The organism is Allorhodopirellula heiligendammensis (genome assembly GCF_007860105.1).
Classification (GTDB): Bacteria; Planctomycetota; Planctomycetia; order Pirellulales; family Pirellulaceae; genus Rhodopirellula; species Rhodopirellula heiligendammensis.
The window spans coordinates 2,550,239-2,607,909 of the sequence record NZ_SJPU01000002.1 but is presented as its reverse complement, the minus strand read 5'-3'; the positions used below and the strand labels follow the sequence as shown (position 1 = coordinate 2,607,909).

Here is a 57,671-nt window from a genome sequence, read left to right as displayed (position 1 = left end):
GAGGGCAATTCGTTTGTATTGGCGTTAGTCGACGTCGATCATTTCAAAGCGATCAACGATTCGTACGGGCACCCTGTCGGCGACATCGTCTTGCAGCGAATTGCCTCGACGTTGGAGGGTGGATGTGGCAACGCGAGTATGGTCGCACGGCATGGTGGCGACGAATTCGCGATTCTGATCGTTGCGCCCGTCGAGGTTGCTGCTGCCCGATTCAACCAATTGTGCAAGCGGATTTCCGAGCGGCCCATCGAGGTTGGGCATGCTGCGATTGAGGTCACGATCAGCGTGGGGCTGAGCCGATGTAACACCGAGTTGTCGGTGGAGGCGGTGGTGCGACAGGCCGATAAAGCTCTCTACCTGGCAAAAAAGCGAGGCCGTAACCAAGTCTGTTTCGACGCCGCCCTAACGGAATCCGCACCGATCGGGCATACTGGCAACATTCTCCGTCCCAAGTTCGAGAACGATACCCGTCTGGAAATGAAACCGCCCTGCCCTGCTCCCATTCTGACCTGCCATTTGGACGAGCTGGAGAGCGTTCCGGAGGTGCAGGATCGAGTCAAACGGGGAGCTGTCAGTATCGGCAATTTTGACGGCGTGCACGCGGGCCATCGAGAGTTGCTCGCGCGCGTTCGCGCGGCAGCCGATCGAGTGGGGGGGCCCGCCGTGGTGGTGGTTCTCGACCCGCACCCCGCAACCGTCTTGCGACCGCATAGTGCTCCCGCCCGTTTGACGACGATTCCCAGACGCGCCGAGTTGATGGGTGAACTCGGGATCGACGCCCTGGTTGTTTGCCCAGCCTCGCTGGAATTCCTCAATCACACGGCTGACGAATTCTTTGAGTTGTTGATCGCCAATCGCCTGCAGGCGGAGAGCGTCGTCGAGGGGCCTAATTTTTTCTTTGGTCGAGATCGCGGCGGTGACATCAATCGATTGCGAGTTTTGTGCGAGCAGTCAGGAAAATCTCTGGAGATCGTCGAGCCTCGCATGGAGGAGGAACGCATGGTCAGCAGTTCGCGGATCCGCGAGGCTATCTCGGCGGGCCAGATACGGTCAGCCAACACCATGCTGCAGTCGACTTATCAGATCAGTGGACGGGTGGCTGCGGGTGCCGGACGCGGGCGTTCGTTGGGGTTCCCGACCGCCAACTTAGTGGAGGTCGCCACGCTCATTCCGGGCCATGGCGTCTACGCCGCCTACGTCACCGGCCAGGGATTGCCTAGAGCGGGATTGCCTAGAGCGGGTTTGTCTGGGGAGGTGCTGGCCCGGCAAGGTTCACCCGCGCAAGGACCTGCCGTTGGCCCGCTGCTCGCTGCAGTGCACGTCGGGCCCAACCCCACCTTTGACGATGAACAGCGGACTAAGGTCGAGGTTCATTGTTTAGATTACGATGGCGACCTGTATGGTCAAACAGTGACGGTTCACTGGCTCGATCAACTCCGTGGAGTCGAAAAATTCAAGAGTGCTGAAACGCTCGCGGTACAGATCCAGCGGGATATCGCGACCGTGCGCAGCCTCGCTTCCCAAATACAATCTCGTTAACAACCGTTTCATCTTTAGAAAGAAAGTGTCTCCGTGGGAGTCAATTGGAAAGCCTTCGTCGATCAAATCAGCCATTATCAATCGTTTGTTTTGGTCAGTCATATTCGCCCTGACTGTGATGCCTTGGGCAGTGAACTGGGCATGGCTGAGGTCCTCCGGGCGATCGGCAAGGACGTCCGGATCATCAACGCTCACCGCACGCCGCCGGCGCTTTCGTTCCTGGACCCGGCAGGGAATATCGATGTGCTCGGCGATAGCGTCGAAGCCGAGGATGTGAAGGCCGACTGCATCATGATTCTCGACACCAGCGCCTGGGCACAGCTGGGCGACATGGGCGACGTCATTCGTGCGTCTCGGGCAGACAAAATGGTGCTCGATCACCATGTGGGCGAAGACGATCTCGGCGCCACGATGTACAAGGACTACCAGGCTGAAGCGACCGGACAGTTGGTGGTTCAGGCCGCCGATGCGTTCCATGTTCCGCTCACCCGCGCGATGGCGGTGCCCGTGTTTGCGGCAATCGCGACTGACACAGGATGGTTTCGGTTTCCTTCGGTGACGCCGGAAACGTACCGTGTGATTGCGAGGCTGATGGAGGTCGGCGTCGTTCCGAGCGAAGTGTACGGAGATTTATATGAGCGAGACACGATCGGGCGTCTGAAACTGCGTGGTTTAATTCTCTCCCGAACCACCACCGAGATGGATGGTGCGCTCGTTTACACGCATGTCAGCAAAGGGGATTTTGCCGACTGCGGAGCCGAGGCCAGTGACACCGAAGATGCCATCAATCTGACACTGTCGATCCGGGGCACGCAGGCCGCTGTGATCTTTGTCGAACAGCTTCGCGGTGGTTTCAAGCTGTCTTTTCGCAGTCGTTGTGCGTTTGATTGCAACGAGATCGCTCGTCAGTTCGGTGGCGGTGGCCATAAGGCGGCCGCGGGCGCATTCCAAGAAGGAACACTCGCTGACGTTCAAGAGCGAGTCTTGCCGGTCGTGCGTGAGGCGTTGCAGCGGGCACTGGCGTGAAGCGAGGAGATCGCAAACGGGGGCGCTGCGAGCTGACGCCAGCGAATGAATTCCGCGGGAAAATCACGGCGGGAGAAGTCCGTCCTGGGATGGGGCGATTTACCCAGCCAAAGCCTTTCCTTGACTAGGGGCGGGGCCTCCCGCTCCCGCTCCCGCTCCCGCTCCCGCTCCCGCTCCCGCAGCGACGCAGGCTCAGGCGGTGGCGTCGCTGATCGAATCGGCCGCCATACCTTCGGGGTGCTCTTCGGCGTACTCCAAGCTCTCTTGAACATCTTTGCCAGCGGTCCAATAGAAAACCGTGCCGATACCCGCAATCACGAGCTTCACCAGCTCAAAAACGAGTGCGACCAGCGTACCGGATGCGTCCGTTGCTCGGGCTGGTACGAGGTGGTAGAGCGTCTCAATTGTGACTTCGAGCACGCCAATTCCTGCGGGCGTGATGGGCAGGGCTGAGGCGAGCATACCAATCGGGACGATCACAAAATGCTCAGCGAGCGTCGGCGGTGCCGCGTACATCGATGTGGCGATCAGGTACATGCTGACCACGAAGCATCCTTGGACGCATACGCTCATTAGCAGTGATAGTCCAAACGCCCACGGATGATGATGAAAGGCTCGCAGGGGCGGGCCGATTTTCTCGATCAACGGGCCCACCATGGCGGCACCCGAGAGTTGTTGAATCACACGATCGACGATCTTGCCGCCCAGGACGAGTAACAGCAGGACGGCGGTACCGGTACCCAACAGTCCGCCCACAATCCATTTGATGTTCTCAATGCTGAGACCGTTGAACTCGAACGGATCGGTTGACTCACGCATGATCAGGCCGACCGAAACGAGCAGCAGCAATCCGTACATGCCCGAGCCCCGATCGACGAACACCGATGCGACTGCCGCCACCCGCTTCCCCGGACTCCGCCGAGCGAGGAACACAGCTTTGAATAGATCTCCACCCACGCTGCCTGCGGACACAAAACTCAGTAGAAAGCAAATCGAGCTAAGCCGTAGCGACTCGAGCAAGCTCAACGGGATGCCTTGGCATCGCACCAGCATCCACCAACGCAGAAATGACACGAAGAGTGCGACCATGGCCACGCCCAACGCTGCCGCCAACACGGGATAGTTGATCGGACGCTCGGAGAGTTGTTGCCAGTTCGACGCTGGCATCCGCCACAGCAAGTACCCGATAATTAGGACTGGCGCGACGAATTTTCCAATCTTGAACCCGATACCGATCGCTGTGGATGTTCGTCGCGGCGGAGCGTCTGCATCATTTACCGAATGAACCACTCGTGAAATCCTTCGACGAGTAGTGCGGGTTGGGCTGCGATATATCGAACTAAGAAGAATGCGGTCATCGTCGCCATGATTAACATCGCCCAGCCCCGGCGAGGATAGGGAGGCGGAGTGGGACGTAGTTCAGTGCGGAGATGATTGGCGAGCTGGTTCCAAAAGGCGAGCGGAAGGGTCGGTTCAAACGCGACCACACTGCTGCAGTCGTTCCCCCGGACGGGGTCGAGCCGTATGTGGGTGGTCAATGCAGGCAGGTGTATCTGCAGTTGCTCTTCGTGTTCAATGGCATTGGAATCCATTGCTCGGGCGGCCCGGACCATCGCGGGGTAGACCTCTTCGAGCGTGCGGCCATAGATGACGAGTTTCGGTCGACTGTTAATGACGACCAAGCAAGCGAATAGAAAATAGAGCAGCATCAAGGGGATCCAGACCCATGCGCCGAGCAGCGACGCCGTCGCGTTGGGGAAGAACAATTCCATTGGTCCGATCACGATCAAACCTGATATCGCAACTAAGACGGCGGCTGTGTCACGGGCGCCCGTTGTCACCCATACAAAACCACCGATGCGAATGATTGATAAACAGAGCACGTAAACAATCAGTGGCGAAAACGCGAGCGTTGCGGCAAAAGGATCAAACATGAGTATCGGTCTCGTCTGTTTCTGATAAGTCATGGTCCGCCGCCTCGTGAGAGGAGTCATTTTCCTGCGACGCATGCTGCGATGGGATCGGGCTGACCGTAACAAACGCGAGGATCGTTTGTCCCGCAACAGGAACGAGTGGGTCGTCGATCGTATTGATTTTCAACAGTCCTTCGCCGTCGATCGAACACATCACGATCGCTTGCTCGCCATACTTCGCGGTGAATTTCTCATAGGTGAATTCGGCCGATAATTTAGTCGACTTCATGACGGCACCAGCATCGTGCATATCACGCAGTCTTGAGTAGGTGACACCTTTACCAAACAGTTCTCGTCCGACCAGACTTTTGGTCAGCTCGCGCCGGCCGGGAGTGACTTTGGTTTTGAAGGTGAGTTGATACAGCCGCGAGGAATCAAATCGGTGGCGGCACTCGCGCAGTGCGAGCGAGTTGACTTCGTCGTTGGGGGTGAGGGCCATGAATCGACTGATCCCTGTTAGGTCGAGCTCGTCGCGGACATGTTCATTGAGAATATTGGCACATTCAGCTCGAATTCCTGCCATTCTTGCTTGGCTGACCTTGTTGTAATTCGTGTCCACTAACAGCAGCGGAATCTTGGCATTATGCAGCTCCCCGGCGAATTCGCGGACCCATGGGTCGGCGCCAACAATCAGGATTCCGTGAGATGCCTCCTCGGCAAGTTTCAGAAATCTTGCCAGCGGCCCCGCGGCGATGCCGTAGACCGTCACTGTGCCAATGATGACCAGGAAAGTGACTGTCGCGAGTTGGCTTGAGCCAGGAATAACCAAATCGCTGCGGCTCTCCATGCCCAGAGCGAACACACTGCTGACGGCCGCAGCGACAATCCCACGAGGGGCGAGCCCTGCAATAAATGTTCGTTCACGATAGTTCAGCGGGCTGCCCAGTAGCGACAGGTAGACTGAAAGTGGGCGGACGACTAAGACCAACGCCAGGAGCAGAGCGAGTCCGGGCAATCCAATGGCGCCTATATCCGCCAAATCCACCCGCGATCCGAGCACAATGAACAGACAGCCGATCAGCAATGTCCGCAAGTTCTCCTTCAGCTCAACGATATGTTCAATATTGAAGTGCTTCTGGTTGGTCAACCAAATTCCTAACACGGTCACGGTGATCAACCCCGACTCATGTGCCAGTTCATTGCTGATCGCGAACAGTAACAGAGAGAGTGTGAGGGCAGCCACGCCGTGCAAGTGATCGGGGACCCAGAAGCGTCGCAGCGCCTGGGTCAGCACGGCGCCACCGACGCAGCCGAGGACGAGGCCAACCGTGAGGGTCCACGTTAGCGACTTCAGTACACTCGTCCATTCCGGTGATGCATGCTGCAGCAGTACTTCTTCGTAGACCAACACGGCGAGTACCGCGCCGATGGGGTCGATGACAATGCCTTCCCATTTCAACGTCGAGGCAACTCGGCGACTTGGCCGCACCTGGCGCAGCAGCGGACCGATGACGGTCGGGCCGGTAACCACCAGGATCGCGCCCAAGAGAGCGCTGAGTTGCCAGCCCCAGTGCAGTAAGTAGTGCGCCGCGATCGTGTTACCCACAAACGAGAGCAACGCCCCGATCGTCACCAACCGCAGCGACGCCGATCCAGATTCGCGTAGTTCACCGAGTTTGAGTGTCAGGCCCCCCTCAAACATAATCACGCCCACCGACAGGGCGACCAAGGGGAACAGTAGATTCGGGCCAGCGGAATGGTCGCCGTCGGTTAAGTCAGCTAAGAAAGCGTCGGGTTGTACAAACCATCCCAAACAGACGCCGAACAGCAGAAGCACCAGAATGCTGGGAAATCCGGTTCGCCATGCCAACCACTGAGCCGTCACACCCAGAGCGGGCACCAGGGCCAAGTAAAGCAGAAAGTCCATGGCGCGGGATCAGGTTAACAGGGAATTGGAAGGGCTGGTAACATTGTAGCCAGATGGCTCCGCCCGTCTGAGCTATCAGCAAATGGTAGCTCAGATCGCATTGCTGATCGAAGGCGTTTGTGGTCATGCACCAAAAAATTTTTGTCTGGTGTGATATCGCGGGCTAGCGAGCATTGCAGCAGAAGCACTTCAATGGTGAGTGGATTGCCGTAAGGCGTAGGGCAACGTGGCGGGCGAGACCACTTGCTTTCACGCACATATCGAATTGCTGGTGGCCGCTGATAGCGAGAAGTGTCGCGAAAAAATTTGGCCACCAACGCCGAGGATGACGAGTATCGCGTTTCGAGACAACTGAGCGCGCGACTGCAAGCAAGTAGGCCCGGTTCCACCGGTCGCACGCGTTGGATGACCGACGCGATGAGCGAATCACAGGGTAGGGCCGGTAGAACCGGCCCTACCTTTGTAGCCAGACGGCTCCGTCGGACGGAGCTGATCGCACTGCAGGCCTGCACGCGGGGCCCCCGATTAGGCTAAGCTGAGGCGTTGTGATTCATGCAAGCCAGTTCGTTCCCCTATCGCATTTCATGTCAACTCACCACGTTACATCCCACAGCCTGATTGTTCGTCTGCGCAGTCGCGACGCGGATGCGTGGTCACGATTTTCGCTGATTTATTGCCCCTTAGTCTATCGCTGGGCGCGTCAATCGCGATTGCAGCAGGTGGATGCAGACGACGTGGTTCAGGAGGTGTTCCGGAGCGTTTCGACGAGTATCGATTCCTATCGTGAGAATGCTGATGTGGGAAGTTTCCGCCGTTGGCTGTGGGGCATCACTCGCTACAAGTTGATGGATCACTTCCGACGTATTGCCGCAGTCCCCCAAGCCGAAGGGGGGACCAGTGCCAACGAGAGAATGCAGCAGGTGCTCGATTCGGCTTCAGACGAGTCGAGCATTGATCCGTCATTCGATGCCGACGCTTGGATCGTTCATCGCATCCTCGGTCTGATGAAGTCCGATTTTGAAGAACGAACTTGGCATGCGTTCTGGAAAATGGCTGTCGAGGATCGCTCCGCCAGCGATGTCGCCAACGAGCTTGGTATGAGTAAACAAGCCGTTCGCCAAGCCAAGTATCGCGTGCTGCGGCAACTGCGGTCGGAACTACAGGACCAAGTTTCATTCCCCTAAGCAAAAGTAGACACTCCCGTCATTTCGGAACTTTTGTGTGGCGCTCAGACGAATAGCTGGCAGAGACTTCCCGACGCCGCAAAATCACGAAGATCGATGAATCGAGCCACCCGAGATGAAATCATGAATCCCGATGATTGCCCAGCCTCCGAAAAGCTGATTGATTTCGTTGCTGGGTCACTCAGCGAAGGCGTGGCACTGTATATCTCCGATCACGTCGAGGCGTGCCCAAATTGTGAAGAAACCGTCATCAATTTAGAGGCGACCGCAGACACGCTGATCGGGAAACTACGGCTTCCCGAGCCGCAGAACTCGTATTCACAAGAAGCGGGATATGAGCGGGCCATTGAACTGGTCAAATCGATCGGTATGGAGCCTCCCAGCAACAGCGAGGCTACGTTTTCGACAGACAACGCGGTCGTGCCGGGCGAGCTTGATCGAGTCGACGACACCGATGTCAAGGGTATGTTGGGCCAATATGAGCTGCTCGAAAAGCTCGGCCAAGGTGGAATGGGGACCGTTTACAAAGCGAAACATACTCGGCTCAGGCGAATTGTGGCACTGAAAGTCCTGCCTCCGAGTCTGCTGCAGGATGCATCGGCGGTTGCCCGGTTCGATCGTGAAATGCATGCCGTTGGACAGCTCGACCATCCCAACATTGTCCGAGCCAGCGACGCAGGTGAATTCGAGGGGACTCACTACCTCGTGATGGAGCTAGTCAACGGTGACGATCTGGCGGTGATTGCCAGTCGTCGGGGGCCGCTGGGCGTCGCCGAAGCTTGTGAAATCATCCGGCAAGCCGCCGTGGGTCTTGCTCATGCCAACGACAAAGGCTTGGTGCATCGGGATATCAAACCGTCCAATCTGATGCTGACAGAATCGGGGCAGGTCAAAATTTTAGACATGGGTCTGGCGCTGCTGGACGCGCCACTGGATGCCGCCGAAGGCCTGACGTCGACGGGGCAAGTCATGGGGACTCTCGACTACATTGCTCCAGAGCAAGTAACCGACAGTCACGCAGTGGATATTCGAGCGGATATCTATTCGCTGGGGTGTACGTTGTATCGGCTGCTGTGTGATCGCGCGCCCTTTCAAGATGCCAAGTACCGCAATGTCATCTACAAAGCGATGGCGCATGTGGATGCTACACCGCCACCACTTGCTCAGCGGCGTGCGGACTTGCCCGATGAAGTGATCGCGATCGTCGACAAAATGCTTGCCAAAAGTCCCGATGAACGTTTTCAAACCCCCAATGAACTAGCCGCCGCGTTGATTCCGCTGACTGTGGGTCACGATCTGTTGGCTTTGTTGGCCGAAATGCCTGCTGCTGACACATCTACGACCAACGCACGCGCTGCCAACGTGGAAGCACCGACCATTGATTCAGTTTCGGTGGCGACCGAAACGAATGCTAGCGAAACGGTGGCAGATTCCCCGTTGCAGGCCAGTTCGTCCATGAACGGTGGCCGCCGCATTTGGCCGCTCATCACTGGGCTGGGCGGTGCCGCGATGTTGTTGATTGTGGCTAGTGTGTTTTTCTTACAGACGCCCCAGGGAATCTTGCGAGTCGAAATCAACGATCCCGATATCGAAGTCCGCGTCCAAGGCGATAGCGTTGTCTTGCACAGCGACGACAAAGACCCGATCACACTGGCTGCGGGCGAACATGCACTGACAATCACGCGCGGAGAGTTCAGCTTTGACACGAAACAATTCACGTTGAAGAAAGGTGAGACGACGACCGTCAAAGTCGAACTGATGGACGGCGTGCTGCAAGTTGCATCGTCAGACGGGTCGATGCTTGGTGAGAAACAAATTCGGGTTCCTTCGCCAAATCTCAAGCCATTACCGAAGTCAGCTCCGACGCCGCCAGCGAGCGATATCGCTCAAGTCTCCAGCGCCAGCCCAACTCCCGAGGACGATATTCGATGGGCTCACGAAGATTTGAAAGCGGTCATTACGTTGCGTGACGATACAGGCTCTGAGTCAACCGTCGGTCCCGATCAGCCGCTCCCGGAAAATCCGGGGGCAATTGTTGGGCTCATCTTTTCGAGTATCAATCCGGCGACCGATGCCGATCTGCGACGTGTGGGCTCCTTCGCCGAGCTGGAGTCCCTTGCTTTTCGCGGTACGACTAAATATTCCCCTACGTTCATTGGGAGTGCTCAAGGTATCCTTGAACTGGGGCGACTTTCGAAGTTGCGGACTCTCGATCTTGGGGGTTTGCCAGAGGGATCGCGTGGTGAGAAGGTGCTTGCAAATCTGGCCCTTGAGTATCTACACCTTCCTTACGCGGACGTCAATGAATGGGCAGCCGCGGCCGCGGGACACCCGACGATTACCAGCCTCAGTTGCTACCGTGCGCACATCTCCGATACGGCGTTGAAGGGACTTGAACAGAGCAAGGGGTTGAAGTTGCTCGACCTCCGTGCGGCCGGAAGTCACAGCCCCGACGCGATTCAACAATTCGCGGACGCCGTGCCGGGATGCCGCATCAGATTGTCGACATCTGAATTCATCGAACCGCGCGAATAAGAATAGCCGACGGGCGATTGTCGATTCGATTGGCTGTTTTGCGAATGATGCCGGAGTTTTATCTGACCCAATAGCAAAATTTTTGTGTGGCGCTTCTTCGAAGTACTTCTTAGGTGGTGAATGGTCGGTGCGCGGAAGTACTGATTTTTTTGGCACTCTTTGCACATCCACGACATCCAGGAAATGAAGCGAAATACACCATGGCCAGACCAACCTTCAGTGACCGTTTCCTGCGCCGCAAACCAGCCCGACGGATCGCAAGCAGGCGGCGTCGTCCGTTTCGGCTTGAGCAACTCGAAAAACGCAACTTGCTCGCCACGTACGTTGTCAATAGCCTGTCCGATGACGTCAATGATGCCGCCGACTTAAATGGTCGAGTGACGTTGCGGCAGGCACTCCTCGCCGCGTCATTCGACAATTCGCGGCCTTCACGTCTACCGTCGGGCGAAGAGGTGGACATCATCCGCTTCGCTGATTCCTTATTCACCGACGGTGCTAAAACGATCACGCTGAAGCCCGAGCAGCACTTGGATCTGATCTCGTCGCGGGTCCCGGCGGGAGCGTTATTTGTCGACGGTAGCTTTGACAACGCGGACCCCTTCATCGCCGACGGCGGCAGTGTCTCGATCGTTGGTCCAGGGCCCGATCTGTTGACGATTGACGCGGGTGGTGCCGATAACATCTTCATCACGGAAGATGTCGTCAACATCTCAGGCATTCGACTGACTGGCAGTCAGCAACGTGCGATTCGAGCGAGGGTGGCGCCCCCTTCGAATTATTCAGGGACGGTCTACGAGTCCGTCAACACGACGATCGACGACGTGAGGATCGACGGCAACCGCGGCGGTGGCATCGTTCATACTCAAGGTGTGTTGACGGTTCGCAACAGTATCATCGCCGACAACGGCTTCGTTGGCGAAACGGTGCAGCAAGCCAGCGGTGGCGGAATCGATATCGCGATTACGGGCGGCCGCAATGTGCCGTCCGTTATCATCGAAGACTCCGTTATCCGCGGCAATCAAGCATTCCAGGGTGGTGGGATCGCCAATAACGGTGGTCAACTGGTGATCTCCCGCAGTACGATCGAAGATAACATCGCCGTGGCCAGCCCCACAAACGATTCGAGCGGCGGTGGCATCTATCTTGGTTCATTCGATCATCAGCCGGCCTCTGTGGCAGTTTCGATCGATGGATCGGTGATCGCCAACAACACTGCGGATATTGGTGGCGGAATCTTTGTTGCCAACAGCAGTGTGATCGTCCGCGAGAGTTTGATCGACAGTAACAGGGCGCTGAAGTCAGGTGGCGGAGTGGCGGTCCTGGAGCAGTCTGGCTTGTTTCGCGATCCATTCTCGACGGACATGGTCTTACTCGGTCAAGACAGTCGCTTCACACTTAGCGGTAGCACGGTATCGTCGAACGTTGCACCGATCGGTGGCGGGATTGATAACCTCGGCGGCACCGTCAGTGTCACCGAGAGCACCTTCAATGATAACGAGGCGACGAAGGACGGTGGGGCGATCGCGGCTCGACGGACCATCGAGGGCGTTTTCGGTACGAATGGCCCCAGGACGGTGCTAAGCAATACGACGATCTCCGGCAATCTGGCCGCGGACTCGGGTGGCGGCATCTTTTACGATCCCATCACGATTGGCGTCGACGACGATCCTCGATACTCCGACAATCAGAAAAATGAATTGCGTTCAAACGATAGGCTGAAATCGAGTCTGGCGGGACTGAATAGCTATCTGAGGCTGATTAACGACACGATTGTGTTGAATCAAGCGGATGCGAACGCTGACTTCGTGGGATCTGGCGGCGGCTTGGCGGTCAATGAAGTTGTCGGCTCACCGGCCACGAGGCTGATCAATACCATCGTCGCGGGCAACACGATCCGTGATATTGATGCTGTGCAATTGGTTGCACCGAGCGATCTGGGATTGTTGTCATCCCAGCCGATTCGAGTCAATGAGAGTCGCTACAACCTGATCAGCGATCCCAACACGGCCGGTGGATTGATCGACGTTGGCGTAGTGGGTGTTGCACCGGAGTTAAACAATCATGTTGGCGATGCGATAGGAAACCCGTTGGACATCGATCGAATTCTGTTTCGTGATCTAGCGGATAACTTGGGAGGCCAACCTCAGGCACCACTATTCGGCACTGGTCGCCAAATCCAGCGACCTGCTGTCCATGCCTTAAAGATAAACAGTCCAGCACTGGATGCCGGGACGCCGTTCCTGCCATCAGCTACCGAGGGAATTCACTTTGATCCATCGGGCACACCGATATTTTTGTTTGGTGCACCTTACCCTGACGCCTTGCAGTCCGATCAGCGCGGGTTGCCGTTCTTGCGTGTCGATGAATCCGTCAGGGATGCAGGACAATTTGAACGACCAGTGGACATTGGTGCCTATGAAAGCCAATTACGCCCGATTTTTACCTCCAATGAACTGGTCGTTTCTACGTTGGGTGACGATGAAGATGGCGACTATTCCTACGGCAACCTATCATTGCGTGAGGCGATCAGCATTGCGAATCGCTCGCCCGATCGGAACGGCATCCGCTTCGCTCCTTCCCTGATCGAAACGGAATCAGGCGTTACGTCGACGATCGTACTGACGTCCCCGCTGCAGATCAATTTTGATTTGACACTCAGCGGGCCGGGCAGTGACTTAATGCAGATCAGCGGCAACGATCAAACGCGAATGCTGGAAATTGGTCCCCTCGCGACGGTGACAATATCCGGCCTGTCGCTGGTCGACGGCTACGGCGCTCGCAGCACGTCCCTGTTTGACACCATTTCCATGACGGCAGGTGGAGGAGCACTGTACAACGCCGGGGATGCGACGCTGAGCGATGTCAATTTCCATGACAACCGATCCGTCGACGATGGAGTTAATTTGGTGAACTCCGTTCTGTTTCTGAGCTCTGGTGGCGGCGCTATTTTAAACACCGGCACGATGTCGATTAGTAACAGTGTGGTTTCAAACAACCAGTCGGACACCGATGGCGGCGGCATTGCCAATGTGCTTCCCGAGACCGGCCGTCTACGAAATAGTTCATTACAAATCGGTCCCAACGTCGAGATTAAAAACAACAACGCTGGTAGTCTCGCTGGCAACGCGGGCGGTGGCGAGCATCGCGGCGGCGGTATCTATAGCGAAACGCCGCTGACAATCATTGATTCTACGGTGCAAGGTAATGTTGCGCGCGGCGAAGGCGGAGGCGCGTACAGCGGTCCCAATCAAACGGGTTTTTCCTCCAGCCTGACCGTTCAGCGAAGCACGTTCACCTTGAATACATCTAACGGTGGTGGCGGTGGCGCGATCCGCTCGTTGGCGGAGTTGAGTGTTTTTGATACCTCTGTTGTCACCAACGCAGCGGTGAACGAACAGGGTGATACGGCCATTGGCGGCGGTATTTACGCGACGGCCCAGGACGCGAACTCCGTTTTGATTGAGCGTTCCACGGTTTCTGACAACATCGTGGACAGCGTGAAATCACTGGGTGGCGGCATCGCGATTGACCTACTTCGCTCGGTACGTGGATTCGCAAAACCCGGAGAGTCATTCACAATCCTTAGCAGCACGATTGCGGAAAACACAGCCAAGGGTGGGGCGAATGCATTGGGCGGTGGTGTGTTTGTATTCGGCGGCGGCGTGCCAGTGATTCGCGATTCGACGATCGCTCTGAACCACTTGGAAGGATTGCTGCACCACGGACCAGGAATTTTCCTGGATGGCCCCGCAAGCATGGGAAATACCATCGTTGCCGCCAACACGTCAGCGGCATCGTCAAACGCCACGATCAGCGTCGGCGAACAGGTTTACATCTATGCCGCCCCCGAACCATCGCTGCAGATCACAAACAACGCCCCGTTCCTGTCATCTATCAATGATGGTTATCAGGGCGAACTGCGTTTGACCGAAGCCAGCATTATTCCAAGTTTTAACGGTTCACAATCAGGCATCGCGGGCGCCTCTTCGGGTGTGAATACCACTCTCGTTCTGAATGACGATCCAAACCTCTCACCGCAGTTGAGGGACAATGGTGGACGCACGCAAACCATCGCGGTCGGAGCGAACAGCAATGCGATCGATAACGGAATTCGCCAGGGACTGCTGGATCAACGCGGATTCCCAGTCACTGATCAAGCGGCGTCCATATTTGATGCCGCAGGCGCTGACAACGAGTTTGGCGATATCGGTGCCTATGAGTCCAGCCAGATTCGGACGGCCAAGTTCACCAGCGAGATTCGCGATGCCAGCCAATTTGGGACAGGGGATGCCCTGGTGTTTGGCCAAGGCTTTGACGATGGCCGCCCCAACAGCAACATCCCCAAGGCTCCCGGTTTCCTCGGAATTGAATTTGACAAAACATTCAGTGTCGGACCAGGAATTGCCACCGATCCGTTGTTTGGTACGAAATGGGGTGCCGATGCGAAGGCCGATGTGGATGGACGCATCGGTATCGAGTACGGCTACTACGTCAACTCCGGTTCCGTCGACACGTTCTATGACGGTGTTTTTGCCTACTCGATCAATAAAACATCGGACACCGAATATGTCATCGGCACGGGCACCGAACTGACCGGCGGCAGCTTGTACACCGTTTCGCCTCGGATCAGCGCCTATGCCGACTTGGTGTTTAGCTTCAACGCGACCCTGAGCGGTACCGGGTGCGTCGTGGCCTGTGCCAGCGGCACGTTGCCGATCGGTGTCAACGAGAAGATACCGTTGTTTTCAATCAACCGTCAACTCGAAGATGCCAACGGCAACAAACAGTTCAGCAAACCAGACGGCGGACTGACGACTGACAGTGAAGGAGGCAAGAACCCAGCGGCGTTCGATGGCAACATCGTGATCGCGGGACTGAACCTCAGCTCTCTCCTAGCCTATGATTTTGATGACGATGAGAGTCAAACGGACGAGGTGGCTAAGGCGCGTGAGGCCAAGCGTAAAGCCGAAATCGCCAAAGCGCAAGGCAAGCCCGGTGACCACGATGCGGAGATTCGAAAAGCGATCGATGACGAGAAAAAGGCGACCCAAAAGAAATCTGGCGACGAAACCGGTGGTGGCGCGGGGCTGAGTGTTTCGTTTGGCCAAGCCGAAGACCTGCTGGGTGTCAAAGCCGATGTCAGTGTCGGCGGCAGTGTCAAGGTGGGCGGTGTTAAAGTGGGCGTCGAAAAACCACTCGGTAGTCTGTCGCTCACCGTCCCTGATGTTCAACTGACCGATCACGAGTTTGACAACGCACAACATCGTTTATCGGCAACCACGGATGACTTTGCACGAGGCTCGGACTTAGACGCCAAACGTAATATCGCCTCACTCTCTGTCGACGTTGGTGCGATCGGGCCCTTGGGGACTTACAATTTGTCGGCGGGGCCCATCGACGTTTCCGCGACGACCGTCTCCTACGTCATCACGCCCCGTTTGGCTGTCAAACAAAGCGTTTCGGTGGAACCTTACTTCGATGCGACGCACCAAGCGGCATTCGATTTCACGTTTGACGGCGGCGGTACGATCGATGTGTATGCTGGCGCGAACGGGTCACCGCAAGCGATCGCATCTGGGGGTTCGATCAGCTTCATGCCTGGCACCGAAATTCGAGTGAACTCCAATGGGAAAACCAATGTTCACGTGACGCCTTCGGTAAATCTCGGCAACCGTTTCTCCAACGACATCGGCTTGGACTTGGATGTGCAAGGGTTGCTGGAGATCCTGAAGCTAAAGCTATCCGCGTTCGGCACCGATTTGATCGATCTGGGGCCGTTGTACCGGGAATCGCAAACGCTGCTCGACAATTTCGACATCGGCTCCATCTTTGCTTCTACCTTCGATCTACCGTCCACGAGAACGGAGCTCGCTGGCTTCGATCTCGATTCCCCGGATCCTGGTTCGGAGCGAGATGGCAAGACGCCGGGCGGTGCGTTCTTGTTGACCTCCGGTACGCCCACCCAGATTGATCCAGTCGACAATCAGACGACGTATTTCACGGTGCCGTTGATTGGTCCTGACGGTGTCGTCCACACCGACGTCAAGTTCCAGACACAAGGAAACGACACGGTATTAATTCGTCCGCCGTACGCTGGCTTGACCTTGGAGTTGCTCGATGGCAACGGTAATGTGCAAAGCGCTTATGTCGTCGATGTGGGGGGCAGCACTTTTCAGCCTGGCAACGGTCCCCAGTCATGGCGGTTGCGAGGTTTCGAGGACTTGCTCGGCAGCGAAGCGACCTTCGGAGTCAAGTTTTCCAATGGTGCGGAGCGGCACGTGACCGTCACCGCCGAAGGTGGTGCGCCGCTGACTCAAAAAGGCGATCACGTCTCGCAATTGTTAACTGCGGCGAAGCAAGCAGAGTTCGAAGCGAAGGCCAACCTGTTCGTTCGTGACAACGATTTCACGCTCGATATCGATGGCGATGGAAAGCTATTGCCGACGACCGATGGCACCTTGATCGCGCGGTACATGGCGGGCAAAACCGATTCAGCATTGATTGACGGAATCACGTCCACCGATGTGGTGTCGAGTACTGCGACGCGGACCACCGCGTCTGAAATCCTTGCGTATCTACAGGGCCTGGAATCGAAAGGTCGTTTGGATGTTGACGACAACGACGCGGTCGAAGCCAGCGTGGATGGCGTGTTGATCTTGCGACATTTTTCGGGCATCGGTGCCACGTCGACGACCCAAGCGGCATTGACGGCGGGTTTAGTGTTTTCGCCATCGAGCCAGCGAACCTTGCCTGCGGATATTCGTGCTTTCATCGATGGGGGCACCAGTCCAGCGCTCAACCAAACCTACGCCGACGATGTGTTGTCGTTCTCGGACCGGCCAGACTTACCGCAATTTCCAGTCGCCAGTGACGCGGTGATTGGTTCGTCGCCTTACGCACCTTTGCAGGCCGCTTTCGATCGCGCGATCGGCGTCTATGATTTGGCCACATTTGGGGACCTTGTGCCATTCGAAGACCTTTATCTCGTTGACGAAGACGATGCCAATGTGCGTACACTTGTTCGATCCAGCGCCGCTGGAACTCCTGGTCGCAGGATCGATGTGCCGACGGAGTTACAGAGGTTTTTAAGCGATCCGCTGTCGCCAGAAATTGATGTTCTGACCGAGCGAATCCAACGCGTGACCCGAACTCAATCGCTGGGCGTCGAAGAACCGATATTCGTTCGTATTCCCGCAGCGGCCGGCTACGAGTTCAACGTTCCGACTGGACTTGCCGTGACACAGTTGCAATTCGATGCCGGTGCTGGAGGTAACGCGTTGTTGGATCACACGGTCGCCAACTCCGGGACTGATATCGATTTCGATCTGTTCATTCCAGCCACTTCGCAGTGGTTCGAGATCTCGATGAGCACGCCGTTCACGCTGCCTGCAGGTACTACCCAGTTTGAACTGTACCCGCGTCCGTTGGTGTCCCTGCAGGCGTTGGATCCAGTCAACCAAACCAAGCCTGATCTGGATTTGAACGTGGGTCTGGTGCTGAGCGGCCCGGCGACACCAGTTCCCAATCTGACCGTGAAGATACTTGCGGATCAACAGTCGACGGTGAACCTCGATGAGATACTCATCGGTGCCGACCAGACGGCGCCGTACCAAACCCGCATCGCTCGCGATGGTGCGTATCTTTCGGTCAGCACCAACGGCGTGCCAGCGATCCTTTCAACTCAAGATCACCCATCGCAAACGACGGGGACTCACGCCTACACGTATGCCTCGCTTGATTCGAGTCGCTACGCGGTTGCCGATGACCCAAGTCGTACGCCAGCATTGGTGATCACGGGCATTCCCAATACATCGGACACCTTGACCTTGGATGGACGCGGTGGGCCGTTGTACCAATCGTTTCGTTTCGATGCCGAGCCAGGCCAACTTGCCCCGGCAAGTGGATGGAGCGATGGAATCGACGTCCAGGGGCAGGGTGTCGTCGTTGACTTGCGAAGTTCCGCCATCCACGGCGTACAACGCATCGACATGCGTGGCTCAGGTGCCAACTCGCTGACCGTCACGCCCAAGTCTCTGTATGACAACGCGAGCGAAGGCAAACCTTTGATTGTAATCGCAGGCGCTGACGACACCGTCACGCTTAGCGAAGCTGCAAGTTGGACCAAGCTACCGACGCAAGTCACCGATCCCGTCTCGGGGTTAATGTTTGACGTGTTTGAGAATAGTTTCGAGCAGGGTTCGGATCCGGTGCTCTCTTACCCGGTCGTGCTCTGGGTCTCTGTCGCCGGGAATACACCCGCGGCGCCCGCGCCACCGGCAGTTCCCGACTTTCCATTTCCTGCATCGACGCTGACGAAAGCAGTCGACAACCCGATTCAGGCACCGGGGCAGGTGGTAATGATCCCGCCATCGGATACAGATTTGACGCTCGGTGAAAAATTCACCATCGACGTGCAATACAATATTGATGCGAGTACCACGGTGCCGCCTGCTCTCTTGCTGGAAATTCATTACGATTCCACGCGAGTCGCCTTTAGCGGAGTTCCGTTCTTGCTGGGTGCGGGTTTAGTCAACGGTGCGAACGCGAACAATGCCGAGTTCGAAGTCGTGTCGGACAATGATTTGAGAACCGACACCACGATCATCTTGTCATGGAACAGCTTTTTAGGAGCTTGGCCAGCCGATTCAACGACACCCGAAAAATTGGCTACTATTGAGTTCCAAGGGTTAGACGTCAGCGGCGTGAGCGATATTCGTGTGACGGGTGTCTCGTCCAATGGTTTTCTTCTCGATGCCGATCATTCCGTTCGCGTCACGCTGGAGGGGAATCTGCCACCGACGTTCACAGCGGTAGCGCCACCGGCGGTGCATGAAGATTCCGGACCGCAGAGTTTTGAATTGGTCACGACCTCCGATGCCATCGAATTGGGGCAATCGATCAAGGGTTTCTCCGTTTCCCAACTCAGTCGCCGTTCTTTGTTCGCTGTACCACCGATGATCGACGCGAATGGACTATTGACTTACACACCGGCACCTAACGCATCGGGCGCCAGTTCGTTTGTGGTGGTGGCGTTGGACGATGCCGGTGGTTTGGGTTCAGGTTCAGGAACATCCGCACCGCAAACGTTCACGATCCATGTCACTCCACGAAACGACGCGCCGTCGTTCACGGCTATCGATCCACCTGTCGTCGATAGTGACAATGGTCAACAAACCGTCGTGGGTTGGGCCAGTAACTTTGTTCCCGGTCCTGCCGATGAAGCGTCTCAGTCGATTCGAGCCTACGTCGTCTCGACCGTTGATACAGACATGTTTGATGTCTTACCAGCAGTGGATGTTGCTGGCAACTTGACCTACACCCCGAAACCCAACGTCGTAGGTCGCGCCCGATTCACGGTCAGTGCCCAGGACGATGGGGGAACCGCCAATGGCGGTACCGACACGTCGGTACCCATCGCCTACGGGATTACGCTGATCGATCCACCGAATATTACAGTCCAACCCGAGAATGCGGTCGGCGTTTTCAATCACGAAGGTAGCTTGACAGTCACGGCCACCGGCAACGATCCATTGCAGTATCAGTGGATCATTCATGAAGATAAAGCTGTCGATGGTTACCTGTTGGGCGCGGACAAGCGGACGCTTACCTTTCCGCAGTTGCTGGAGAACGAAACCGGTGACTATCAAGTCATCGTCACCGATTCTGGTGGCTCTACGATCTCGGATTCAGTCAGCCTGGGCGCTCAACTCGATTTTCAGAACAATCCGTTTCATTTCATCTACGACTCGACAAACTCCGTTGGATTCAATGATCCGGTGGAAGGTGATGGATATAAACAAGACCTTGAAACAGCGGCAGCGTATGTTCAGCGGTTATTGTTCAACTTCTTGCCCGCGGGTGTAAAAGTTGATGTCCTGGTGCGATCGCTCGAAGGCATGATACCTAAAGTTGAGATTGATTCTGAATACGAGATCAGTGGACCTGGCTTCATTCGTAGTGTCGCATCCGAAAAGTTGGCGTCGGGTAACGATCTCAACGGCAGCGCCATCGACGTGACATTGGATGTCACCTTCCCATCCTCGGCCAGCCCGTTCACGTTCGAATGGAGTGTTGATGAATTGCAGTCAAATCCGGATACCGCGATTGATACGGTGTCGTTCCTGTTGCACGAACTCACGCATCTGTTTGGTTTTGATTCCAATATTCAGCAAGATGGCACCAGTCGGGTCAGCAGCGAGAGCGACGATGGACGTGGTCGCGTCTGGACGGAGTTTGACCGCCACCTAGGTGACAAGGATGGACATCTGCTGATCGATCCCGTGTCGTTTGAACTGAATCAGGCGATGTGGGACAGGATCAGCACCGGCGGTCGAGATGCCAATGGTGGCGGAACGCCCGATGGAGGACTGTATTTCCACGGCGCAATCGCCTCGGGACCGTCCAGCCTGGGCGGTTACAATGGTCCGATTCCGATCTATTCACCGCCGATATGGGTGGAAGGCGAAAGCGGTCGGCATCTCGCTCTCTCCGATACTGACTCGTTGATGACTGCGGGCTTGCTCACTGGCTTGCGCCCGCTTGAGCACAGCAAAGTTGAAAAGGCGATCCTGCGTGATACCGGCTACAAAGTCGACGAATCCAATCTACCAACGTTCACTTCGATTCCGGCAACCTATGAAGCGACCGGTCCGAGTGGGATCAGCGTTTCGGCGTTAACCGCTTCCGCGACCGATGATTCAGATCCCAACCCGATCGTAACCGCCATCGCAGCGGGGGCGTCGTTCTTATTCCCCGACCATACCTTGCCGTTGGGCAAGACTCGCGTCTTATTTCAAGCGATCGACTACTTCGGCAATGTCAGATTCGCCGAGCAAGAGATTTCCGTCGTGGACACCACGGCGCCGTCACTTCTGTTGGAGAGAGACACCGTCGTATTGGATGCTGGCCAATCGCTCAGCAATGCCTTGGCGATGATCAATCCGCAAGCAACCGACCTGGTTGATGAATTCCCCACGATCGTCAACGACGCACCTGCTGTATTGCCCAACGGGATGACAACGATCGTATTCACGGCAACCGATCGATCTGGCAACGTCAGCACTGCGACCGCGACGGTCAGCACCGCTAAGGAAACGCCCGTCGTAACGTGGGCCAATCCAGGGGATATCGTCGCTGGAACTGCGCTCGGGGCTAGCCAGCTCAACGCATCCGCCAACGTTCCCGGCAACTTTGTTTATACCCCTGCTATTGGAGCGATACTCAGCGCAGGTGCCAGTCGTTCGTTGAGCGTCACGTTCACGCCGACCGATACGGTCACGTACGAATCCGTAACGGCATCAGTAACACTGAATGTATTGAACCAGAAAGATCCCGATATCGCATGGCCGATGCCCGCCGACATTGTCTTTGGGAGTGCGCTCAGCATGGCTCAGCTTAATGCGACCTCCACAGCGCTCGGCACGTTCGTCTATACACCAGCACTGGACACCGCCTTGAATGCGGGCAACGGCCAGACGTTGTCGGTCACCTTCACTCCCGATGACACGACACGATTCAACACGATTACCAAGACCACGTCGATCAACGTGTTGAAAGCTGATCCTGTGGTCGCGTGGACCGATCCAACGGCGATCTTCGCGGGCGTCGCATTAGGAACCGATGAACTCAATGCTACCGCGAACATTCCCGGCAGCTTTGTCTATCTCCCGGCCAGCGGAACGGTGTTGACCGCCGGAACCAGCCAATCACTCTCAACTACGTTCACACCGACCGACACGTCCAATTACAACACGGTCACGACATCGGTCACAATCAATGTGCTCGCTCTGTCTCTGGATTTTGGCGACGCGCCGTCGCAAACGCAGTCTGGATTCGACTCGAACTATCCGGTGACCAAGAATCAGGATGGGGCCAGCCACGTTGTGGGGAGTCTGTTCTTAGGTGCAGCCGTCGAAGCTGAAATCGATGGCACAGCGAGCCAGGATGCTGCGGGTGACACCGATGACGATGGCATCTTTTTCTTAACGAATCCCGTCGTTGGCACATCGACGACCTCCAGCGTCCGCGTGCATAGTTCGGGTACTGGAATTGTGGATGCATGGCTCGATTTTAATCGCGATGGTGATTGGAATGATCTTGGTGAGAAGATCATCAGCGGTGCTATCGTCAATGCGGGCGACACCTTGATCAGCTATCCGGTCCCTGCAGGAGCTTTAGCGGGCAGTTCCTATGCCCGCTTCCGCCTGTCCACCCTCGGCAGTGATCTGCCGACGGGCCCGGCGGAGGACGGTGAAGTCGAAGATTCTCAAGTTGATCTGCTCAGCGGCACGGCCTCTCCCACTGTTACTCTCCGATCGGTTACTTCGGACAACATGCTGAGTCTGGGACCCGATTTCGTTAGGTTGATTTCGGGAACACTGACCCAATTTGAAGCACCGAACGATCAAGTCGGCACGATTGATTACCAACCTCTGACCACGCCCGAGGCGATCAATGTGGTTTTGTCAGCCGACTACGCGGTGACCGCCGATCAAATCCAATTTCGCGCTTTCGCAGATGGCTCCAGTGTTAACCTTAGCGGCGCCGGTGGCTCGATCGATCTGACCAACGTCGCGACGCAGGCCGCCCAGGGCCGCGTTACGCTGGACCTGACCCATGGCGACACCAGCTCAGCGACCATTGATGCTGGCCTGGCGCAGAAATGGTCATCGGATACGTTGCCCATGCAAGTGATGATCGGTGCGAATGATCACTTGTTGTTCACCCATGCTGAAGAATGGCGGATGACTGATCCGGTCGGGATGGGCAGCACGTTTCAGCTGACGGCTGCTACACAGAGTGGCGACGCGGCGATCATCGTCAGTGCGGCACAGCCATGGCAGAACTTTATCCGATTGAACGATGTCAATGTTGATGGATTTGTGACGGCTCTGGATGCTCTACGCGTCATCAACGAACTGAACGAACCGAAATTCTCGGACTCCGACGGACGATTATTCGATCGCGCTTCGCTGACAGAGAATCCTAGGTCCTACTATGACACCAACGGTGATGGATTAGTGACGGCTTTGGATGCCCTACGGGTCATCAACGAGCTCAACACACAGCCCGCAGGAGGGGAACCCATTGAAAACGCCAGCCAGGGATGGTCACTCGCCGCCAAGGTGACCCCTCTCGCGGTGGCACGGCATATTCGCACATCCAACGGCGAGTCGGTGCCCACACGCGAAGAATTGCGAGTGAGCCCGCGCTCGGACAACCCCAGTGTGATGAGCACGGATCTCGTGATGCGTCAACGAGCCCCAGCGGATCGGCGATCTTTCTCCGCAGACGAAAATTCGTTGGCCGATAAAGACTTGCATGCGGTCGATGAACTGTTCGCGAAAGAAGCGTTTGCCGATATTCGCGTATTGTGAAGTAGGGCCGGTTCCACCGGCCACATGCGTTGGATGAGCGACGCTTAGGGTAGGAACCGGCCCTACCTGCTAGACTGTTAGTATCTGATTATTGCTTCCTTTCTTCCATGGATATTTAAATGAGTGCTAACCGACGTGATTTTCTCCGCACGACCGCCGCTGCTGGATCTGCCCTGTCAATCGCAGGCTCTGTACCGGCCGCTGAGGGAGCCGATTCGCAGAAACGTCGCCTCGCCGCGATTGGTGTGGGTGGTAGCCGTGGTCGCTACAACCGCGGCGGGAGCATCGCTCGGGGGGCTGCGAAATTCGCTAACATGATCGCGGTCTGCGATGTCGATGATGTACATGCTGCGGAATTCAATCAAGACTTTGGCGGGAAACTGAAGACATACCGCGATTACCGGGAGCTGCTGGAGAAGGAAAAGCCAGAGGTCGTCACCATCGGTACCCCTGATCACTGGCACGTGCCCATTGCTATCGCCGCCCTCCGCAGTGGTGCCCACGTGTACTGTGAGAAGCCGCTGACGCTCACGATCGACGAGGGTAAACAGATTCGCAAGGTGGTTGAAGAGACCGGCAAGGTATTTCAAGTGGGGACGCAGCAGCGGAGCGACATATCTCGCTTTCTAACCGCGATCGCGATGGTGCAGAGTGGACGCCTCGGCGACAACGTCAACGCCTATGTGGCGATTGGGGGCGCTCCCGATGGCGGCCCATTCGAGAACACCGCCGCTCCCGAAGACATCGATTGGAACCTGTGGGTAGGACCCGCACCTGAGGTCAAGTATTGCGATGAACGCCGCCGGTTTTTCCGCTGGTTCTTCGAGTACTCGGGTGGAAAGATGACGGATTGGGGGGCTCACCACATTGATATTGCCCAGTGGGCGCTCGCGCCAGGTGAAACCGGACCTGTCCGCGTTTTAGGTAAAGGCACGTTCCCGCAACGGGTGCCCGCTGACTTCAACTGGAACTCATTCCTCAACGGGGAAGCGTCGTTGCCCAACGGCTACAACACGGCAACCAAGTTCCATATTGACTTGGAGTATGAAAACGGATCGACACTCAGCGTCAACGATCACTACAAGCGGGAAAACGACAACGTCGATTTTCCCAATGGCATCCTGTTCGAAGGCAGCAAGGGCCGTATTTTCGTCAATCGTGGCAAGCTCGAAGGCCGTCCCGTTGACGCGTTGACGGATGCCGATCGCCAGCAGCTCGACGAGCTGATCATCCAGCTGTGCAAGGGCAAGAAGCCTGGAAATCACATGGCAAACTTCTTTGAGTGCATTGAGGATGGTGGAGTGCCGATCTCCGACGTATGGTCACACCATCGCACCATGACGACCTGTCACTTGTGCAACATCTCACTCATGTTAGGCCGTGAACTGAAATGGGATCCGAAAGCCGAACAGTTCGTCGACGACGAGCAGGCCAATGCGTTGCTCAGCCGGAAGTCGCGAGAAATTTCCTGAACTGCTCGGGCATTGATAACTGCGGAAAAATGTCGCACCGGCTCGAGCCTTGCAACGCAGCAGATCTGATCTATTGTGCCTGCATTGGAACCATTTCGGGTGCTGGCGTCTCGCTCCGGCTGCCATCCTTGCCGAGTCCATGTGACTGTGCCGTCCGGCGTCGCAGCTGAGGCTCCGAACTCAACGCCAGGTGATTGAACTCTCCTCTGCCTATGAAACCGTCCACCGCATCCGCGTTCACCGATGACGTGCTGGCCCGCCATGACGGGGTTGCGATTGCACGCTTAATACGTGATCGAGAGGTGAGCGTGGCGGAGGTGATTGCGGCGGCCATCGAGCGGGCAAACCAGGTTGATCCGCTTCTGGGAGCGATCGTCACGGACTGCTTTGACGCAGCTCGGCAGCGTGCTCGGAAGCCGCTCGATGGGCCATTTGCGGGTGTTCCCATGTTGATCAAGGACCTGACTGACGTGGCGGGCATGCCAACGAAATACGGTACGGCAGCTTTAGAGAACTCGCTGCCTGTCCACCGCACCCACCCGATCGCTCAGCAGTTGTTGGATATGGGGATGGTCTGTTTGGGTAAGAGCACGATGCCAGAATTCGGGTTCACCGCGTCGACAGAGTTCCCCGATCGTCCTCCCACACGAAACCCATGGAACCTTGAGCACACACCCGGTGGTTCGTCGGGCGGCTCGGCCGCACTGGTCGCTGCCGGAGTGGTGCCCATCGCCCATGGCAGTGATGGAGGTGGTTCGATTCGTATCCCCGCCTCCTGTTGTGGGCTGGTGGGATTGAAGCCCACGCGTGGTCGGCTGCTTCCTTCTCAGGGCCGCGAGCCTTTCGTGGGTATCGTGACTGACGGGGTACTCACACGTTCTGTTCGCGATACCGCGATGTTCATGGCGGAAGCGGAACGGCTGAGCCCACGCCGAGGGTTCATGCCCATCGGACATGTCCTGCGGCCGCTGGACCGCTCTTTGCGAATTGCTGCGGTAGCGGGTGACTTGGTAGATAGGTCGGTCGATCCGGTGGTGAAGCGAGAGTTTGCGGCGACCTTGAAATTGCTCGAATCCCTGGGGCATCGCGTCACTCCCGTCGAGCTGCCCAATACGGAGCAGTTTGCCGAGGACTTCCGAAATTTTTGGTGTCTGTTAGCCTGGACGGCAATGTCGACTTCGAGACGGCTAATCGATTCGAGTTTCGACCGAAGCCGAGTGACGGGATTTGTGAAGGAGTTGGCCGGCCAGATGCCACGCTGTCTACATAAACTGCCCGGCGCGGTGATGCGACTGCGTAAATCGTCTCAACGTAGTGGTCGATTGTATTCTCAATACGACGTCTTGGTCGGTCCCACGATGGGGGAGCGACCACCGCTGATCGGCCACCTTGCGATGGAATTGCCGATGGAGGTGCTCCTGCAGCGAATGCGCAAATTAGCGTGCTTCACTCCTTTGGCGAATGCCACAGGAGTACCCGCCATCAGTCTCCCGCTCGGTTTCGATATCGAGAAAAACCTCTCGATTGGAATGATGTTCAGTGCCAATCTCCAGCAGGAACGGCTGCTGTTGGAGCTGGCGTTGCAATTGGAAGCCGCTCAGCCATTTCGGTTGCTCGGGTGAGCAACCCCAGCTGCAAATATCTGGCTGCAAAGATTAAGAAGCTGCTCAACGACCTTTCGTATACCAGCCACTGTCGTGTGACTGTTGACGCACTTTGGATTGCCACGAATTGGCTTGCGTCGGCCGAGCCGGTGCTGGTTCGGTGGCACGGCCGGTCGCTGCCTCGCGTGGCGAATAGGCGGGCATGCGGTCACTGGTGCCTTGGATCGACGCTTCGCGAACCGGGACGCTGAGGCGTTGCGGCTGATTGGAGTGTCCCGACGTTCGCGGCGCGCCGCGGTAGTACGAAGCCGAGGGTGGCGGCAGCGCCGGCAGCAAGTCAGGGGCTGTTAGCTTCTCGGATGAATCAAACGGATTGTGATAGTCGTCCGGTGCGGGGATCGGGCGAACTCGGGGGGCCGAATCAGATGATTCGTAAACCAATCGATTATTTCCCTGAGCACTCGGACCTCCGGTTGTCAATCCTTGCAGGTCTCGCTCATCACGCTCGATCTCTGCACGGGTGCGCTGGGATGCATCATCCGCCGATGATCGGCTGTTGTCCGGAGGATTGAGTTGATAATGCGAATCTGTTGAAGGCCGTGGGGCTTCAGAATTGTCCCTGCTACGACTGCTGCCATAAGGATCGCTATTCGCATTCTCCGGTGCACCGTAGGACGGAATTGCCGGTGCTGTTTTCGCTGCAGACTCTTTCTCAGTGGCGGTGCGGCCAGCTTCGTAGCCTTGTCGATAGGCGTCGTCAACGGCCGCTGAGCTGTCGCGCTGATCTGAGTACGCGGGCTTGGCTGACTGCAGGCTGGGGGCGGAAAGCGGCTTGAGATCCGCTTGCACTTCGCGTTGGTAACTGGGAATGCTCGGCGAAGAGCTGCCCGTCAATGGACTCAGGTTCGCGTACACGTCGCTCGTATCGGTATCCGGGTAACTCAGTCGACCAGAAAAATTCGACGTGATAGGCGGCGGTGGTAGCGTGGGGGGATCTAGTGGCTGCAAATCGCCGTTGGCCGTTGTACCTCCGAGTGAACTTCCGTAGCCGTTCGGTAGGACAGTCGATGGAATGGAGGAGGTACCGTAGAGCGTGCCTGCGGAGGAATCGCATGGGGACGTGGCATTGCACGGGGCAATCCCCGAAGGTGTCATTTCATACGACGTACCTGGAGCTGGCGTTTGGGCGTAAGACGCTGCCGGTTCGAAGGTTGTATAGGGTGTACGCTGCACTTGCTCGACCGTCGATGCACAGGATTGCTGAATCGTTACCGTCGTTCCGGTGACCGGGTCGACTGTGGTTGCCGGTCGGTAGTAGGTGACCGGAGCGGAGTAATACGATGTTCGATATCCAGTCCCCAATAGCGAATCAAAGAATCTCGCCAGGCCACCTCTCGGTGGGGCAGCGTAGGTTGTGGTGACAGGCAGCTGTACCGAGGAGCCGTAATTCGCTTGATAGGTCGTTGCCGGTGTTGTGATGACACTGGGCGAAGCAGAGGCGTAATTATTGGGATAGACATTTCCGATCCCGTAGGGCGCACCACCCGCAGGCACCGCACCACGATATCCCGAAGTGATCGGAAGATCGGAGTATACCGATGGGTTATTGAGCGGGACGGCCGCGTAGGCGGGCTGCTGAACCGAGCTGGGTTGCGCGTAGATACTCGAGCCCGCCAGTGGCAACACCGACGAATTCGGCGCAGCGGTCACCACAGGCGTGTATCCTGCGGTATAGGGAGTGTATCCGGCCCTATAGGGAGTGTATCCGGCCGTGTAGGGCGCCGTTGGGCAGGCTGCCGCGTAACCGGGGGTCACCGGCACGGCCGGGGCGACCGCGTAGGCCGGTTGCCGACCGTACAGCCAGTCCGTCAAGCAACATGCCGATGCCGGGGTCGTGGAGGTCACGCAGGCAACCAACGCATAGAGTGTGCGACGAGCAGGGGTCATTCGTGATAAGTGGGCAGGCATGGGCCATTCCAACGGTTAGCGTTTAAAGCAAAAATCAGTCGTGTGAAACACGGGCGCAGCATCACCAAATTCGCCGATCTGGGAGAGGTTCCGGTCCAAGTGAACGTCGCAGCCTCGGGTTGGTCAATGGTTCTTGAGCGAATATTTTAATCTTGAGAAGAGTTGCCACCCATCAGATTCCGGTCAAAATGACTGTAGCGATTAATTTGCCGCACTGAGTGGGGTGAGGGACAGCTAGCCACGACGACTAATGATGATAATTGGGCATTGGGTCTGCCGTGCGATTCGTCGCGTAAAGTCGCCAAAAAGTTTTTGCCGAGGGCCGAGTCGCTGAACTCCCAGTACGATCAATCCGTGTTCACCGGCTCGATCGACAATCGTGCCAATCGCATCGTCACTGGCAATGACCTCGACATCCCCACCGTGACTGGAGTTCTCTTGAGCAGTTCGCTTGAGGTCTTTGGCAATGCGGTTGCGATCGGACGCGGACATGCCAGTAGGGACGATCCGTAAAAACTGCACCTTTCGTTTTTGATTGCGAGACAGGCTACTGAGCAGGCGTGTGAGGAGGTAGTCGTGGCCGCCCTGCCCGCCGACTGGAACGAGGATTCGATCGGCATGTGCCAACTGCCAATCCCTGGGGGCGCGCAGCACCACGACGTCCGATGCCAGTTGACTGAGCAGACTCTCGAGCGGCGAGTCAGTGCTGTCTTGTGTGATTTCGCTTAAGCCCAGTAGCACTGATTCGCAGCGGTGCAGTTTCGCCACACGGGCGATCTCTTCGAGTGGCTTCGAGGATACCGTCGTCAGCGTCTCGCAGGGAATGCCCAATCGCACGGATGCTTGTAGAATCCGCGACTGTACGCTGGCCAGTCGTTGCAAGGGTTTCACGTCAGCGACAGGGTCCCAGTCCACGGGTGCCTCCACGACCGTTTGCACAAGAACCCGACCCACGTTCCAAGGGACGAGTGTTTCCGCCAGGGCAACCATGGGGCCAGCGTTATGCGGGTTGGCAATCGGTACTAACATCAATGGCGTGCTGCCTCGCAGTCTCGCCAGTTCAGGGTCGGAGGCGATATTCGAAACATCCGTTAATCTCGCTCGCCGCGCAAACAGGGTCAGGAATAGGATCCCGCCCAGGGTTAACCATGCCACAGCAATGTACCCTGCAGTCGGTACGGCAATTCCTTGGAACGTCGCCAAACTGAGGCAGGCTAGCCCGCCTAAGACAGGCACCAGTGGATACGCCGGAGATCGGAACGGTGGGGGCGATAGGCTGCGTCGACGGATCAGCACTGCCAGGCCGTGGGCGATAGCAAAGGTGACCAGGAAAATGAGACTCGACGCCGCACCCGCAGCCGCCACGTCCGGTAAAGCGATGATCAAGCCGCCGATCAGCAGCATCGTAACGAGTACTGCGACCCAGGGCGTCTGTGAGTGTCCGCTCAGTCTCGAGATCCATGATGGCAGCGTATGATCGCGCGACATTGCCAACGCGATCCGCGACGCTGCAAATAAGTTGGCCTGCAAAGCCGTGAACATTGACAGCAAAGCGGCGGCGATTACCAGCCAGTAGCCCGTCGTCCCCAGAAATTGTTCAGCCGCCACCGCTACAACGACCTCTGGATCTTCGGCGGCGAGTTCTGCGATCGACATGCCTGGCGGTGTACCGACGACGGTGAGCACAAACAGCAGCGGCAGATAGATCAGCAGCGCAATGATCAATGATAGGATCATCGCCCGCGGAATATTTTTGGCTGGATTGCGAACCTCACCGCCTACCGCGGCGATCAAATCAAAGCCTTGCAAAGCAATGAAACTGTAGCCCATCGCCTGGATCAGCCCTCCCGTCCCGGCAATCAGAAACGGGTGCAGCGCATGCCGCGTCTGGGATGGGCTTTGGCTGGCTACCGCCCACATGCCGCCCGCGATCAAGACCGAGAATACGAGAAGTTTCGCGGCATTGACCCACGGACCGCCCCCGCCGCTGCGAAGCATCATGACCAGACCCAGCAGCAGGGTGGTCGCTAAGGCGATCGAGGGAACAAGACGCTCGTCGCCAACCCAGGCCGGTGCACTGCCCCGCTGGGCAAGCACTTCACTCAACATGAGGGCGGCGAAACTACCAAAGCCAATCGCGTAGAGCACTGCCGCGACGATCGATGCGAACCACACCACCCAACCGACTGTGAAGGCCGCTTCGACCGACAGCACTTTGCGGCTGAAGAGATAGGTGCCGCCCGATTCAGGGAACTTGGACGACATCTCCGCAAAGCTTAACGCCGTCAGCAGGGCGATCAATCCATTGAGAGCAAACGCGACGATCGCCCCCGGTCCCGTCACGGCAAACGCCACGCCCGCTAAGGCGAGTATTCCGCCGCCGACGATCCCGCCCACGCCGACTCCGGTTGCGCCAATAAGCCCCAGATGTCGACGAATGGGTGGCGTGACTTGAGATGCAGCGTCAGGAGGGGTGTCATGATCGGAGTCGTTCATCCTGGATTCACCCTGTTGTGAATCATCATTGATCATTGACTGGGCGTCGCTGATATCGGATGGCTCGGGATCGATGAAGAGTTTGCTTGAAGGCCTTTGGCTGGTGTCTCGGCTTGCAGCCGATCGATTTGTGCTTGTCGCTCCCGGCGACGGCGACGCTGCTCGTCGGTCACTTGGGCGGCGCAGCGCGGGCAGGCCACGCCATGTTCATATCGAGAATCGTCTTTCATCTCGGGTGTCACCGGCCACCCACATCCGTGACACAGAACATGCTGGCCCGTTTGCAGTTGGTGGTCCACTGACACGCGGCTATCGAAAACAAAGCACTCGCCCTGCCAGCGAGAATGGTCTGGCGACACTTTTTCCAAGTAATTGAGGATACCGCCTCGCAGGTGGTAGACTTCCGAAAAACCGCATTCCTTCAGGTAGGCTGTTGATTTTTCGCAGCGAATCCCGCCGGTGCAGAACATCGCGACTTTCGGATGCCGCTCAGGGTCGAGGTGTTCAGCGACGTACTTGGGAAACTCGCGGAAGGAATCCGTGTTCGGGTTCACCGCTCCAGTGAAAGTTCCAATCTCGATTTCGTAATCGTTGCGGGTGTCAATCAAGATCACGTCCGGATCGTCCACGAGCGCGTTCCAGTCCTCAGGATCGACGTACGTTCCGACACTGTGGAGCGGATCGATACCGTCGACACCCAAAGTGACGATTTCTTTTTTCAGCCGCACGCGGGCACGTCGAAATGGGATCTGCTCGCACGTTGACCACTTCACGTCCGTCGACGCAAATGGCTTGTGAGCATCATAGTCAAGGTTTCGCAGCCAATTCACGAACGCTCGCAGTGCTGCAGGCTCACCCGCGATTGTGCCGTTGATGCCTTCGTGGGCGAGTAACAGCGTGCCAAAAATGCTCTCCTGCTGCATTCGATCGAGTAGCGGAGCTTGGAGCGATGCGTGATCGGTCAGCGGGGTAAAGCGATACAGAGCCGCCACCAAGACAGGGGCTGGCTCGGTTGGCGAAAAGCTAGAATTAACGGCGTGGTCGGTCAAGACAATTCCACCGCAAACGAGACGAGAAATGGAATGGAGTAGATGAATTGCAAGAGTCTACCGGCGACCGCCCGAATCGGCAAATCAAGATGGTTCAACGCAGTCACTCCGCGCAACATCGAGTCGTCCATGTTATGATGCGTGCATGAATAAAACGCTCCTCCGAAAAATGGCTGTCAACTTGTCACGGTGTCTTCTTTGCGTCGCCATGCTGGTGCTCGTCGGCTGCGCTAAAACGCCCAGCTCTTCCGGTGATTCGACGCTCACCCAATCCGACGAAAAATCGCAGCCGGCAACCGAGGCTGGCTCCAAGTCGGACCCAGGGACCACCGAAGCCTCTGACAAGCAGAAGTCCGCTGCGAAAGCGACGCCTGCCCAAGTGGAACCACCTGCCAAGCCGACCGTGGATGTCGCCAAGTTCATGGAAGACGCTCTTGAGGGACGCACCGAGGCGATTGAGCAAGCCATTGATGCCGGAGCCGATATCAATGTGCGTGACGAGGAACAGCGAACCGCCTTGATGCTCGCTGGTTTCAACGGACATACCGCGACGGTCAAGCTATTGCTCGAACAGGGTGCGAACGTCGGTGACCGCGATTCCATGGGCCGTACAGCATTGATGTTCGCCGCGACTGGCGACAACGCAGCGACCTGCAAATCGCTGCTCGATGCGGGGGCTGACGTCAACGCAACCGACACCGGCGAGGGGTTTACAGCGCTCATGCACGCCGCCTCCGAGGGCCAGCTCGAGGTGGTGAATTTGCTACTCGAGCACAAAGCCGACAAAGGACGCCGCGACATCGACGGCGACACCGCCAAGAGTTTTGCTGAAAAGAACGGGCACTCCGAAGTCGTCCGCGCACTCTCGAAATAAGCTGGCATCGGCCATGTGGCCGACGTTACCCAGCAGATCCTGCTCGCAATCGCTAGCTCGGTCGACCAATGGTCAGCCGACGGACGCGAAGCATCATTTCGCCGTTGGGTCCACACCATTGCACGTCATATCGTGATCAAGTTCATGGCGGGCGTCCGTCGCCATCCTGCCCCGCTCGGCGGCTCGGACGCAATTCGAATGCTCATCGCCCGCATCCGCCATCTGATCGATGAGGTGATGAAGTGACCAGGCAATCATTGAAACACGATCATCCAGATGACGAGGTGTTGGCCGCATCGATCCACGGTGACGTTGATGACGTTCTCGAGTCCGTCCTGATTTCGCATCTGGATCAATGCCCAGCATGCTGTGATCGGTTGCAGCACCTAGCGGCCGATCCAACGTCGTGCGAGCGGATTACTCAGTCGCTCAGCCGGGAGTGTCTGGCAGCGCGGTCGACGGATTTCGCCGATCATGGCACCGGGAACCTCGCTGATTTTGCCGTGACATTCTTGCAGCCGTCGGATCACCCCGACGCGATCGGTCGCTTGGGAGACTACGAAGTCTTGTCGGTGATTGGCCAAGGCGGCATGGGGATTGTGCTGAAGGGGTTTCAAGTAGAGCTCAATCGCCCGGTTGCGTTAAAGGTCATGTCGCCGCACTTGGCGACCCTGGCGATCGCGAGGCAGCGGTTCATGAGGGAGGCGCTTGCGACCGCTGCGATCGTGCATCCCAATGTGATGCCGATTCTATCGGTCAGCGAATCTTCGGCGCGATTGCCATTTCTGGTGATGCCCTTTGTCGCCTGCCACTCGCTCCAGCAGCGGTTGGCTGCCGACGGGCCGCTGCCGATGGAGGAATGCTTGCGGATCGGAGTGCAAGTCAGTGCGGGACTCTCTGCGGCACACAAACAAGGGCTCGTTCATCGCGACGTCAAACCGGCCAATATCTTGCTCGAACGAGGCATCGAACGGGCGATGCTAACCGACTTCGGGCTCGCCCGCGCCGCCGACGATGCCTCCGTCACGCGCTCGGGTGTGATCGCGGGGACGCCGGGCTACATGTCACCCGAACAGGCGCGGGGCGAACCGATCGACGCTCGTAGCGATCTGTTTTCGCTCGGTAGTGTGCTCTATGCCATGGCGAGCGGCGTCGCACCGTTTCGGGGCGAAACGAGCTACGGGATTCTGCGCAAAATCACCGATCATTCACACCGGCCACTTCACATGACCGCGCCATCGATCCCAGGGTGGTATGAAACGCTCGTTGACAGATTGCTATGTAAAGACGCAGTTGATCGGTTCGCCAGTGCCAATCAAGTGCAATCGTTATTGGAGTCCTGTCTCGTGCATGTTCAACAACCCGGTGCCGATTTACCGCCCGAATTGAAGCCTAGAAAACGAAAACGCCGACTCGTGATTGTGTGCGGTTTTTTGTTGGCAGTGCTCTGCTTGCCGGTGATCGTTTGGGTGGCGTATTCACAACTCAGGTATGCGCCACCTCCCGACGCGATCAGTGATGCTGAACGGCCTGTACCATCCAACCCAATTTGGACAGCACCGGTCGACCCGATTGACGAAGACTTGCGATCACTGAGTGATGAGATCGATGCTTTGTCGCAGCGGGTGTCTTCGCCGAGTGCGGAAGTTCCCTTTTCTGTTCCTGAAGTTGAAGGAGAATCGCGATGATGAATCGATCTGTTTGGAAATTTCTGGCAAGAGGTGGTCTGTCTGCACTCCTCTTTGCGGCCTTGCCCGCAACAATCGTATCTGCCCAGTCAGTCATGGCAGGAGGTATGGGAGGGCAGCCTGCTACTAGCCAGATGCCGCTCAAAGTCGTGATCATGTTGGGCAACGACTACGATTTCGCGCAGCCTCCGTTTGTTGATGCAAGCGATGTGCTGAGTTACTTCGACAATCTCGACCCTCTCAATCCCTTGCAGTTCTCGCCGCCCGTATTCGACACCATCGACGTGGACGTTGAAACTGCGATCCCTTCGGACCGTCATAAAATCGTCGTTGCGGTGATGCCACAGGACTTGGATGAAACTGACCAGAAAAAGTTCAAGAGAAAAGTTCAGCTAATCGCTCTGCGGTTTGGGATCAACCACGTTGAGACCATCGAAAAAAAACCCGACGCTGAGGAGATCAGTTACCCGGAAACTATTTGGCTACGGGTCCCGTTTTGGAATAGCGAGGATATGAGTGCTGAGGCTGGCAACTATGGTAACGTCGCGGTCGCACTCTCCAATGCCCTCGACGATGGGTTTTCTCATCAACCGCGCCTCGATATCTATGAGATACCTTATGACCCAAGTGACGATCCTTTCGGCGGCGGAGGTGCCGATCCATTCGGAAGTGGCGGCGGTGACCCGTTTGGTGGTGGCGATCCCAAGCAATCTTCGGATCCATTTGACGCTCCTGCCCCGACCACCGACGAGTTTGATCCATTTGGCGCAGGCAGTCCCCCCAAGCTCACGGATGATCAGATCAAAATGCAGATCGATCGCAGCAAACGTCTCATCGAGCAACTACGGCAAAAGGCGAAAGCGTCGATCAAATCGGAGGCATCAGCTGAACAGATTCGGAAAATAATCTCGATGTATGTAGCAGCCGACTATCACACCCACACTGAGATACAAAAACTAGAATTCCGTGCGCTCGAGTCCAAACTGGACAAAATACGCCAAGATATTCAGAAACGAGAATCTGAAAGCGTTAAGAAAGCCATCATCGAAGAGCGAGTTCGGCGGATGCTAGAGAGCCGGAATCAGTGAGTGCCGGAGGCACGGCACCTCTCTGCCGGGGACGTCAGTCCCCGGATGTACCGGTTCCTCAAACCGAAGTCCCGAGAGGGACGACAGCGAAACCAGACCTGGCATCTCGAATCGCTGTCGCCCCGTTCGGGGCTGAATCGGTAGGTGTATTTTCTACCGGGGACTTGCGTCCCCGGCATTGAGCTATCGTCCCTCACGGGACTCTCGAACCGCCTCGATTGCTTGCTCCAAGACCTCGTTGTAATACTTCAGCCGAATTTCGGCTTGGTCGAGGGAGCCGCCGAAGGAACGCTCCAGATCGAGATAGATCAGCGGCACAGGTAGCTCGATCACACGCAGGCCCGCCGCTGCAGCTTGCACCCAAAGCTCGAGCGGCATCGCGTACCCGTTGTCAGTGATTGTCATCGCCCGCAGAGCTTCGGCGCGATATGCCTTGAAACCGCAGAAGGCATCGGTGAGCTCGAATCCCAACCGTTCGTTGATCTCGGCCGTGATTCGCCGATTGATGCCCATTCGCTCGGCAGGCGGTTCGTCGTCGCCCTCAAACTTCTCCAAATAGCGACTACCCGAAACGATATCCGCCGACTTTGCCGCCTCAATGAAACTGGGGATGCGGTGTGGTTGGTGCTGGCCATCACAATCCAGAGTCACGATCCCCGCGTAGCCATGCTGGAGCGTGTAGGCAAACGCACTCTGCAATCCCGCCCCATAGCCCCGGTTCTGCGGATGATGAATCACATCAATGCGATCGGGCAGTGCCGCTTGGCGGGCATCGAGCTTGGCAGCGGTCCCGTCGGTGCTGCCATCATCAACGACCAGAATCCGGTCGCTGTGCCGCAGTACTTGATCGAGGACGTCGTCAACGTAGGCGACTTCGTTGTACACCGGTAGCGCCGTCAGCCAGTGGTGAGCACCTGCGGTCGGCGAAACATCGTTGGGAACGTGAGCGGTCCGGTCAAAATCAGCCATGAAAACTTTCAATGCGGGGAAAAAAAGCATGGTCACTCGGCTATCCGAGTCGCCATCGTTCGCGCGCTTACGATCCGCTGACGCAGGCGAGCGAAACGCATCTTCTTAGAAAATGGTCGTTAGGTACACCGCTCCGTCACGGCAACCGGATCGAAAAAGCACGAGACATCGGGGAATTCGGCGGAGCTGATCGTTGGAAACCCATTTTGATGGTGTATGATTCCTCAATCCGACCTGCGTGAGCGCACCCAAGCCCCAATTTTGAAATTGCTTCGGACGGTATAAAATGAATACTCGACAGTCACGTTCCAACACCTTCCTGATCGTTGCTGGTCTGTTGAGTCTACTGGCCTATGGCAGTGCTGGTTGCGAGCCACCACAAGCATCGCGCGCCACTCCGACAGCGATCCCAACCCATTTTGACACAAACATCGATAGCAACAAACTGGTCATCGTTAAATTCGGAGCGACTTGGTGCCCGCCTTGCCGCGACGTGGAGCGTGAACTCGACGAGCTCGCTGGAGAACTACCCGCTGACGTGGAAGTGCTCAAAATTGACGTCGATGAAAATCCTGAGCTAGCCGAACGGTACGGAATCTTCAGCATTCCCAAGCTGATGCTCGTTCGCGACGGAAAGATTCTTGACGAGGAAGTAGGATACATGAGTGGCAGCCAAATCCAAAAATGGATTAGCAAGTACCCGCGTGCCGGCTTAGCGAACGAGTAAGGGGCCACTCGTGATCGCCAGATGCTCGCTCATGTCGAGCCCCTGGTTAAGAATCTCGCCAAACGTGGGGATTCACGTTCAGGGCAAGGCGACAATTCGGATCACAACTGCCTAGGATTGCCCGTTCATCTTTTGGCGGGCGCGGTGCAGCAGCGGTCCGATGGAGTTTTCGTTGACGCCGACTGCTTGGCTGATTTCTTGGTAGGACTTGCCCTCAAGGTGATACATTCTCACAACATTGGCTTCGCGAGTATCCAGTCGCGTTAACAGATGCTCAACTTCTTCGGCGTTATCGATCCGCTGGATTTCCGTGGGCGAGTCGTTGACCGCCTGCTTGACTGCCGCTTGAGCCTGCGGCCGCGGACCATCCACGATGGTATCACGCTGTGCTTGCTGCAATCGCCTGACGACGACACGGCGGGCAATTACCGTGAGATAAGTCGCTAGCGAGCATTGACGGCGAAATCGACGTAGCACCGCAAAATCATGCCGAACTAAAACTAGAAACACTTCGGCAACGTAGTCGTCGCGAGTGGAATCATCAATCGAAATGCCGCGGCCGGCGGTCGTGCGGTGCACTACATGGACCACGAGGCCCACAAAGCGATCCACGAAATTCTCCCACGCCCGCGGTTCACGGTCTAAACAACGCTGCAGCAAGAGTCGATCGACGTCGGAAAGGCTCACGTGGGTGACTCGCGAGGAAGGGAACGAGAGGGGCGGTCATGGAGGTCACATCCAGTTTAGATGGGATTCCAACCGTTTTTACAGAGTTTGACCCCCGCCGCTAACATTGCATGGTAAGTCGAACCGGTTCGCAGAGCAAGTTTTGGTTCGCTGGAACAGCTATTTCTTAGTCGGGCTGAGGGTGCGGTTGTAACGATTGCGGAAGAAATCGAGTCCTGCAGCCGAGCGGGCGCATTGTGTGACCTAGGATTGGAGCAAGGTTTTCCGCTCCTGCCGTCCCCGCGTGTTGCCATTCTATGAACGATCAAGTCGCTGACGCCCTATCGTCCGTCCCCTCCGGAATTTTTTCGGTGCAGCCTTCGGCTATCGTTGGCGGCATTGATTCAGCGAGCTCACTCGGCTTCTACAAAACGCTCGCCGACTCCCTGCAGGATGGCATAGCGTTTCTGAATGCCAACGGCCGCGTGCGGTATTGGAACCCGGCGATGGTTCAGCTGACTGGGATCGCTGCGGGCGACACCGTGGGGACCAGTTGGAACTCTGCTGGACTTCATTTTGTCAGCGTTAATCCGACGGAGTCAGTCGAGTGCCCCGTTGCCGCCTGCCTTCAAACCCAAACGGCGATGTCGCAGACGATGAAAATAGTTGGCAGTCGTCCCGGTGATCTCAGTCTGCGTTTAGGACCGGGCACGCGGGCTCAGCTGGTTGCCAAACAGGCTGGGCGTGATGTGCTCGTCAATGCGATTCCTGTTGATACGCCGCATGATGGCGGCGCCGTGGTTATCGTGCGTGATCTATCAGATCGTATCGAGATGCAAAGCCAAATCCTTTCATTGCACAAGAAAGCGATGAGCGATCCGCTGACGGGCGTCGCCAACCGATCCGAGTTTGACCAGTGCCTACTGCGATGTGCGTCCGAAGCCAGCCAACAGGGGGCCACGTTCAGTTTGATTATGTGCGATATCGATCATTTCAAACGGATCAACGACGTGCACGGCCACCCAGCTGGCGACAAAGCGTTGATTCAGTTTGCCGACGTGCTGCGGCGTCATACTCGCAGTTCCGATCTCATCGTTCGATACGGTGGCGAGGAGTTTGTCGTCCTCGCGGTCAATAGTGACAAAGCGACTGCGACACGGCGGGCCAACGAAATCCGTCGAGCGGTTGCTGCAACGCCGTTGGACGGCATTGCAGGTCAATCCATTACTGTCAGCATCGGGGTGGCTGAATATCAAAACGGAGATACGCCCGCATCCATTGTCGCCCGCGCCGATCGCGCCCTGTTGGATGCCAAAGCCACGGGCCGCAACCGGGTCGTGTGAGCCGAGACGCGTCAGCGGCCGGGCTGGTCACGCTGTGAGAAGAGCAAAATCGCTGGACTTACGGACGCATCGAAGGCACAAATCATGCGTCCTTCACCGCTCCCCTGATTGCCAAGTGCATTCGACAATTCCGGTTTCGGTTATGATAAGTAGCCTTCTTTGCCCAAACCCCTGTCCCCTGAGGCTACCTTGAGATTCGCCATACCGCTGGTCACCCTTTGCACACTTTTGCTCGCGCCAGTTCGTGCAGACGAGGTCGACGCACAGAATTCAGTCACGACAGCACAAAATACGACGAGCAGCGATGCTCAAGCGGAGTCGGCACCATCGAGTTCGTCACCACCGAATATCGTGTTTTTCTTTGCCGATGATCAGACAACCACAACGCTGGGATGCTATGGCAATGATGTCATTCGAACACCCAACATTGATGCGTTGGCTGCCAACGGCGTTCGTTTCCGAAATGCATTTGTCAGTCAGTCAATTTGCTGGGTGAGCCGCACCACGATCCTGTCGGGGCTGACGGGACGGACCTACGGAACGCCCTCAAATCCGGAACTGGCACGCCCCGAGGCGGTAGCAGAACTCTATTCCGACATCCTGCGCGAGCATGGTTATCGGACAGGGTACTTTGGGAAATGGCATGCGAAGATGCCCACAGGATTTCAGCAGAGGGATCACTTTGACGAGTTCGAGGCGATTGGCCGCAACCCGTACTACAAAAAACAGCCCGACGGAACCCTTCGCCACGAAACAGATCTGGTGGTCGACCGCGGCATCGAGTTCCTGCGAGAACAGCCCAAAGATAAGCCGTTCGCTCTCAATATGTGGTTCAACGCCTGTCACGCGGAAGATGGTGACCGTCGGCCTGGTATCGGGCACTATCCATGGCCAGAATCGACAAATGGAATGTATGAGGACGTCGAAATCGCTCAGCCGCCACTCAATGCCGCCACCGTTTTCGACGCACTGCCAGACTTCCTCAAAACAACGATCAATCGAGAACGTTTTTTTTGGCGTTGGAACACCGATGAGAAGTATCAAACCAATATGCGATCCTACTACCGCATGGTGACCGGGATCGATAATGCGATTGGGCGTTTCTTGACGGAACTACGCAAACAAGGGCTGGCCGATAACACCATTATTGTCTACTCCGCGGACAACGGGTACTACATGGCCAACCGTGGTCTGGCTGGTAAATGGTCGCACTACGAGGAGTCTCTGCGCGTGCCGTTGATCATTATGGATCCCCGCGCCGATGCCGCCAAACGTGGCGCCACGACGGATGCGATCGGATTGAACCTCGATCTACCGGCCACATTCCTGGATTGGGCTGGAGCTGAGATTCCCGAACGCTATCAAGGCCATAGCCTCGCACCCATTGTCGCCGGAGATCAACCTCAGGATTGGCGTACTGAATCGTTTCATGAGCACTTTGCTGTTCGCAATCGCATTCCTGCCTTCGAGGGAATTCGCAACGACCAATTCAAATACGTCGTGTACTTCGACAATGACAATTACGAGTTTCTCCACGACCTGAAGAATGATCCCGATGAGCTGGTCAACCTCGCGGGTGATCCGCAATATGCAGACACGTTAGCTGAGATGCGCGATCGTCTGGCAAAACGGGTCAAGGAACTCGGTGGTCCACTCGACCAACTTAGTACGCCGTTCAGCAAATCAACGGTGCCGCATCCTGTGGCAGCTGCCAAGGTCGGTGCGAACGTTGATCAAGACGGTTTCGTATCCGTGTTCGATGGCAAAACACTCCGGCGTTGGTCAGGGGATACCAAGTATTGGTCCGTTCAAGACGGTGCATTGACAGGTGTCACTGATGGCACCTTGAAGATGAATCATTTCATCACTTGGGAAGATTCTACGATCCAAAACTTTGACCTGCGTGTGAAGGTGAAAGTAAGTGCGGGAGGGAATAGTGGAATTCAATATCGCGGCCTCTCTCGCCCTGATCTCGGCCTTGATGTTGTCACCGGCTATCAGTGTGATGTGGTCGCAGACAACGCCAATTACAACGGCATGCTCTACGAAGAAAAGGGCCGTCGGATCCTTTCGCATACCGGGGAGAAAGTGATTGTCGATCCGGAAGGACGTTCTTGGGTGGTCGGTGACACATTCGGAGCTGGGCAAGCCGAGCCGGCCGATTTGCAACGCTTTGATACCGATCAGTGGCACGATTACCGAGTGCTCGTCCGAGGGAATCACTATCAGCATTGGGTCGATGGGCACCTTACCACCGACTTGATCGACTTAGACCCTCAGGGCCGATCGCTTGAGGGGGTATTGGCTGTGCAAGTACACGTCGGTCCCGCGATGAAGATTCAGTACAAGGATTTTAAGATCAAGCATCTCCCAGACGATCTGCCCTTGAGAACAGCTGAGGACAGCCCCATTCCGGACGCTGCCCATTTGGTTCGCCCGCAAGGTAAGCTGCCCGCAAACTGGACACCGCCAACCTACGGTGCGAGCAAAAACTAGCTGCCACTTTGTTCGACGGCGTTTTTCAGTGCCCGGTAAGCTTCAATGCTTTCAATCACTTCGGCGGGTCCGCCCGCCGCGTCGACATGTTCGAGGATGAGCAGGAGGTTGTCGGCATCGCCTGCTGCCGCGATGGCGGCGGCTAGATGTTCGAGTTTCTGCTCGCTCGGCATCATCGATCCCTGCTTGGCCGCAGGCGTTTTCGTCTTCTTGGGACGCGGTGCTACAGGTGTTTCTTTCACCTGCTTGGTGGCGGCGCGTTTGGAGGTTGCAACATCGTCTGTTTTTGGCTGGACCGTCGTATCGGTTTCGGTAGCGGTCGTTGACGCTTCGGCAGGCGTGGCTGGGGCGGGTTCACTGGGTTTGTTGGAAGACTTAGTGTGCGCAGGTTTGGCCATGATTTAGCTGGTGAGGGATGATTGATTGTGAGCGACGATTTGACGGTACAGCTCGCGGATTTGCTTGGTCATCGTTTGATGACGGAACTGGTTTGTAAATCGCAGCCGTCCCGCCCTGCCCTGCTGTAGGCGTAACTCGCGATGTTTGGCAAGATGGATGATTCGATTGGCCAGTCCGCGTTCATCGCCCGGCGCTACGAGATAGCCTGTCTGATCGTCGATGACGACCTCGCGGGCACCGTCGATGTCGTAACTGATAACGGGTTTGCCGGCGATCAAAGCCTGTGGGAGAGCTCGGGCGAGGCCTTCGCGGTAGGACGTGTGGACGAGCAGGTCCATCGCACCAATCATCGCGGGGACTTCGCGCGGTGGCACGAGTCCCGTGAAGATAAAGTGATCGACAAGTCCAAGACTAGCGATTTGGCTTTTCAATTCGTCACGCAGCACACCATCGCCGACAAGCAGGAAGCGGACTTGGGGGCATGCGTCGACGACGAGCCGAGCCGAGCGGATCAGATCTTCGTGGCCCTTGAGGTGAAACAGACGAGCGATTTTACCAACGACGACGTGTTCGTCATTGATTCCGTAGCGTTGACGAACGCTAGCTCGATGATCATCAGCGGCAAGGAACGGTTCGACATCCATTCCGCTGCTGATGGTGGTGAATTTATCGCGGGGGGCGACGCCTGCGGCAACCATCAGATCGGTCATCGCGTCGGCAACGCTGATCATGTGGTGACAACGCTTGGCGGCCCAACGTTCACAGGCGATAAAGAACCGCTTCGCAGAAGCCGATTGATAATCGTGAAAGGGCGCGCCGTGAACGGTGTGAATAACCGCGGGGCGACCTCCCGACGAACGCTTGAACTGCCTCCATGCCACATGTCGTCCGAGTAATCCGGCTTTGGCACTGTGCGTATGAACGACATCGGGATCGAAGTTGTTCAGTACCGCCGCGAGTCCCCCAGCTGCCTGCCAGTCGCGGACGGGGTGGATCGAACGACGTAGTGAATCGATGACTTGAACCGGGACGGGCTGCGATTTCAACCGCTCTGCACTACCGTCTTTGGCTGCGTGGGTGCGACCGAGCAGGTCGCCTTCAGGACCGGTTTCAGGACCGCAAATCAACAGGACCTCATCGCCATGATCAGCAATCAGGTCCTGACAGTTCAGCAAAGTGTTCTCCTGCGCTCCGCCGATGATCATCCGCGTGATCACATGGGCGATTCGCATCCTCAGGCACCAAATTCGAGTCGCCGGACGCCGAGTTGCTGCTGCAGACGCGTCACGATCGAGGTGTGCATTTGGCTGACACGCGACTCGGAGAGATCGAGAGTGGCACCAATCTCTTTCATCGTCAACTCTTCGTAGTAGTAGAGGATGATAATCAAGCGTTCGTTGCGGTTGAGGCCTTTGGTGACCAACCGCATCAGATCCGTCTTCTGCACCCGGCGAGTTGGATCCTCGCCTTTCTTGTCTTCGAGAATGTCGATTTCACGAACGTCTTTATAGCTGTCCGTTTCGTACCATTTTTTGTTGAGAGAAACGACGCCAACTGCATTGGCTTCCGTTTGCATTTTCTCGATTTCGGGAATGGCGAGTTCCATGTGCTCGGCGATCTCAGCGACCGTGGGTGCGCGTCCCAAACGTGTTTCGAGATGCTTCGTCGCAGCCCCCAGTTTGCTGGCTTTGCTGCGAACGAGCCGCGGTACCCAGTCCATGGTGCGAAGTTCGTCAAGCATGGCTCCGCGAATACGCGGCACGCAGTAGGTTTCGAACTTGACGCCGCGATCGCGATCATAGGCATCGATCGCATCCATCAAACCGAAGATACCAGCGCTGATCAAGTCATCGAGTTCGACGCCATCAGGCAGTCGCTGCCAAATTCGTTCGCCGTTATATCGCACCAAGGGCATGAATCGTTCGACGAGTCGGTTGCGAAGATCCTCGTAGTCAGGATGGTCTTTAGTGATGGCTTTGAATGAATCCCAGACTTGGGCGATTTCTTCGTCGACGGGGGCAGCGGCGGGCATCGAATCCTCCATGATGTTCACTGATCGACAGGGTGTCTCATTGTCTTTGAGGGCAATGGGATACACCTGACGATGGAATGTTTCTACGTAAGGTTTAGTTCGAAGTGTGGGGATGACGCCAGGCATCCATGCCTCGGTTGCATCTCCTACTTCGTATTTAGGGTCTCGTCGATCACGCTACTAAGGATTATCCATCCTCGAACCAGCAGTCTCTGCGAAATAGCGAGCATTCGTCTCAGAAGTCAACTCCGGTTGTTGAGTGCTTGCTGAGTCGGCTGGATCGCGTTCCCCAAATTGATTAATCGGCATCGTGAAAAATTGTCTCAAGTGAGTTTGGTTCTTCACGCTCCGGTTCAGTTCATGTTATCGGCTCGGTAGGGTGTCATGCTTGAAGTAAAAAAGGCTAAAAAAGCTGTTCGCGATTTTAAGCAGCCTCTCCGAAGGGAACGGTCAATGGCGTCATCGGCAGCAGCGCACCGACAAGATTGGGCGCATCGGCGACGGCAATGTCGTCTGGAACCTGCTGCCCGTGGGTGATATAGCTCAGCGGTGTCGAAAGGTATCGCTCGCTCGCCGTCAGCGCAGAGAGTACTCCCGCGGTATGCGGAGTCTCATCGAGTTTGGTCAAGATCACCGACGTCGCGCGCACTGGGGTAAACCCACTGAGGGTGGCGACAATGTTTTCACTTGAACTTGTTGCACTCAGCACGAGATGTGTCTCATCAGGCTGAGCAGCGCGCAGGAACTCCGCCAGTTGATCGATGCGAGCGTCGCTGCGAGGACTGCGTCCCGCAGTGTCGATCAGGACCAAGTCCACATCACCGAGCTGGTCCATGGCGGGTTGCATTTGTTCGGGCTGCTCGACGACCTGCATGGGGAGATCCATGATCTCGGCATAGGCCTGGAGTTGTTGCACCGCGGCAATGCGGTATGTGTCTATGGTTAATAGACCAACGCGGCGTTTGGATTCGATGCGAAAGCCCGCAGCGAGCTTGGCGACAGTGGTGGTCTTGCCGACTCCGGTCGGGCCGACCAACGCGACCACGTGTCGCTCGCCGGGCTGTGTGCGGATAGGACCACAGAGGTTCAGTTCACGCGAGATCGCACGTTGCAAATGCTCTAAGCGGCCATTGACGTCGTAGGGAAGTCGGTCGTTGACTCCCAGGTTCCCGGCAAAGCTTGATGCCGACGCGAGCCAGCGGCGGATCACCACCTCGGGCACACCGGCTTGACGCAGCGGACCGACCAACGGATCGATGGATAGGGGATCCACATCGTTTGTATCACCAAAATCGGCGAACTTCATGGAGATCGTTTCTCCGTACCCAGCTCGATCACTCGATGGGACCGTTCCCGAGAAGAGGCCGTCGGAATATCGATCGGGACTCGGCACATCATCAGCGAAGGGCGAGTGGTCGTCGTCGCTAGTCATGCTCGGTGGGTAGCCGCCCACGCCGCGCGAACCGGCGATCACTTCCACCTGGGTACGACCTAGCCAACCAAGCCAGCCGTCTCGGACCTGGCGTGTATGCAGGACTGAGGCATCCGGACCCATTTGTTCCCGGATGTCGGCCAGTGCGGCTTGCAAATTCGCTGCTTTAAAAGTTCTTATGGACATCAATCACTCACCACGCCATGCGACTGGATTTGCGTATCTTGCGTGATCTCGTTGTAGGAAAGGATCCGCACCCGGGGCATCGATGCGGCCACGATCCTGTGCAGGCCTGGACGAATCCGCGGACTAACCAGAACGACCGGGTGATGACCCAACGCAATCAATTTCTTAACACCAAGGGAGATTTTCTCGCAAGTCGAGTCGACCTCAGATGGACTCATACGCACAAAAAGTCCACGATCATTCTGCTCGATACCCGCAGCGACCTGATCCTCTGTTGCTGAGCCCAGTGTGATCACATGCAGTTGACCCCGATCGTCGCGGTAGCGAGTACTGATCGTGCGAGCGAGACGTTGCCGGACGTATTCACTCAAGGCGATCGGATCCTGGGTGCTGCGAGCATGATCGCCTAGCGTTTCGAGAATAATTCCGAGTTGGCGGATAGGCACGTCTTCACGCAACAGCGTCTGCAACACCTGCTGCACATCACTGATGGTGAGCAAGTCCGGAATCAATTCTTCGACGACCGCGGGTGCGGCTTGTTTGAGTTCATCGATCAAGTGTTTGGTTGCATCGCGGGTCAGCAGCTCGTCGGCGTGACTACGGGCAATCTCTTGGAGATGGGTAGCCAGCACGGCGGCTGGCTCGACGGCGGTATAACCGTAGATCGCGGCCTGCTCCAGCTGGAGCGGGTCAATCCAGACGGCTGGGCCACCAAAGGTCGGATCGTAGGTCGGCTCCCCGTCGATCACGCCCGTTGTGTTGCCGTGGTCAATTGCGAGCAGGTGATGAGGCTGGACCCGCTCGGTCACCACCGGGTTGCCCGCGATCCGGATTTCGTACTGATTATCGTCAAGGTGCATGTCATCGCGGATGCGGACTTTCGGCAGCACAATTCCAATATCCCCTGCCATCGAGTTTCGTACCCCCGTGATCCGCTGCATCAGGTCACCGCCTTGCTGGGGATCTGCCAGCGACAGCAAGCCAACTCCGATCGCCAATTCCATTGGGTCCACGGCGAGATAGTCCTCGACACGCTTGGTCGGTGTCAATTCGGCAGCGGTCTTTTCGTCTTGTACGATCTGCTCGTCGATCACCTCCTGATCGTTCTGCCGCTTCAGGACAACGGCCAGTCCCAGGCATCCAGCGCCGAGGGTGGCCATGGGAACCGTCGGTAGATTGGTCATGATTAGCAGGCATAGAAAGCCGCCGGCCACCGCAAGAGCCTTAGGGTTGCTAAAAACCTGCTGTAAAAACTGTTCAGGCAGATTGGCTTTGTTCGCGCTCCGCGTGACTAGTAACCCGGCAGCGAGCGAGATCAGGAGAGCTGGCACCTGGCTGACTAATCCATCGCCGATGGTGAGTTTGGTAAACAGTTCGGCGGCGTCCGAAATAGACATCCCATACCGCATCACCCCGATGTAGAGTCCACCGGCCACGTTCACCAGCGTGATCACGATTCCCGCGATGGCATCGCCGCGGACGAATTTGCTCGCCCCGTCCATGGCTCCATAAAAGTCCGCTTGCGCGCCGACGTCTTCGCGGCGCTGCTGAGCTGTTTTCTCGTTGATATTTCCCGCGTTCAGGTCTGCATCGATGGCCATTTGTTTGCCCGGCATCCCGTCGAGGGCAAATCTCGCCGCCACTTCGCTGATCCGCGTGGCACCCTTAGTGATCACAATGAACTGGATCAACACGATGATGACAAAGATAATAATTCCGACTTCGATCCGATCGCCAGCGACAAACTCGCCAAAACCTTGGATCACTCCCCCCACGGCGTCGCTGTCTCCCGACTCGGTACTGGTCAGAATCAACCGCGTTGTGGCCACGTTGAGGACCAGCCGCGCCAAGGTCGTGGCCAGCAGGAGAGACGGAAAAATGCTGAATTCCAGTGGCGTTTTGACGTACACCGTCGTCAGTAGCACGATTACACCGACGGTAATATTGGCGGCCAACAACAGGTCCATCAACAGCGGTGGCAGCGGCACCAGGATGACTACGAGGCAACCGATGATGCCCAACGGCAACACCAGATCTCGATAGCGCATCAACGACTGCATGAACCGTCCTCTGTCTCTGAAACTGAAAATTTCCCCTCAAGTTCGAGCGTAGCAATTCCGAGGAACACGCGTCCAGAGCGTTCGTAGACGGTTCGAGTTTCACGCCGGTGGATGAGTCATCTTTACTCTCCCATCAAATCGAGCGGAGAGGGACCTGCTAAAATGCCTGCAGGAGAATACAAACTTGAAACGTCTCTGAATCCAGCACACCTGCCCACCATCGGTATTCACGATGGTGCCCGCCGCATCAACCGATCGGATGAATATGATTTCTCAAGCATGCGCGCCTCGCGAGTTACCGCTGAGTCGTCGCGGGATGCTGTCAAGCATTGGGGAGACGTTCGCCGCTACCGCCATTGCCAATCCTCTGTCGGCGGATCAGAGCCTGTCCGTGCCACTCTCGATAGGCCAAGCGGTTTTGGACATCACTCCAACGTTGGGGATTGAGTTTGCAGGCTTTCACAAACCTCCCGGTCAAGAGCGGCGGATCACGGGAATTCGCCAAGAAACTCGCCGGATCCAGATCGCTCGGGTCTTGATTTCGGTAGTCCTCGCTACGTTGTTGAGCGGTGTTGTCAACTCGCGACTACCCGCCGCCGACGGCGATAATCCATATGCGTATCTCGATGAGTACTCAAGTCCCTACTATCCCCATACGCATTTTCCGAAACTGACAACACCCCAATGGGTGGGGGAGCCAGACGTCGAGGCGGTCATCGTGTTGGGGATCGACGACATGCGAGAGACGGCGAAGTATGAGATGTACCTGCGGCCGATTCTAGATCGCCTGAAGCAGATTGACGGGCGAGCACCCGTCAGCATCATGACGTGCCAAGTCGATCCCGGCGATCCCCAGTTGCAGTCTTGGCTCGCCGAAGGATTGTCCTTTGAGACGCACACGGTCGATCATCCCTGCCCCTGCCTGCAGAGCGGGCAGTTGGATCAAGCTAAGTCGACTTATGATCGCTGTGTCGACTTGGTCTCAGCGATTCCCAATAACAAGCCGGTCGCGTTCCGGTTCCCTTGCATGGATTCTCAAAACACACCCAGTCCGCGAGCGTACGCTGAGATTATCAACCAGACCACGCCGGCGGGGAATTTCCTTCAAGCAAGCACATCGGTGGTCAGCGTTTTTACATCACGCGACCCAGAAATACCTCGTTCGATCACGCTGAATTCCGAAGGTGAGGAGCGATTCGAACGCTACATCCCGTTTCCCTCCTTCGTCAATAAAATTGAGAACTACCCGTACCCCTTCGTCATCGGAAGAAAATGCTGGGAGTTTCCCTGCATGATTCCAGATGATTGGCAGGGACAGAACATTCAACAGCCTAACAATCCGCGAACCGTCAACGATATGTTGGCAGCGATCGATGCGACCGTCGTGAAGAAGGGCATTGCCAACATCGTTTTCCATCCATACGAATGGATTCGGAGCGAGCAGATCGCCGAAGTCGTTGATCGAGTTCATGCGAAGTACGGCAGGCGGGTGACGTTTCTGACCTTCCAGGAGTGCATCGAGCGTATTAATAGCAACCTGCTGCTCAATCAACCGCTCAGGCGGACTGCCGATGGTGGCGACAACGGTGTTCGCATCCTTGACTTGAATCTTGACGGGTACTTGGACGTGATGATCGGAAACGATCAATGCCAAGTCGCGAGAGTGTGGGATCCGGCTGGACAGCAGTGGCAGGACATTTCCAACCCTGTGAAGTTCATCTCGAACGAATCTGGTTCCGACGCTATTACTCAGGGTGTGCAGTTCGGACGATTTGTCGCCGGTGAGGGAGTCTCTGTGTTGGTCAATCACGAGCAGGATCAATCGATCTATCAGTTCGCAGACGACGAGTTTGTACGGTCACTGCTGCCTCACGAATTGGTTGGATTCCACACCAGCCAAGCTGGCGTCGATCAAGGCGTTCGACTGCGTGACCTCGATCTCGATGGGACCTCTGAAATATTGGTTGCTAATCCGAAGGTCCAGCTACTCCTTGACTTCATCGACAATGGCACGTGGCAATCCCTGTCCCTTCCGCTCCCAGCTCCTGTAGTGGACGCTCAAGGGGGCGATAACGGGGCGAGATTCGTGGATCTGGACAAAGATGGTTACGATGACTTCATTGTTTCAAACTCATCGGAGTCCGCCGTCTATTTGTACGACGATGAGACCCACAACTTTACTCGCTCGGTTGAGCCCGATAGCGAAATTCCACGGATCGCTCGCGGCCACACCGACAACGGGGCGTGGTTTGCTGATGACCACATGTGGGTGCAGAACGAGGATACCAACAGGTTACCCGATGGGGTGGATCGTCGCACGTTTTCGCAGTTAACCGGCAACGCGGAACCCGGTCCACGCAGTGCCGAGCAATCGTTGAAATCGATGCGGGTGCGGCCTGACTTTACGATCGAGTTGGTCGCTGCTGAACCGTTGACGATGGATCCTGTCGCGATTGATTTTGGGCCGGATGGAAAATTGTGGGTGGTGGAAATGGCCGATTATCCGCTCGGACTGGACGATCACGGAAAACCGGGCGGCCGGGTGCGTTATCTGGAGGATCTCGACGGGGATGGCACTTATGACAAGTCGACTCTGTTTCTCGATAACATCGCTTTCCCTACTGGTGTGCTTGCCGTTGGTGATGGCGTCATTGTGAGTGCCGCTCCCAAGATCTTCTATGCCGAGGACACTGATGGCGATGGAGTCGCTGATGTGAAGACAGTACTCTACACCGGGTTTGGAGAAGGTAATCAGCAGCATCGGGTCAATGGTTTTGAACGCGGGTTGGACAATTGGATCTATCTAGCCAATGGCGACAGCGGCGGGACGATCAAGTCGATTCAGACCGGCCAGGTCGTCGATATACGTGGGCAAGACCTGCGCATCCGACCGACTACCGGGGAATTCGATCTCCAGGCGGGGCAAACCCAGTTTGGTCGCCATCGGGACGACTACGGCAATTGGTTCGGATCGAATAACTCAGTTCCTGTTCGGCACTACGCACACCCGGCCCAGTACCTGCGACGAAACTCGTTGGTGCCACCAGCGATACCGAGTCGAGACATTGCTCGGCTCGACAATACGCAGGTATTTCCTCGCTCGCGTGTGCTCAGTCACTGGTCCGGCTACGTGCCTCCGACACCAGGAGAAAAGCATGCGTTCACATCCGCGTGCAGCACCATTGTCTACCGGGATAACCTGTTGGGGCCGGAGTTCATGCAGAGCACGTTTACCTGCGAACCGGTTCACAATTTGGTGCAACGACGTCAACTCGTGCCCGCCGGAGCTTCCTTCGAGAGTCAGCGTCCAGAGGACGAGGCAAATTTTGAGTTTCTGGCGTCGGAGGATAGTTGGTTTCGCCCCGCCAGCGTTACGACTGGTCCCGATGGCGCGATCTGGATCGCAGACATGTATCGGTTGGTGATGGAACACCCTGAGTGGATTGACGATGAGCGAGAGCAAACACTCGAGCTTCGCGCCGGTCACGATCGGGGCCGGATCTACCGTGTCTTCCCGACGGACCAGCCTCCCCGGCCGATTCTAAAGTTAAGCAGCATGAGCACGCAGCAGCTCGTCGAGCAACTTGACTCGCCCAGTGGTCGAAATCGCGATTTAGCGCAAGCAATGTTGATCGGCAAACAGGACCCAGACGCGATTGAACCGCTGCAACAGACCGTCGCAACGTCACCAAACCCCTTGGCACGCTTGCACGCGCTCTGCACGCTCGATGGACTCGACGCGTTAGTCGTCGGATCACTTGAAATCGCCTTGCGAGATCCCGACCCGACGGTTCGGCGGCATGCTCTGCGGTTGTCCGAGCGGTGGCTGCGCGGTGATACACACCCAACGCCCCCAGCAAATCCAATCCCGGACTCTACGCCTGCCTCGTTGCTATCGGCGGTGCTGCACTGCGATGCCGCCGATCTCCATGTTCGACAGCAGATGGCGTATTCGCTTGGATACAGCGATGCGCCGCAGGCGGTCGCGAAACTTGGGCAAATCGCCGGGAACTCTTTTGGACTGCCGGTGATTCGGGAGGCTGTTATCAGTTCCCTCCGACCCGCAACGCTAGCCGCGTTTCAGGCGGCGATCCAAGAGAACCCTCGCGCTGTAGCAGCTTATCAAGAGGTGATTCTTGAGATGGCAGCCCGCAGCGGCGAAGGCCAGTTACTATCGAGTCTGGTGGAATCCCTTGTTCTCTCGCTCCGAGGTGACGCTCCTGACCCCACGCGGATCGACGCATTAACCAAGACGTTGAAGACGTTGCGTCATCGTACTGTGGAGCTCGCGCCGAATGCCGCGTCGCTCATTGATGATTTGCAACCACAGGCAGCCCAGTGGGCAGCGGATCCTCGGGCCAGTAGTCCTCTGCGAATCGCGGCGCTTCGGATGTATGCTTTGCTGGGGCGTGACAGCAGCGTTCCGCTGAACCTGCTCACCGCTTCGCAACCAGTCGATGTGCAGATCGCTGCGGCAGATGGAGTCGTGAACATCGATCCTCAGGCCATACTCGGTCGTCTGGCATCGTTGAGCCCCGTCGTCCGGCAAGCTGCATTGAATGCGATCCTCGCACGTGAATCTGCAGCACTGCAATTGATTGCGGCACTTGAAGCGGAGGAAGTGCCGCTCTACGCGATCAGCGACGAGAGTCGACGACGACTGCACTCACACGCCAGCGACGAAGTCAAAGCGGCCGCAATCGAGGTGTTCGGCGAACTGAGTTCGGCAACGGAAAAGCGGTCACTGCTGCAGCGCTACCTCGCAAAGGTGCTTGAAGATGGTGATCCGCAGCGAGGAGCGAGCGTTTTCCAGAAACAGTGCGCTGCTTGTCACCGCGTCAAGGAGATGGGGCACGCCATCGGCCCCGATATCGCCAGCCTGAAAGACCGCACCCCGAAAACCCTGTTGACAGCGATCTTGGATCCCAACTTGGCCGTCGAAGATAAGTATCAAGGGTATCATGTCCTGACACTCGATGGTCAGCTGATGACCGGAGTCATCAGCAATGAGTCGAGCACCGCGATTGAACTTCAAATGCAGGAGGGAAAACGTCACAGCATTCTACGAGATGACATCGAGTGGATTCGCACCACAGGCGTGTCACTGATGCCCGAAGGCTTGGAGAAAGCGATCCCGCCGGAAGAGATGAACCATCTTCTTGCGTATTTGAATGCCTCCGAGCGCGTCCCCACACTCGCTCCTGCCCCAGCGGCATCTGTAGACGGTAACGAGTTGGCTGATTGAGATTCGTGAAACGACTGCTCCAGAATTCACGAGGTGGCATATTCCACATCGCGTAAGATTCCCGGCTCAGGGACTGGGTATTTCCCGTCTTCACCGGGCATGACGGGGGCGGGCCCATCGGCCGTTAAGGAGGCGACATTGGGGGCAAACTCGTGCGAGCAGTTTCGCATCTGTTCGATTGTAATTTCTTGTCCGGTGTGCGCCGCCATCCGACCCATGTTGGTCACCAAGCTCGCTTCGACGCCACGGTGGACCTCGTTGTAGGGACAGTCATTGATGATTGCGTCCACCAAATCGACCCACTCCATGCGGTAGGGGTTCGGCTCGGGTTGCCCGAATTTCCAGCGTTCAGTCCGGCGCTTGAACAATTGGTCATCGAAAATCGCTACGTTGCCAGGGGTGTGCCCGGACTTGCTGATGATCGCGGAGCCTTTCGTCCCATGGGCGTGACTGGACATATCGTTCTTGCAACCGATGATGGTGCGTCCACCGAAGAACAGTTTGGCTCCGTCAGCGTAGGTATACTCGACGCTGTAATGATCAAAGTTTTGGTCAATGTAGTCGCCTCGATAGTGCCGGCCGCCGATCGCCTGTGCCTTGACCGGCCAAGCATTCTTCATCCATGAAGTCTCATCGATTTGGTGGATATAGAAGTCGCTGAACAATCCGCCGCTGGCCCACAGGAAACTGTGGAATCGTTCGATTTGCCATAGCACTTCGGACATGCCTTCAGGCTTTGCCGTTGAGTGCGCAGACGCGACGGGCCCGTGCATCCGATAGGCTCGCATCGTGAGAATATCGCCGATCTCGCCATCTTGAATCCGTTTGTGCAATTCTTGGCGGGCGCGGCAATGACGGACCATCAAACCCACCCCGCACTTCAGGTTCTTTGCATCGGCTTGCTGGGCAAGTTCGCTCATCTTTATCGACGTCGGTCCGTCGGCGGTGAGCGGTTTCTCCATGAACACGTGCAAGCCGCGTTGGATCGCGTACTCGAAGTGCGGCGCCCGGAACGCCAGCGGGGTTGTTAAAATCACGATATCACCGGGACGCAGCACGTCCATTGCGCTCTTGTAGCCATCAAAACCCACGAATCGATGATCTTCGGGAACGTCCACCTTTTCCGGTTGGTCGGTAAACTCATTCGACAATGCATCGATGCTCGACTGCAAGCGGGGAGCGGAAACATCGGCCATCGCGACCAACTTCGTCTTCGCATTGTCGACATGCAACGCGTCGTTCGCCGCGCCGGTTCCCCGCCCGCCGCAACCGACCAAAGCGAGTCGGATTTCGTTGTCACCGGGTGCTTCACCGTGAACCATCGAGTGGCCCGTCAACTGGAGCAGCGATCCGGCCATCGCGGTGGTTGCGGCGGTCTTTACGAACTGTCTGCGGGGCAATGGATTGGTCATGAACTATTCCCTGATTGGATCGAAATAAACAAAACTAAAACGGAAGTCAAAATCTTCTCATCGGGATCTAATCGCTAAACCCGGTCGCCGAATTCCAGAATGCGTCCATTGTATCCGCGTCCGGTACGTCCAGGGGGCGAACAACCCGAAAGCCCAACCACTGGGCGTCGGTGTGATACCACATGCTGCGAGGCAGTTGAGGATCTTGATCCTTCCAACTGGAATCACTTCCGCGGCGGGCGGTGCTTCGTAGATTTTCCGGATCATCGTCCCAGCTGCCGCCCCGCACGCAACGCGGATACAGCGTTTGAGGGAGGATCAACGGATCCTGCGCGCCCGTCGCGGTGCCTCGATGGTTGGGCTGGAAGGCATCGGCAACCCATTCAGCGACATTCCCGTGCATATCATGCAGACCCCATGGGTTTGGTTTACGCGTACCGACCTTTTGATATTTGTCGTTGCTGTTGTCGTAGTACCATGCATAGTCTTCCAACGCGTCGTCGCCGAATGAGTAGGGCGTGTTTGTGCCAGCGCGGCATGCATATTCCCATTCTGCCTCGGTCGGCAAGCGATAGAAGTGGCCTGTTTGAGCAGACAGCCACTGACAGTACTTATTGGCGGCGTGATGCGTCATGCTGATTGCGGGAAAACCCGACTGGCCCATCCCAAAACTCATTTCTGTATACGGGGGCGTCGGTTGGCTAATGCCATCGACGACCGCATGCACGTTGGCATCGAAGTCGATACGGCCGCCGTGCTTCTTTCGATCAACTTGAGTGATCATGAACGGTTCATATTCGTCCCAGGTGACTTCGCAGCGGCCCATCCAAAACGGTGAAATGTTGACCTCGACCGCCGGTTTTTCAGAATCCTCGGCATCCGCGTCGGTATCGTCGGCTCCGAACGTGAATCGGCCAGCCGGGATCGCGACCATGTCAAAGGCGGCGCCCGTCGCCGGTATCGTCTCGCGATAATTCGTCATCGGAACCTCGTTCACGTCACCAGTCGTTTCACGAATGAAATCGTGAATTTTTTGAATCAATTCTCTGTTGTCGCTCGAAACGATTTGGCGACGCGGCGGATCTGAGAACAGTCTCCCGGTCGTAGCGATCCAACAAAGCAGCAGAAAACCGATGAAGCAGAAACGAGCCATTGAGTTCGTTGGGGAAAGAGTATCAGGTGAAGCGACGTGATCGAGGTTCAATCCATGAAGGACATGCCGCAGGGGGAAGGGTGGGAACCATTGTACTGGTTTGCAACGGCGATTTGGGCGCATTTTGATTTTCTTGCGTCACCACGGGATACCGATCGGTGGCCATGCTGCCACGAGAATCAGTATCATTTCAATCACAGGCAGGGAGCAATGCCGCACCATCGTGCATTGACACGCAAACCGCCGACATTCTGTTTACTAGCTATTACAATTTGTGTGTCATCGACGAGTCATGCGTCGAAGCCATCTCGCGTTTTTCAGATCGTTTTTCAGATCATTGGCCCGTGCTAAAGTCGCCGTATGTTTCGACGAGTAAAAGTATTTCGCATTTTTGTCAGACGTTTTGTTCACTACACGATGCTGGTTCGCGAGGTGCTGTTTTGCCTGATCTGTCTAGTCTTCGGTGGGGGTGTCATCTTCTCGTTCACTGAAGATCTCGATCTTGACCTCGCTATTTATTTCGCCTGCATTACGGGGCTGACGATTGGCTATGGCGAGATCGTCCCACATACCCCTCTGGGACGCTTGGTCGCAGTGCTGATTGGTGTTATCGGCATGGTTTTCATCGGGCTCATCGTGGGCATCGCGGCGCGCGCGCTGGCTGATGTGGAGAAAATGCGGACGCGGTTCGACCGGCATCCTAAGTAGAGTTGAGGGGCCGTGAAATTCGCCCACACGGATCAGACAACACGCCGCTAGTTGCGCCGGTTGGAGGCCACGACGTTTCGTGAGGGGCCCGGCGATGACGGTCGATGCGGATCGTATCGATTGTCAGGCCTGAGGTGCTGCGTTGTTTCACCATTTCACCAAGCAGCAAATAGATTTCGGCAACGCCCCAAGTAAAGTCGGTCGGTATCCGGTAGCGCCATCGCGCTGCCCAACAGGAACTCGCGGAGCAACGAAGCCATGCCGCCGATCGGATTCTACGACTATCTCACCTTCGCGGCGATACTGACTATTGTGGCTGGCGTTTTGACGGTGATGTGTCTGATTCTTGGGTTGCCCGGAAGGATCGCTCGAAAGCGAAATCACCCAGACGCCGATGCGATCTATGTGATGGGATGGTTGGGGTTTCTCGGTGGCGTGTCTTGGATCCAGGCCTTTCTGTGGGCGTTCAAGCCAACGGAGGTCGTTGACATACGCAGGTTCCCGAAGGAGGAGGCGGCAGTCGAGGGACAGACAGCTGTCGCTACTGTCGTTGATCCCTCATCGAAGCCTGAGCACGAATCCGAACCGAGGTCTATCGCTGATGGATCAGAATCCAGTGACACCGAACAAGACCGAAAGTCACAGGAGTAATCTAGGTTATGGTTGTTGCACTCGCCATGGCGTTCGTCTACGCCATCTTCTGTTGGCTGTTTTTCTTTAAATTCAAGGTTCGTAAATTCACGCCCGCGTGGGGTGTGTGCACGGTGTTCATCGGCGGCCACGTCGCGCTTTTTTTCTTCATCTTATTGCGATTCAATCAGCCCTACTCGATCGATGCGACCATTATTCGGCGAACGATTCAGTTAGTACCCCGACTGCCTGAACCAACACTGCTAACAGAGGTGTTGGTGAAACCCAACGTGCCCGTCAAGAAGGGGGATCCGCTGTTTCGGTTCGACGATCGGCTATACACCTATCAGGTCAACGAACTCAAAGCGTCGCTTGCGGCGGCGGAGCAAAACGTAAAGGTTCTGCAAGTCGACATTGAAGCTGCCGAGGCGGATCTTGAGATATCGAAAAGCCAGGAAGCGTTTGCCACCGAGC

Annotated in this window: 33 protein-coding genes (2 of these 33 running past the window's edge); 18 read left to right on the top strand and 15 right to left on the bottom strand. The window is 56.6% G+C overall.

The features are described from left to right. Both Poly21_RS19880 and Poly21_RS19875 read left to right on the top strand, forming a co-directional pair. Window positions 1-1,539, top strand: the 3' portion of a protein-coding gene (locus tag Poly21_RS19880; RefSeq protein ID WP_146408565.1) for a bifunctional riboflavin kinase/FAD synthetase. 213 nt of this gene lie to the left of the window's left edge; the window shows 1,539 of its 1,752 coding nt (coding positions 214-1,752); its start codon lies off the left edge, out of view; it ends in the stop codon at window positions 1,537-1,539. 33 nt (window positions 1,540-1,572) lie between these two features. Next, window positions 1,573-2,565, top strand: a complete 993-nt coding sequence (locus Poly21_RS19875; protein WP_146408564.1) for a DHH family phosphoesterase — start codon at window positions 1,573-1,575, stop codon at window positions 2,563-2,565. A 192-nt stretch (window positions 2,566-2,757) separates the two neighbouring features. Here the strand turns inward: Poly21_RS19875 and Poly21_RS19870 are convergent, their stop codons facing one another. The 3 genes from Poly21_RS19870 to Poly21_RS19860 are packed head-to-tail and all read right to left on the bottom strand — an operon-like array spanning window position 2,758 to window position 6,405. Beyond that, entirely contained in the window at window positions 2,758-3,801 is a 1,044-nt protein-coding gene (locus Poly21_RS19870) for a lysylphosphatidylglycerol synthase transmembrane domain-containing protein (protein ID WP_367302564.1), read from the bottom strand. Between the two features lie 38 nt (window positions 3,802-3,839). Continuing rightward, window positions 3,840-4,499 (bottom strand): hypothetical protein, encoded by a 660-nt coding sequence (locus Poly21_RS19865; RefSeq protein ID WP_146408563.1) that lies wholly within the window; start codon window positions 4,497-4,499, stop codon window positions 3,840-3,842. Then, the gene (locus Poly21_RS19860) at window positions 4,492-6,405 is read right to left on the bottom strand and encodes a cation:proton antiporter (protein ID WP_146408562.1); all 1,914 of its coding nucleotides are present in this window, start codon (window positions 6,403-6,405) and stop codon (window positions 4,492-4,494) included. Before Poly21_RS19860 ends, Poly21_RS19865 begins: the two co-directional genes overlap by 8 nt. Before the next feature lie 584 nt (window positions 6,406-6,989). On the opposite strand from Poly21_RS19860, the gene Poly21_RS19855 reads away from it, so the two are divergent. From Poly21_RS19855 to Poly21_RS19835, 5 genes are all read left to right on the top strand, one after another. Further along, entirely contained in the window at window positions 6,990-7,589 is a 600-nt protein-coding gene (locus Poly21_RS19855) for an RNA polymerase sigma factor (RefSeq protein WP_146408561.1), read from the top strand. A 96-nt stretch (window positions 7,590-7,685) separates the two neighbouring features. Beyond that, the gene (locus Poly21_RS19850; RefSeq protein ID WP_146408560.1) at window positions 7,686-10,124 is read left to right on the top strand and encodes a serine/threonine protein kinase; all 2,439 of its coding nucleotides are present in this window, start codon (window positions 7,686-7,688) and stop codon (window positions 10,122-10,124) included. A 200-nt stretch (window positions 10,125-10,324) separates the two neighbouring features. Next, a complete protein-coding gene (locus tag Poly21_RS19845; protein WP_146408559.1) occupies window positions 10,325-23,500 on the top strand; it encodes a choice-of-anchor Q domain-containing protein in 13,176 nt (4,391 codons plus the stop codon). Between the two features lie 119 nt (window positions 23,501-23,619). Next, window positions 23,620-24,972, top strand: a complete 1,353-nt coding sequence (locus tag Poly21_RS19840) for a Gfo/Idh/MocA family oxidoreductase (protein ID WP_146408558.1) — start codon at window positions 23,620-23,622, stop codon at window positions 24,970-24,972. 212 nt (window positions 24,973-25,184) lie between these two features. Further along, on the top strand, window positions 25,185-26,594 hold the full coding sequence (locus Poly21_RS19835; RefSeq protein ID WP_146408557.1) for an amidase: 1,410 nt from the start codon (window positions 25,185-25,187) through the stop codon (window positions 26,592-26,594). 45 nt (window positions 26,595-26,639) lie between these two features. On the opposite strand, the gene Poly21_RS19830 is transcribed toward Poly21_RS19835, so the two are convergent. The 3 genes from Poly21_RS19830 to trhO all read right to left on the bottom strand — a co-directional run bounded on the left by Poly21_RS19830 (window position 26,640) and on the right by trhO (window position 32,089). After that, window positions 26,640-28,544, bottom strand: a complete 1,905-nt coding sequence (locus Poly21_RS19830; protein WP_302119700.1) for a hypothetical protein — start codon at window positions 28,542-28,544, stop codon at window positions 26,640-26,642. Between the two features lie 234 nt (window positions 28,545-28,778). Continuing rightward, entirely contained in the window at window positions 28,779-31,040 is a 2,262-nt protein-coding gene (locus Poly21_RS19825; protein ID WP_146408556.1) for an amino acid permease, read from the bottom strand. A 32-nt stretch (window positions 31,041-31,072) separates the two neighbouring features. Further along, window positions 31,073-32,089 carry an oxygen-dependent tRNA uridine(34) hydroxylase TrhO gene (gene trhO, locus Poly21_RS19820; RefSeq protein WP_302119697.1) on the bottom strand — a complete coding sequence of 339 codons (1,017 nt, stop codon included), beginning with the start codon at window positions 32,087-32,089 and terminating at the stop codon, window positions 31,073-31,075. Window positions 32,090-32,270: 181 nt separating this feature from the next. Between trhO and Poly21_RS19815 the strand changes: the two genes are divergently transcribed. The 4 genes from Poly21_RS19815 to Poly21_RS19800 are packed head-to-tail and all read left to right on the top strand — an operon-like array spanning window position 32,271 to window position 35,739. Further along, complete coding sequence (locus tag Poly21_RS19815; protein WP_302119696.1) at window positions 32,271-32,963, top strand: ankyrin repeat domain-containing protein; 693 nt, start codon at window positions 32,271-32,273, stop codon at window positions 32,961-32,963. A gap of 15 nt (window positions 32,964-32,978) precedes the next feature. Further along, entirely contained in the window at window positions 32,979-33,209 is a 231-nt protein-coding gene (locus tag Poly21_RS19810; protein ID WP_302119694.1) for an RNA polymerase sigma factor, read from the top strand. Beyond that, complete coding sequence (locus Poly21_RS19805) at window positions 33,206-34,651, top strand: serine/threonine-protein kinase (RefSeq protein ID WP_302119692.1); 1,446 nt, start codon at window positions 33,206-33,208, stop codon at window positions 34,649-34,651. Before Poly21_RS19810 ends, Poly21_RS19805 begins: the two co-directional genes overlap by 4 nt. After that, entirely contained in the window at window positions 34,648-35,739 is a 1,092-nt protein-coding gene (locus Poly21_RS19800) for a hypothetical protein (protein ID WP_146408552.1), read from the top strand. The genes Poly21_RS19805 and Poly21_RS19800 overlap by 4 nt, the downstream gene beginning before the upstream one ends. Window positions 35,740-35,922: 183 nt before the next feature. Here Poly21_RS19800 and Poly21_RS19795 read toward each other — a convergent pair whose 3' ends face one another. Further along, complete coding sequence (locus tag Poly21_RS19795; protein ID WP_146408551.1) at window positions 35,923-36,708, bottom strand: glycosyltransferase family 2 protein; 786 nt, start codon at window positions 36,706-36,708, stop codon at window positions 35,923-35,925. Between the two features lie 286 nt (window positions 36,709-36,994). Here Poly21_RS19795 and Poly21_RS19790 point away from each other — a divergent pair, with 286 nt between their 5' ends. Then, entirely contained in the window at window positions 36,995-37,435 is a 441-nt protein-coding gene (locus Poly21_RS19790) for a thioredoxin family protein (protein ID WP_146408550.1), read from the top strand. A 111-nt stretch (window positions 37,436-37,546) separates the two neighbouring features. Here the strand turns inward: Poly21_RS19790 and Poly21_RS19785 are convergent, their stop codons facing one another. After that, window positions 37,547-38,122, bottom strand: a complete 576-nt coding sequence (locus Poly21_RS19785; protein ID WP_146408549.1) for an RNA polymerase sigma factor — start codon at window positions 38,120-38,122, stop codon at window positions 37,547-37,549. Window positions 38,123-38,418: 296 nt separating this feature from the next. Here Poly21_RS19785 and Poly21_RS19780 point away from each other — a divergent pair, with 296 nt between their 5' ends. Then, on the top strand, window positions 38,419-39,444 hold the full coding sequence (locus Poly21_RS19780; RefSeq protein ID WP_146408548.1) for a sensor domain-containing diguanylate cyclase: 1,026 nt from the start codon (window positions 38,419-38,421) through the stop codon (window positions 39,442-39,444). Window positions 39,445-39,633: 189 nt separating this feature from the next. Beyond that, a complete protein-coding gene (locus tag Poly21_RS19775) occupies window positions 39,634-41,940 on the top strand; it encodes a sulfatase-like hydrolase/transferase (RefSeq protein ID WP_302119688.1) in 2,307 nt (768 codons plus the stop codon). On the opposite strand, the gene Poly21_RS19770 is transcribed toward Poly21_RS19775, so the two are convergent. The 5 genes from Poly21_RS19770 to flhA all read right to left on the bottom strand — a co-directional run bounded on the left by Poly21_RS19770 (window position 41,937) and on the right by flhA (window position 48,037). After that, window positions 41,937-42,338 carry a hypothetical protein gene (locus tag Poly21_RS19770; RefSeq protein ID WP_146408547.1) on the bottom strand — a complete coding sequence of 134 codons (402 nt, stop codon included), beginning with the start codon at window positions 42,336-42,338 and terminating at the stop codon, window positions 41,937-41,939. The two genes, Poly21_RS19775 and Poly21_RS19770, sit on opposite strands and share 4 nt — an antisense overlap. Before the next feature lie 3 nt (window positions 42,339-42,341). Beyond that, on the bottom strand, window positions 42,342-43,571 hold the full coding sequence (locus Poly21_RS19765; RefSeq protein ID WP_146408546.1) for a glycosyltransferase family 4 protein: 1,230 nt from the start codon (window positions 43,569-43,571) through the stop codon (window positions 42,342-42,344). A gap of 2 nt (window positions 43,572-43,573) precedes the next feature. Next, on the bottom strand, window positions 43,574-44,392 hold the full coding sequence (locus Poly21_RS19760; protein ID WP_146408854.1) for a FliA/WhiG family RNA polymerase sigma factor: 819 nt from the start codon (window positions 44,390-44,392) through the stop codon (window positions 43,574-43,576). Between the two features lie 403 nt (window positions 44,393-44,795). Continuing rightward, the gene (locus tag Poly21_RS19755; RefSeq protein WP_146408545.1) at window positions 44,796-45,989 is read right to left on the bottom strand and encodes a flagellar biosynthesis protein FlhF; all 1,194 of its coding nucleotides are present in this window, start codon (window positions 45,987-45,989) and stop codon (window positions 44,796-44,798) included. Beyond that, window positions 45,989-48,037, bottom strand: coding sequence for a flagellar biosynthesis protein FlhA (gene flhA / locus Poly21_RS19750; protein ID WP_146408853.1), 2,049 nt, complete (start codon window positions 48,035-48,037; stop codon window positions 45,989-45,991). Before flhA ends, Poly21_RS19755 begins: the two co-directional genes overlap by 1 nt. 271 nt (window positions 48,038-48,308) lie before the next feature. Between flhA and Poly21_RS19745 the strand changes: the two genes are divergently transcribed. Further along, a complete protein-coding gene (locus Poly21_RS19745) occupies window positions 48,309-53,294 on the top strand; it encodes a PVC-type heme-binding CxxCH protein (RefSeq protein ID WP_302119684.1) in 4,986 nt (1,661 codons plus the stop codon). Window positions 53,295-53,320: 26 nt separating this feature from the next. Here Poly21_RS19745 and Poly21_RS19740 read toward each other — a convergent pair whose 3' ends face one another. Together Poly21_RS19740 and Poly21_RS19735 are read right to left on the bottom strand one after the other, a co-directional pair. After that, a complete protein-coding gene (locus tag Poly21_RS19740; protein WP_146408543.1) occupies window positions 53,321-54,706 on the bottom strand; it encodes a Gfo/Idh/MocA family protein in 1,386 nt (461 codons plus the stop codon). Between the two features lie 67 nt (window positions 54,707-54,773). Then, a complete protein-coding gene (locus tag Poly21_RS19735; protein ID WP_146408542.1) occupies window positions 54,774-55,859 on the bottom strand; it encodes a formylglycine-generating enzyme family protein in 1,086 nt (361 codons plus the stop codon). 417 nt (window positions 55,860-56,276) lie between these two features. On the opposite strand from Poly21_RS19735, the gene Poly21_RS19730 reads away from it, so the two are divergent. The 3 genes from Poly21_RS19730 to Poly21_RS19720 all read left to right on the top strand — a co-directional run. Further along, a complete protein-coding gene (locus Poly21_RS19730; protein ID WP_302119682.1) occupies window positions 56,277-56,567 on the top strand; it encodes a potassium channel family protein in 291 nt (96 codons plus the stop codon). A 258-nt stretch (window positions 56,568-56,825) separates the two neighbouring features. Next, on the top strand, window positions 56,826-57,218 hold the full coding sequence (locus Poly21_RS19725; protein ID WP_146408540.1) for a DUF3302 domain-containing protein: 393 nt from the start codon (window positions 56,826-56,828) through the stop codon (window positions 57,216-57,218). A gap of 8 nt (window positions 57,219-57,226) precedes the next feature. Then, a protein-coding gene (locus Poly21_RS19720) for an HlyD family secretion protein (RefSeq protein ID WP_146408539.1) crosses the window boundary here: on the top strand, window positions 57,227-57,671 show its 5' end (the start). It continues 704 nt past the right edge of the window; 445 of the gene's 1,149 nt are visible here — the first part of the coding sequence; the start codon lies at window positions 57,227-57,229; its stop codon lies beyond the right edge, outside the window.

Excerpts from the sequence above, each read along its gene's own strand:
- Poly21_RS19855 (WP_146408561.1), top strand. The coding sequence starts at position 6,990 with ATGTCAACTCACCACGTTACATCCCACAGCCTGATTGTTCGTCTGCGC.
- flhA (WP_146408853.1), bottom strand. The coding sequence starts at position 48,037 with ATGCGCTATCGAGATCTGGTGTTGCCGTTGGGCATCATCGGTTGCCTC.
- Poly21_RS19765 (WP_146408546.1), bottom strand. The coding sequence starts at position 43,571 with ATGCGAATCGCCCATGTGATCACGCGGATGATCATCGGCGGAGCGCAG.
- Poly21_RS19735 (WP_146408542.1), bottom strand. The coding sequence starts at position 55,859 with ATGGCTCGTTTCTGCTTCATCGGTTTTCTGCTGCTTTGTTGGATCGCT.
- Poly21_RS19865 (WP_146408563.1), bottom strand. The coding sequence starts at position 4,499 with ATGTTTGATCCTTTTGCCGCAACGCTCGCGTTTTCGCCACTGATTGTT.
- Poly21_RS19730 (WP_302119682.1), top strand. The coding sequence starts at position 56,277 with ATGCTGGTTCGCGAGGTGCTGTTTTGCCTGATCTGTCTAGTCTTCGGT.
- Poly21_RS19860 (WP_146408562.1), bottom strand. The coding sequence starts at position 6,405 with ATGGACTTTCTGCTTTACTTGGCCCTGGTGCCCGCTCTGGGTGTGACG.
- Poly21_RS19800 (WP_146408552.1), top strand. The coding sequence starts at position 34,648 with ATGATGAATCGATCTGTTTGGAAATTTCTGGCAAGAGGTGGTCTGTCT.
- Poly21_RS19790 (WP_146408550.1), top strand. The coding sequence starts at position 36,995 with ATGAATACTCGACAGTCACGTTCCAACACCTTCCTGATCGTTGCTGGT.
- Poly21_RS19770 (WP_146408547.1), bottom strand. The coding sequence starts at position 42,338 with ATGGCCAAACCTGCGCACACTAAGTCTTCCAACAAACCCAGTGAACCC.
- Poly21_RS19830 (WP_302119700.1), bottom strand. The coding sequence starts at position 28,544 with ATGCCTGCCCACTTATCACGAATGACCCCTGCTCGTCGCACACTCTAT.
- Poly21_RS19825 (WP_146408556.1), bottom strand. The coding sequence starts at position 31,040 with ATGAACGACTCCGATCATGACACCCCTCCTGACGCTGCATCTCAAGTC.
- Poly21_RS19745 (WP_302119684.1), top strand. The coding sequence starts at position 48,309 with ATGAATATGATTTCTCAAGCATGCGCGCCTCGCGAGTTACCGCTGAGT.
- Poly21_RS19850 (WP_146408560.1), top strand. The coding sequence starts at position 7,686 with ATGAATCGAGCCACCCGAGATGAAATCATGAATCCCGATGATTGCCCA.
- Poly21_RS19840 (WP_146408558.1), top strand. The coding sequence starts at position 23,620 with ATGAGTGCTAACCGACGTGATTTTCTCCGCACGACCGCCGCTGCTGGA.
- Poly21_RS19725 (WP_146408540.1), top strand. The coding sequence starts at position 56,826 with ATGCCGCCGATCGGATTCTACGACTATCTCACCTTCGCGGCGATACTG.
- Poly21_RS19755 (WP_146408545.1), bottom strand. The coding sequence starts at position 45,989 with ATGTCCATAAGAACTTTTAAAGCAGCGAATTTGCAAGCCGCACTGGCC.
- Poly21_RS19740 (WP_146408543.1), bottom strand. The coding sequence starts at position 54,706 with ATGACCAATCCATTGCCCCGCAGACAGTTCGTAAAGACCGCCGCAACC.
- Poly21_RS19780 (WP_146408548.1), top strand. The coding sequence starts at position 38,419 with ATGAACGATCAAGTCGCTGACGCCCTATCGTCCGTCCCCTCCGGAATT.
- Poly21_RS19835 (WP_146408557.1), top strand. The coding sequence starts at position 25,185 with ATGAAACCGTCCACCGCATCCGCGTTCACCGATGACGTGCTGGCCCGC.
- Poly21_RS19845 (WP_146408559.1), top strand. The coding sequence starts at position 10,325 with ATGGCCAGACCAACCTTCAGTGACCGTTTCCTGCGCCGCAAACCAGCC.
- Poly21_RS19795 (WP_146408551.1), bottom strand. The coding sequence starts at position 36,708 with ATGGCTGATTTTGACCGGACCGCTCACGTTCCCAACGATGTTTCGCCG.